Annotated in this window: 57 protein-coding genes, 6 tRNA genes and 1 pseudogene (2 of these 64 running past the window's edge); 19 read left to right on the top strand and 45 right to left on the bottom strand. The window is 69.4% G+C overall.

What is annotated here, in order from left to right; genetic code table 11:
* The 11 genes from HHL11_RS13750 to HHL11_RS13700 all read right to left on the bottom strand — a co-directional run.
* On the bottom strand, positions 1 to 877 hold the 5' portion of the coding sequence (locus HHL11_RS13750; protein ID WP_169418918.1) for a TauD/TfdA dioxygenase family protein. Its footprint begins 17 nt before the window's first position; 877 of the gene's 894 nt are visible here — the first part of the coding sequence; its start codon is at positions 875 to 877; its stop codon lies beyond the left edge, outside the window.
* Positions 874 to 1,389: a MarR family winged helix-turn-helix transcriptional regulator gene (locus HHL11_RS13745; protein WP_169418917.1), complete on the bottom strand. Its 516-nt coding sequence runs from the start codon at positions 1,387 to 1,389 to the stop codon at positions 874 to 876. Before HHL11_RS13745 ends, HHL11_RS13750 begins: the two co-directional genes overlap by 4 nt.
* Complete coding sequence (locus HHL11_RS13740) at positions 1,386 to 2,480, bottom strand: TauD/TfdA family dioxygenase (protein WP_169418916.1); 1,095 nt, start codon at positions 2,478 to 2,480, stop codon at positions 1,386 to 1,388. Before HHL11_RS13740 ends, HHL11_RS13745 begins: the two co-directional genes overlap by 4 nt.
* Before the next feature lie 116 nt (positions 2,481 to 2,596).
* Positions 2,597 to 3,454 (bottom strand): NAD(P)-dependent oxidoreductase, encoded by an 858-nt coding sequence (locus HHL11_RS13735; RefSeq protein ID WP_169418915.1) that lies wholly within the window; start codon positions 3,452 to 3,454, stop codon positions 2,597 to 2,599.
* A gap of 37 nt (positions 3,455 to 3,491) precedes the next feature.
* The gene (locus HHL11_RS13730; protein ID WP_169418914.1) at positions 3,492 to 4,358 is read right to left on the bottom strand and encodes an HTD2 family dehydratase; all 867 of its coding nucleotides are present in this window, start codon (positions 4,356 to 4,358) and stop codon (positions 3,492 to 3,494) included.
* 59 nt (positions 4,359 to 4,417) lie between these two features.
* Positions 4,418 to 5,950, bottom strand: coding sequence for an alkaline phosphatase D family protein (locus HHL11_RS13725; RefSeq protein WP_169418913.1), 1,533 nt, complete (start codon positions 5,948 to 5,950; stop codon positions 4,418 to 4,420).
* A 4-nt stretch (positions 5,951 to 5,954) separates the two neighbouring features.
* Positions 5,955 to 6,707, bottom strand: a complete 753-nt coding sequence (locus HHL11_RS13720; RefSeq protein WP_169418912.1) for a glycerophosphodiester phosphodiesterase family protein — start codon at positions 6,705 to 6,707, stop codon at positions 5,955 to 5,957.
* An 18-nt stretch (positions 6,708 to 6,725) separates the two neighbouring features.
* The gene (locus HHL11_RS13715) at positions 6,726 to 7,646 is read right to left on the bottom strand and encodes an ABC transporter permease subunit (protein WP_169418911.1); all 921 of its coding nucleotides are present in this window, start codon (positions 7,644 to 7,646) and stop codon (positions 6,726 to 6,728) included.
* A gap of 6 nt (positions 7,647 to 7,652) precedes the next feature.
* A complete protein-coding gene (locus tag HHL11_RS13710) occupies positions 7,653 to 8,561 on the bottom strand; it encodes an ABC transporter permease subunit (protein ID WP_169418910.1) in 909 nt (302 codons plus the stop codon).
* Between the two features lie 11 nt (positions 8,562 to 8,572).
* Positions 8,573 to 9,916 carry an extracellular solute-binding protein gene (locus HHL11_RS13705; RefSeq protein ID WP_240980072.1) on the bottom strand — a complete coding sequence of 448 codons (1,344 nt, stop codon included), beginning with the start codon at positions 9,914 to 9,916 and terminating at the stop codon, positions 8,573 to 8,575.
* On the bottom strand, positions 9,913 to 11,298 hold the full coding sequence (locus HHL11_RS13700) for a sn-glycerol-1-phosphate dehydrogenase (protein ID WP_169418909.1): 1,386 nt from the start codon (positions 11,296 to 11,298) through the stop codon (positions 9,913 to 9,915). The genes HHL11_RS13705 and HHL11_RS13700 overlap by 4 nt, the downstream gene beginning before the upstream one ends.
* A 105-nt stretch (positions 11,299 to 11,403) precedes the next feature.
* On the opposite strand from HHL11_RS13700, the gene HHL11_RS13695 reads away from it, so the two are divergent.
* Positions 11,404 to 12,381 (top strand): sugar-binding transcriptional regulator, encoded by a 978-nt coding sequence (locus HHL11_RS13695; RefSeq protein WP_169418908.1) that lies wholly within the window; start codon positions 11,404 to 11,406, stop codon positions 12,379 to 12,381.
* A 128-nt stretch (positions 12,382 to 12,509) separates the two neighbouring features.
* Positions 12,510 to 13,715, top strand: a complete 1,206-nt coding sequence (locus tag HHL11_RS13690; protein WP_169418907.1) for an alpha-hydroxy acid oxidase — start codon at positions 12,510 to 12,512, stop codon at positions 13,713 to 13,715.
* Here the strand turns inward: HHL11_RS13690 and HHL11_RS13685 are convergent.
* From HHL11_RS13685 to HHL11_RS13655, 7 genes are read right to left on the bottom strand one after another with little or no spacing between them, the layout of a single operon-like run.
* Positions 13,662 to 14,759: a CaiB/BaiF CoA transferase family protein gene (locus HHL11_RS13685; protein ID WP_169418906.1), complete on the bottom strand. Its 1,098-nt coding sequence runs from the start codon at positions 14,757 to 14,759 to the stop codon at positions 13,662 to 13,664. The genes HHL11_RS13690 and HHL11_RS13685 overlap by 54 nt on opposite strands.
* Before the next feature lie 22 nt (positions 14,760 to 14,781).
* A complete protein-coding gene (locus HHL11_RS13680; protein ID WP_205964419.1) occupies positions 14,782 to 16,080 on the bottom strand; it encodes a DUF445 domain-containing protein in 1,299 nt (432 codons plus the stop codon).
* A 43-nt stretch (positions 16,081 to 16,123) separates the two neighbouring features.
* Positions 16,124 to 16,861 carry an amino acid ABC transporter ATP-binding protein gene (locus tag HHL11_RS13675; protein ID WP_169418904.1) on the bottom strand — a complete coding sequence of 246 codons (738 nt, stop codon included), beginning with the start codon at positions 16,859 to 16,861 and terminating at the stop codon, positions 16,124 to 16,126.
* Positions 16,858 to 17,982 (bottom strand): ABC transporter permease subunit, encoded by a 1,125-nt coding sequence (locus tag HHL11_RS34835; RefSeq protein WP_169418903.1) that lies wholly within the window; start codon positions 17,980 to 17,982, stop codon positions 16,858 to 16,860. Before HHL11_RS34835 ends, HHL11_RS13675 begins: the two co-directional genes overlap by 4 nt.
* The gene (locus tag HHL11_RS13665; RefSeq protein ID WP_169418902.1) at positions 17,979 to 18,914 is read right to left on the bottom strand and encodes an ABC transporter permease subunit; all 936 of its coding nucleotides are present in this window, start codon (positions 18,912 to 18,914) and stop codon (positions 17,979 to 17,981) included. The genes HHL11_RS34835 and HHL11_RS13665 overlap by 4 nt, the downstream gene beginning before the upstream one ends.
* Position 18,915: 1 nt before the next feature.
* The gene (locus HHL11_RS13660; RefSeq protein WP_169418901.1) at positions 18,916 to 19,935 is read right to left on the bottom strand and encodes an amino acid ABC transporter substrate-binding protein; all 1,020 of its coding nucleotides are present in this window, start codon (positions 19,933 to 19,935) and stop codon (positions 18,916 to 18,918) included.
* A 14-nt stretch (positions 19,936 to 19,949) separates the two neighbouring features.
* On the bottom strand, positions 19,950 to 21,023 hold the full coding sequence (locus HHL11_RS13655; RefSeq protein WP_169418900.1) for an aminotransferase class V-fold PLP-dependent enzyme: 1,074 nt from the start codon (positions 21,021 to 21,023) through the stop codon (positions 19,950 to 19,952).
* A gap of 81 nt (positions 21,024 to 21,104) precedes the next feature.
* Between HHL11_RS13655 and HHL11_RS13650 the strand changes: the two genes are divergently transcribed.
* Together HHL11_RS13650 and HHL11_RS13645 are read left to right on the top strand one after the other, a co-directional pair.
* Positions 21,105 to 21,575, top strand: a complete 471-nt coding sequence (locus tag HHL11_RS13650) for a RidA family protein (protein ID WP_169418899.1) — start codon at positions 21,105 to 21,107, stop codon at positions 21,573 to 21,575.
* Complete coding sequence (locus HHL11_RS13645; RefSeq protein ID WP_169418898.1) at positions 21,572 to 22,312, top strand: helix-turn-helix transcriptional regulator; 741 nt, start codon at positions 21,572 to 21,574, stop codon at positions 22,310 to 22,312. The genes HHL11_RS13650 and HHL11_RS13645 overlap by 4 nt, the downstream gene beginning before the upstream one ends.
* A gap of 2 nt (positions 22,313 to 22,314) precedes the next feature.
* On the opposite strand, the gene HHL11_RS13640 is transcribed toward HHL11_RS13645, so the two are convergent.
* On the bottom strand, positions 22,315 to 22,629 hold the full coding sequence (locus HHL11_RS13640; protein ID WP_169418897.1) for a putative antibiotic biosynthesis monooxygenase: 315 nt from the start codon (positions 22,627 to 22,629) through the stop codon (positions 22,315 to 22,317).
* A 117-nt stretch (positions 22,630 to 22,746) separates the two neighbouring features.
* Here HHL11_RS13640 and HHL11_RS13635 point away from each other — a divergent pair, with 117 nt between their 5' ends.
* Positions 22,747 to 23,610: an RNA polymerase sigma factor gene (locus HHL11_RS13635; protein ID WP_169418896.1), complete on the top strand. Its 864-nt coding sequence runs from the start codon at positions 22,747 to 22,749 to the stop codon at positions 23,608 to 23,610.
* A 90-nt stretch (positions 23,611 to 23,700) separates the two neighbouring features.
* Positions 23,701 to 27,207 carry a DUF748 domain-containing protein gene (locus HHL11_RS13630; protein ID WP_169418895.1) on the top strand — a complete coding sequence of 1,169 codons (3,507 nt, stop codon included), beginning with the start codon at positions 23,701 to 23,703 and terminating at the stop codon, positions 27,205 to 27,207.
* Here the strand turns inward: HHL11_RS13630 and HHL11_RS13625 are convergent.
* The 7 genes and pseudogenes from HHL11_RS13625 to HHL11_RS13595 all read right to left on the bottom strand — a co-directional run bounded on the left by HHL11_RS13625 (position 27,164) and on the right by HHL11_RS13595 (position 30,857).
* The gene (locus tag HHL11_RS13625; protein ID WP_169418894.1) at positions 27,164 to 27,358 is read right to left on the bottom strand and encodes a hypothetical protein; all 195 of its coding nucleotides are present in this window, start codon (positions 27,356 to 27,358) and stop codon (positions 27,164 to 27,166) included. The genes HHL11_RS13630 and HHL11_RS13625 overlap by 44 nt on opposite strands.
* A gap of 190 nt (positions 27,359 to 27,548) precedes the next feature.
* On the bottom strand, positions 27,549 to 28,202 hold the full coding sequence (locus tag HHL11_RS13620; RefSeq protein WP_169418893.1) for a GntR family transcriptional regulator: 654 nt from the start codon (positions 28,200 to 28,202) through the stop codon (positions 27,549 to 27,551).
* Positions 28,203 to 28,214: 12 nt separating this feature from the next.
* The gene (locus tag HHL11_RS13615) at positions 28,215 to 29,150 is read right to left on the bottom strand and encodes an ornithine cyclodeaminase family protein (protein ID WP_169418892.1); all 936 of its coding nucleotides are present in this window, start codon (positions 29,148 to 29,150) and stop codon (positions 28,215 to 28,217) included.
* Positions 29,151 to 29,156: 6 nt separating this feature from the next.
* Positions 29,157 to 29,927, bottom strand: a complete 771-nt coding sequence (locus tag HHL11_RS13610) for a sulfite exporter TauE/SafE family protein (protein ID WP_342593215.1) — start codon at positions 29,925 to 29,927, stop codon at positions 29,157 to 29,159.
* The gene (locus HHL11_RS13605; protein ID WP_169420042.1) at positions 29,924 to 30,199 is read right to left on the bottom strand and encodes a 2Fe-2S iron-sulfur cluster-binding protein; all 276 of its coding nucleotides are present in this window, start codon (positions 30,197 to 30,199) and stop codon (positions 29,924 to 29,926) included. Before HHL11_RS13605 ends, HHL11_RS13610 begins: the two co-directional genes overlap by 4 nt.
* Before the next feature lie 45 nt (positions 30,200 to 30,244).
* A pseudogene (locus HHL11_RS13600) lies at positions 30,245 to 30,535 on the bottom strand (ferredoxin); the annotation flags it as partial.
* A 13-nt stretch (positions 30,536 to 30,548) separates the two neighbouring features.
* Complete coding sequence (locus HHL11_RS13595; RefSeq protein WP_169418891.1) at positions 30,549 to 30,857, bottom strand: 2Fe-2S iron-sulfur cluster-binding protein; 309 nt, start codon at positions 30,855 to 30,857, stop codon at positions 30,549 to 30,551.
* A 169-nt stretch (positions 30,858 to 31,026) separates the two neighbouring features.
* On the opposite strand from HHL11_RS13595, the gene HHL11_RS13590 reads away from it, so the two are divergent.
* Genes HHL11_RS13590 through HHL11_RS13570 form a run of 5 tightly spaced genes read left to right on the top strand, consistent with a single transcriptional unit; the run spans position 31,027 to position 35,749 of the window.
* Positions 31,027 to 31,788, top strand: coding sequence for an iron-containing redox enzyme family protein (locus tag HHL11_RS13590; protein WP_169418890.1), 762 nt, complete (start codon positions 31,027 to 31,029; stop codon positions 31,786 to 31,788).
* Between the two features lie 13 nt (positions 31,789 to 31,801).
* Complete coding sequence (locus HHL11_RS13585; protein ID WP_169418889.1) at positions 31,802 to 33,247, top strand: aldehyde dehydrogenase family protein; 1,446 nt, start codon at positions 31,802 to 31,804, stop codon at positions 33,245 to 33,247.
* Positions 33,248 to 33,257: 10 nt separating this feature from the next.
* A complete protein-coding gene (locus HHL11_RS13580; RefSeq protein WP_169418888.1) occupies positions 33,258 to 33,737 on the top strand; it encodes a GlcG/HbpS family heme-binding protein in 480 nt (159 codons plus the stop codon).
* Positions 33,734 to 34,732 carry a 2Fe-2S iron-sulfur cluster-binding protein gene (locus tag HHL11_RS13575; protein WP_169418887.1) on the top strand — a complete coding sequence of 333 codons (999 nt, stop codon included), beginning with the start codon at positions 33,734 to 33,736 and terminating at the stop codon, positions 34,730 to 34,732. The genes HHL11_RS13580 and HHL11_RS13575 overlap by 4 nt, the downstream gene beginning before the upstream one ends.
* A 51-nt stretch (positions 34,733 to 34,783) precedes the next feature.
* Positions 34,784 to 35,749, top strand: a complete 966-nt coding sequence (locus HHL11_RS13570) for a tripartite tricarboxylate transporter substrate-binding protein (RefSeq protein WP_169418886.1) — start codon at positions 34,784 to 34,786, stop codon at positions 35,747 to 35,749.
* Here the strand turns inward: HHL11_RS13570 and HHL11_RS13565 are convergent.
* Both HHL11_RS13565 and HHL11_RS13560 read right to left on the bottom strand, forming a co-directional pair.
* Positions 35,746 to 36,480 (bottom strand): methyltransferase domain-containing protein, encoded by a 735-nt coding sequence (locus HHL11_RS13565; protein ID WP_169418885.1) that lies wholly within the window; start codon positions 36,478 to 36,480, stop codon positions 35,746 to 35,748. The two genes, HHL11_RS13570 and HHL11_RS13565, sit on opposite strands and share 4 nt — an antisense overlap.
* A gap of 6 nt (positions 36,481 to 36,486) precedes the next feature.
* Positions 36,487 to 37,098, bottom strand: coding sequence for a LysE family translocator (locus HHL11_RS13560; protein ID WP_169418884.1), 612 nt, complete (start codon positions 37,096 to 37,098; stop codon positions 36,487 to 36,489).
* A 73-nt stretch (positions 37,099 to 37,171) separates the two neighbouring features.
* Here HHL11_RS13560 and HHL11_RS13555 point away from each other — a divergent pair, with 73 nt between their 5' ends.
* The 5 genes from HHL11_RS13555 (at position 37,172) to HHL11_RS13535 (ending at position 40,889) form a co-directional block, all read left to right on the top strand.
* A complete protein-coding gene (locus HHL11_RS13555) occupies positions 37,172 to 37,789 on the top strand; it encodes an HAD-IA family hydrolase (RefSeq protein WP_169418883.1) in 618 nt (205 codons plus the stop codon).
* Positions 37,786 to 38,715, top strand: a complete 930-nt coding sequence (locus HHL11_RS13550) for an EamA family transporter (protein WP_169418882.1) — start codon at positions 37,786 to 37,788, stop codon at positions 38,713 to 38,715. Before HHL11_RS13555 ends, HHL11_RS13550 begins: the two co-directional genes overlap by 4 nt.
* The gene (locus tag HHL11_RS13545) at positions 38,712 to 39,341 is read left to right on the top strand and encodes a 3'-5' exonuclease (protein ID WP_169418881.1); all 630 of its coding nucleotides are present in this window, start codon (positions 38,712 to 38,714) and stop codon (positions 39,339 to 39,341) included. Before HHL11_RS13550 ends, HHL11_RS13545 begins: the two co-directional genes overlap by 4 nt.
* 37 nt (positions 39,342 to 39,378) lie before the next feature.
* Positions 39,379 to 39,522: a hypothetical protein gene (locus tag HHL11_RS13540; RefSeq protein WP_169418880.1), complete on the top strand. Its 144-nt coding sequence runs from the start codon at positions 39,379 to 39,381 to the stop codon at positions 39,520 to 39,522.
* Positions 39,523 to 39,818: 296 nt separating this feature from the next.
* Positions 39,819 to 40,889 (top strand): hypothetical protein, encoded by a 1,071-nt coding sequence (locus HHL11_RS13535; protein ID WP_169418879.1) that lies wholly within the window; start codon positions 39,819 to 39,821, stop codon positions 40,887 to 40,889.
* A 60-nt stretch (positions 40,890 to 40,949) separates the two neighbouring features.
* Here HHL11_RS13535 and HHL11_RS13530 read toward each other — a convergent pair whose 3' ends face one another.
* The 7 genes from HHL11_RS13530 to HHL11_RS13500 form a co-directional block, all read right to left on the bottom strand.
* Complete coding sequence (locus HHL11_RS13530; RefSeq protein ID WP_169418878.1) at positions 40,950 to 41,573, bottom strand: TIGR02466 family protein; 624 nt, start codon at positions 41,571 to 41,573, stop codon at positions 40,950 to 40,952.
* A gap of 7 nt (positions 41,574 to 41,580) precedes the next feature.
* The gene (locus HHL11_RS13525) at positions 41,581 to 42,675 is read right to left on the bottom strand and encodes a hypothetical protein (protein WP_169418877.1); all 1,095 of its coding nucleotides are present in this window, start codon (positions 42,673 to 42,675) and stop codon (positions 41,581 to 41,583) included.
* Positions 42,676 to 42,799: 124 nt separating this feature from the next.
* Positions 42,800 to 43,249 carry a hypothetical protein gene (locus HHL11_RS13520; RefSeq protein ID WP_169418876.1) on the bottom strand — a complete coding sequence of 150 codons (450 nt, stop codon included), beginning with the start codon at positions 43,247 to 43,249 and terminating at the stop codon, positions 42,800 to 42,802.
* Positions 43,221 to 43,937, bottom strand: coding sequence for a DUF4286 family protein (locus HHL11_RS13515; protein WP_205964274.1), 717 nt, complete (start codon positions 43,935 to 43,937; stop codon positions 43,221 to 43,223). The genes HHL11_RS13520 and HHL11_RS13515 overlap by 29 nt, the downstream gene beginning before the upstream one ends.
* Positions 43,938 to 43,970: 33 nt before the next feature.
* Positions 43,971 to 45,842, bottom strand: coding sequence for a TRAP transporter large permease (locus HHL11_RS13510; RefSeq protein WP_169418875.1), 1,872 nt, complete (start codon positions 45,840 to 45,842; stop codon positions 43,971 to 43,973).
* On the bottom strand, positions 45,839 to 46,864 hold the full coding sequence (locus HHL11_RS13505; RefSeq protein WP_169418874.1) for a TRAP transporter substrate-binding protein: 1,026 nt from the start codon (positions 46,862 to 46,864) through the stop codon (positions 45,839 to 45,841). The genes HHL11_RS13510 and HHL11_RS13505 overlap by 4 nt, the downstream gene beginning before the upstream one ends.
* 17 nt (positions 46,865 to 46,881) lie before the next feature.
* On the bottom strand, positions 46,882 to 47,691 hold the full coding sequence (locus HHL11_RS13500; RefSeq protein WP_169418873.1) for an IclR family transcriptional regulator: 810 nt from the start codon (positions 47,689 to 47,691) through the stop codon (positions 46,882 to 46,884).
* A 99-nt stretch (positions 47,692 to 47,790) separates the two neighbouring features.
* Here HHL11_RS13500 and HHL11_RS13495 point away from each other — a divergent pair, with 99 nt between their 5' ends.
* The gene (locus HHL11_RS13495) at positions 47,791 to 48,036 is read left to right on the top strand and encodes a helix-turn-helix domain-containing protein (RefSeq protein ID WP_169418872.1); all 246 of its coding nucleotides are present in this window, start codon (positions 47,791 to 47,793) and stop codon (positions 48,034 to 48,036) included.
* The gene (locus tag HHL11_RS13490) at positions 48,033 to 48,671 is read left to right on the top strand and encodes a hypothetical protein (RefSeq protein ID WP_169418871.1); all 639 of its coding nucleotides are present in this window, start codon (positions 48,033 to 48,035) and stop codon (positions 48,669 to 48,671) included. Before HHL11_RS13495 ends, HHL11_RS13490 begins: the two co-directional genes overlap by 4 nt.
* Before the next feature lie 6 nt (positions 48,672 to 48,677).
* Here HHL11_RS13490 and HHL11_RS13485 read toward each other — a convergent pair whose 3' ends face one another.
* From HHL11_RS13485 to HHL11_RS13475, 3 genes are all read right to left on the bottom strand, one after another.
* Positions 48,678 to 49,148, bottom strand: coding sequence for a bacteriohemerythrin (locus tag HHL11_RS13485; protein WP_342593214.1), 471 nt, complete (start codon positions 49,146 to 49,148; stop codon positions 48,678 to 48,680).
* 46 nt (positions 49,149 to 49,194) lie between these two features.
* Positions 49,195 to 50,160, bottom strand: a complete 966-nt coding sequence (locus HHL11_RS13480; protein ID WP_169418870.1) for a cation diffusion facilitator family transporter — start codon at positions 50,158 to 50,160, stop codon at positions 49,195 to 49,197.
* Positions 50,161 to 50,224: 64 nt separating this feature from the next.
* Positions 50,225 to 50,959 carry a carbonic anhydrase gene (locus HHL11_RS13475; protein WP_342593213.1) on the bottom strand — a complete coding sequence of 245 codons (735 nt, stop codon included), beginning with the start codon at positions 50,957 to 50,959 and terminating at the stop codon, positions 50,225 to 50,227.
* A 121-nt stretch (positions 50,960 to 51,080) separates the two neighbouring features.
* Here HHL11_RS13475 and HHL11_RS13470 point away from each other — a divergent pair, with 121 nt between their 5' ends.
* A complete protein-coding gene (locus HHL11_RS13470; RefSeq protein WP_205964273.1) occupies positions 51,081 to 52,229 on the top strand; it encodes a serine hydrolase domain-containing protein in 1,149 nt (382 codons plus the stop codon).
* A 42-nt stretch (positions 52,230 to 52,271) separates the two neighbouring features.
* Here the strand turns inward: HHL11_RS13470 and HHL11_RS13465 are convergent.
* From HHL11_RS13465 to gltX, 7 genes are all read right to left on the bottom strand, one after another.
* Positions 52,272 to 52,348, bottom strand: a tRNA-Asp gene (locus tag HHL11_RS13465).
* 16 nt (positions 52,349 to 52,364) lie between these two features.
* A tRNA-Glu gene (locus tag HHL11_RS13460) sits at positions 52,365 to 52,440 on the bottom strand.
* A 41-nt stretch (positions 52,441 to 52,481) separates the two neighbouring features.
* A tRNA-Ala gene (locus tag HHL11_RS13455) sits at positions 52,482 to 52,557 on the bottom strand.
* 60 nt (positions 52,558 to 52,617) lie between these two features.
* Positions 52,618 to 52,694, bottom strand: a tRNA-Asp gene (locus HHL11_RS13450).
* A 46-nt stretch (positions 52,695 to 52,740) separates the two neighbouring features.
* Positions 52,741 to 52,816, bottom strand: a tRNA-Glu gene (locus tag HHL11_RS13445).
* Between the two features lie 48 nt (positions 52,817 to 52,864).
* Positions 52,865 to 52,940: transfer RNA gene (locus HHL11_RS13440), tRNA-Ala, on the bottom strand.
* Positions 52,941 to 52,975: 35 nt separating this feature from the next.
* Positions 52,976 to 53,087 carry the 3' portion of a glutamate--tRNA ligase gene (gltX, locus tag HHL11_RS13435; RefSeq protein ID WP_169418867.1) on the bottom strand. It continues 1,271 nt past the right edge of the window, so 112 of the gene's 1,383 nt are visible here — the last part of the coding sequence; the start codon falls outside the window, past its right edge; the stop codon is at positions 52,976 to 52,978.

Here is a 53,087-nt window from a genome sequence, read left to right as displayed (position 1 = left end):
CCTGGATCGTGGTGCGAACGAGGTAGCGGCGCTTGCCCTGGTAGTCGAAGATGGCGCGGTGCTGCGTGAAGCGGTTGTCCCACAGCAGCATCATGTTGGGATGCCACTCGACGCGGCAGCCGAACTCCGGCTTGTCGTACAGCGAATACAGGTACTGGAGCAGCGGCGCGCTCTCCTCCGCCGTCCAGCCTTCGAAGCGCTGGGTGTACACGCGGTTCACGAACAAGCCCTTGCGGCCGGTGCGCGGGTGCGTGCGCACCACCGGGTGCACCGACTCGCGCTCGCCCTCGTCCACGCTGGTGTTCGCGCGCATGGTCAGCTGCACCTCGCGCTCCTGCGCCGCCTTGCCGAACACGCGGGTGGCGCTGTGCACGGCGCGCATGCCGGCCAGCTGCTGCTGCAGCGCCGGCGACAGCGACTCGTAGGCCACGCACACGTTGACGAAGGACGTGTCGCCGCCGTAGTCCGGCAGTTCCACCGCGCGCATCGCCACGCCCAGCGGCGGGGCCGCCAGGAAGGTGCTGTCCGAATGCCAGTTCTGGCCGACGATCTGGCCCTTCACGTGCGTGGTCTCAGCCAGCACCTTCTGCAGCTTCGGGTAGCCCTCTACCAGCGGGATGTGTGGCAGGTCCTGGTGCGCACCGAATATCTCGCTGAAGGCCATGTGTTCCTGGGGCGACAGCGCCTCCTGCCTCGGGAAGGTGAGCAGCAGGTACTCGTCGAAGGCGGCCTGCACCACCTCGCGCCGTTCGGGCGACAGCGGCTGGCGCAGGTCGACGCCTTCCACGCGCGCGCCGAGCGCGCCGGTCATGGGGCGGATGCGGATGCCGGTGCGCGCCTGCGCGTCGGCGATGGAAAGCGGTTGGCGGGCGGTCATTCCTGGTGGCTCCGGGAGGGTTTGGATTCGTGGTCGCGGACCTGCGCCTGCAGCTGGTGCACGCAGCGCCACAGCGCTTCGCGGTCGGCCGGCGCCAGCGTGCGCAGCAGCTGCGCCTGCGCCTTGGCCGCGCGGGGCAGCACCTGGGCGTGGGCGCGCTTGCCCGCGGGCGTCACCGACAGCACGATGCGCTGCGCATGTTCCGCATCGCCTTCGGCCTGCAGCAGGCCGCGCTCGCGCAGGTTCTTGACGGTGCGGCTCACCTGCGCCTTGTCCAGCGACGAGCGCTGCGCCACCTCGGCGAACTGCACCGGGCCGCAGCTGCGCACCAGCGCCAGCACACGCCAGTCCGACACAGTCAGGCCTTGCGCGTCCAGGTACTCGCGGGCGGACACGCGCTGCAAGGCATGCGCGAGCCGCACCACCTGGAAGCTGAGGAACTGCTCCAGGTGCAGCTCTTCGTCCTGCTGCTCCAGCCGGCTCCAGGGACAGGGCGGGATTTCCGCCTTCATTGACGCAGGCCCAGGTTGGCCACGCCGCCGCTGGCGCGGTCGGCGTAGAGCGACTTGACGTCGTAGGCGGCCTGGCTGCCGGTCACGGGGATGCCGCACTCGCCGCCGTTGAAGTAGTTCAGCACGGGCGGCACGTCGCGGAAACCGGGGTGCCCCTGCAACCACAGCCGGAAGATGCGGCGTGGCGCCTGGCCCTCCGGATGGTCGGTGAACTGGGTGCGCGCGTGCATCACCGTCATGTTGTTCACCAGCACGATGTCGCCGGGGCCCATGCGGAAATGGATGCGCAGCTCGGGCGAGGAAGCCAGGCGGTCGAACAGGTCCAGCGCCTCGACCTGGGCGTCGGTCAGCGGCTGGCCGATTTCCTTGTGGCCGGCAGCGATGGGGCTGCGGACGTAGCGGCAGGAGATGCCTCCGCTTTCGTTGCGCGCGAAGACCGGCACCCGTTGCTCGCACACCGCCGCGTCGCCCTTGCGGCCTTCGTTGAAGCGATGCCAGTGGAAGCCTTCGTACAGCAGCGCCAGCAGGTCCGGGCGCTGCTTCGCCAGCGCGTCATGCACCGACACCGAACTGGCCAGCACCGAATCGCCGCCTTCGGCCGCGGGGTTGACGCAGGCGAGGCCGATCAGGTCCGAGGCCGGGTCGGTGTGCAGCCGCAGTTCCTGGCTGGTGCTGAACTGGCGCGGGCTCGCCTGCTGGCGCGAAGTGTCCATCACGTCGACGAGGCGCGCGCCCTGCGCGGTCTGCGTCACCGGGACGCCGGTGGCGTGCGCGATGGCCCAGGTGGCCATGCGCGCCTGGTCGACGCTCCAGCGCTCGAAAGGCAGGCCGCGCAGCAGCACGAAGCCCAATCCCGATTGCAGCTCGCGGCGGATCGCGTCGAGCGCGCGTTGCAGCACGGGAGCAAGTACGGGCGCCGGGCCCGGGTCGGCAGCCTGGTGCGCCGACGCGGCTGGCGAGTTGGCGATGGCTTCGAAAGCGGCCAGTTCCTCGTCGGACCACCAGCGGGTGTAGCGGGCCGGGTCCTGCAGGTCGGCGGCCCGCCAGCGGAAGGAAGCATCGGCCGCACTGCTGGCCTGCACGTTCGTCATGGTCTTTGTCTTCGTACCGTTGATCGATCAATGGTCAGTGTACGAAGCGCCGGCCGCGGCCCGCATCAGGGAAACACCTCAGGCGCGGCAACAGCGGCCAGGATGGCCAGGAACCCTCAGCGCCCCAGCAGCGACGCCAGCTCCGGCACCAGCGCCTCCGGCGCCTGCTCCAGCGCGCCGGCCAGGGTAGACAGCACGGCCGCCGCCACGTCCTTCGCCGCCCCCGCATCCGCGGCCATCGCGTTGTAGTAGTCCATGTCCTTGCGCGCATTGGCCAGCGAGAAGCGCAGCCCCGACGTGTCGCCCGCCAGCAGGTAAGGCTTGATGCGCTCCAGCGCGATGCCGCCGCCGCCGCCCTTGGCCAGCACTTCGACGAAGGCCGGCGGCGTGACGCCGTTGCGGCCGGCGCAGGCAGCCGCTTCGGCCAGCAAGGTCACCATGCCCAGGGACACGTAGTTGTGCAGCAGCTTCATGCTGTGGCCGGCGCCCACCGGGCCCACGTGCGTGATGTTCTCGGCGAAGCATTGCAGCAGCGGCCGGCACTCCTCCAGCAAAGCCGCGTCGCCGCCTACCAGCAGGTTCAGTCGCCCTTCGGCGGCTTCCTTGGGCGTGCGCGTCATCGGGCTGTCCAGGAAGCGGCCGCCGGCCGCCTGCACCAACTGCGCCACTTTCTGCGTCGACGAGGGAATGGCGGTGGAGCAGTCGATCACCACCGTGCCGGGCTTCATGCCCTCGACCAGGCCGGCCACCACGGCCTCGACCTGCGGCGAACCGGTCAGCACCGTGATGATCGCGTCGGACGCCGCGGCCAGCTCCTTCAGGCTGGAGTACGTCTTCGCGCCCGCGGCCTTCAGGTCTGCAATGGGCTGGTTGCCCGGATGCTCGAACACGCCCAGTTCGTAGTCGCGCTTGACGACGTTGCTGGCGATGCCGTGGCCCATCATGCCGATGCCGACCATGCCGATCTTCTTCATCACTCGTCTCCGTTCGATTGCGTATGGACTGATTGTGTCAGGCGAATTCGGCCTCGGCCTGCATCGCCAGCCAGCCTTCGTGATCCTGCGCCCACAGGCGCACGCTGCGGTCGTCCGCCGACGGTTCGCCGCAGACGTGGAACGCATGCAGGTCGAAGATCGGCCGCACGGCCTTGAAGCTGAACTTGCGCAGCGCCGCGCCAGGCCGCTCGCGCCGCACCAGGTCCACCAGCAAGGTAGCGATCAGCGGGCCGTGCACGATGAGGCCCGGGTAGCCTTCCACCTCGGTCACGTAGCTGCGGTCGTAGTGGATGCGGTGGCCGTTGAAGGTGAGCGCCGAATAGCGGAACAGCAGCACCGGGTCCGGCGCGATCTCGCGCGACCACGGCGCATCGCGCGGCGCGGCTTGCGGCGGCGGCACCGGGTCGCCGGGCTGCGGCGGCGCGCGGTAGACGATGTCGTGCTCCTCGCTCAGCGCGAGGCCGTTGGCGTTGTGCACTTCGTGCTGCACCAGTACAAAGACAAGGTCGCCGCTGCGGCCAGCCTTGTGGCTCACGGACGCGATGCGCGAGATGCGCTCCACGCGCTCGCCCACGCGCAACGGCGCGTGCCACTGCAGGCGGCCGCCCGCCCACATGCGGCGCGGCAGCGGCACCGGCGGCAGGAAGCCGCCCAGGCGCGCGTGGCCGTCAGGGCCCAACTCACTCTGTCCATGCCGCGGCAGGAAGTACAGCCAGTGCCACAGCGGCGGCAGCTCCGTGCCGGGCAGCGGCTCCGGGTCGGGCCGGTCCAGCGTGGCGGAGAGCAGGCGGACGGGAGTCGGCGTGATGTCGTCGGCCACCGTCTCGCTGCGGCCTTCCCAGCCGCGCAGCTGGGTCATGCGTTCGGAGACAAGGGAGCTCATGCCGCGATTATCTTGCCGGCCATGCGCGCCGGAAGCCGATCCAATCCGGAAAAAGGCGCTCAGCCGCCTGCCAGCTGGACGCCGGCCGCACCGTCGGCCACCACGAAGCGCTTCAAGGTGCGCACCGCCGACGCTGCTTCCTTCTCGTCATCGGCTGCGCGGAACTCCACGGCGCAGCGCTTGCCGTCCACGTCGGCGATGGCGTAGCCGCGCCGGTCGCCCCGCCCGTACTTCAGGTGCGGGTTGCGCGCCAGCATGTTGGCCACGCTGGCCGCACTGGGCCCTTCCGAGGTGATGGCGCCGCCGACGAACTCCGCGGCCAGCACCGGCGCATCGGGCTGGCGCCGCAGGTCGGCCGCCCAGAATGCATGGACGTCGCCGCTGGCGACGATGGCGTTGCGCGGGCGGCGCGTGGCCAGCGTCTCGAGCAGGCGGTCGCGCGCGGCGGCGTAGCCGTCCCAGCCGTCCATCCAGTAGCCGTGCCCGGGCGGCCTGGCGCGCTCCGCGCTCGCCAGCAGGGTGGGCTGGGCGATCACCGTCCACTGCGTGGCGGGCAACGCCAGCTCGCTCGCCAGCCAGGCCTCCTGCTGCGCGCCCAGGAAGGTGCGGCTCGGGTCCAGCCGATCGGGGCAATCCACCAGTGGCGCGGCCGTGGTCGCCGGCACGCAGGCGTGGTGCGACCGGTATTGGCGGCCATCGAGCATGACCAGGTCCACCATCCGGCCGAAGCGGTAGCGCGCGTAGATGCGCGCGTCAGGCCCTTGCGGGCGCGCGCTGGCCGGCACCGGCATGTGCTCGTACCAGGCCTGGTAGGCGGCGGCGCGCACCGCCAGGAAGCGGGCCGGGTCCGCCATGCGCGGCGACACGTCGCCGGTGTAGTCGTTGGCGACCTCGTGGTCGTCCCAGCTCACCAGCCACGGGCAGGCGGCGTGCGCGGCCTGCAGGTCGCGATCGGACTTGTACAGCGCATAGCGGTCGCGAAACTCCGCCAGCTCGGTGGGGATGCCGGCTTCGTGGTGGCGCACGAGGCGCGAGCCCCACGAGTTCTCGTAGATGTAGTCGCCCAGGTGCACCACCAGGTCCAGCGGCTGGGCCGCCATGTCGCGGTAAGCGGAGAAGTAGCCCTGCTCGTACTGCTGGCACGAGGCGAATGCAAAGCGGACCGGCGCGTCGCTGTCCAAGGCCGGCGCGGTGCGGGTGCGGCCCGTGGCGCTGCGCGCGCCGCCGGCGGTGAAGCGGTACCAGTAGTGGCGCCCGGGCTCCAGGCCGCGGAGTTCCACGCGCACCGAGTGCGCATCGGCCGCCGTGGCCTGCACCTTGCCGCGCGCGGCGATGCGCGTGAAGGCTTCGTCGCGCGCCAGTTCCCAGTGCACGTCCACCGCGGTTTCGCCCATGCCGCCGCCCTGCAGCGGCTCGGGCGCCAGCCGCGTCCACAGCACCACGCCCTCGGGGGTCGGGCAACCCGAAGCCACGCCCAGCGTGAACGGGTAGGGGCCGCGCCAGGCCTGGGCGCGCAGGCTCAGCGACGGACAGGCCAGCGACGCGGCCGCGACCGCGCCCCCCAGCAGGCGGCGGCGTCTCAGCGACGGCATGCTCTCAGCCACGCGCCGCCATGGCGAGATCCGGCCGGTCGGTGGTGATCTGCCGGATCGGCATCTGCATCCAGTGGCGGATCTCGTCGGGCTCGTTGATCACCCACACGCCCAGCCGCTGCCCGCCCAGCACCGCCATGCACTGGTTCCAGGTCGCCTCCAGCAAGGCCTTCTGCACGGCGACCAGGCAGTTCGGGATGGCGGCATAGCGCGCCAGCGCGGCCCCGATGCCGCCCAGCATCTCGGCCGAGCGGTGGTCCAGCGAGGCCAGCACGCGGCCCTGCGGCCACGCTTGCGTCACCTGCTCCAGCACCTGCGGCACGAAGCAGGTGAGGATGCTCCGGTCAGCCACGCCCGCGTCGTGCAGCTTCTTCACCAGCCGCTGGATCGCCGCCGGCGCCACCTCGCCCGCCGCATTGGTCTTGATCTCGACGTGCAGTTCCATCTGCGTGGGCTTGAACAGGGCCAGCACCTCGTCCAGCGAGGGCACGCATTCGCCCGCCGGTCCGCCCTGCTCGCCCTGCCCGGGCCGCAGCGGCGTGGCCAGCACCAGGCTTGCGTCGAGATCGCGGATGGCGCCGGTGGACTGCGTCGTGCGATCGAGCGTGGGGTCGTGGATCACGACCGGCACCTGGTCCTTCGTCTCGTGGACGTCGAACTCCACGGCGTCGGCCCCCGTGGCCAGGAGGCGCCGGAAGCCCGACAGGCTGTTCTCGGGCCAGAGGTTACGGGCGCCGCGATGGCCGACGATGATCATCGGTGAAATCTCCTTCCTTCATTTGCTGCTGTCCACCAGGCCCTTCACGAAGGACCGCTGCAGGACGGCGACCACCACCACCGGCGGCAGCATCGTCAGCAAGGCGGCCGCCATGGCCACGTTCCACGCCGGCTGCGAGTCCGCCCGCGGGATCAGCTGCTTCAGGCCCACCACCGCGGTCGCCATGTCCTTGTCGGTGGTGAAGAGCAGCGGCCACAGGTACTGGTTCCAGCCGTAGAGGAACAGGATGATGGCCAGCGCCACCATGTTGGACCGCGACAGCGGCAGCAGCACGGTCCAGAAGAAGTGCATGGGCGAAGCGCCATCCAGGCGCGCGGCTTCGCAAAGCTCCTCGGGCACCGTCAGGAAGAACTGGCGGAACAGGAAGGTCGCCGAGGCCGAAGCCATCAGCGGCAGGATCAAGCCCTGGTAGGTGTTGACCATGTTCCATTCGAGCTGGATCTCGACCTCGTGGCCCGTGAGCCATTGCCAGGCGCCCGCCAGGTGCAGGGCATCGGCCAACCACTGCAGCGGCAGCGCCGCGTTGGCCACGGCCTCGTAGGTCGGCGAGATGCGCACTTCGATCGGCAGCATCAGCGACACGAAGATCAGCCAGAACGCCGTCATCCGGAACGGGAAGCGGAAATAGGTGATGGCAAACGCGGACAGCAGCGACACGGCGATCTTGCCGGCAGTGATGCCGCAGGACACCACGAAGGAGTTGACGAACAGCTGCCGGAAATGGCCCTTGGTCCAGGCCGTGTCCAGGTTGGCCAGGAACTCGCCGCCCGGCGTCCACGGCAGCGGCACCTGCTGCACCTGCTCGATGGTCAGCGAGCCGGCGACGAAGGCCAGGTACAGCGGCACGCAGACCATGGCCACGCCGGCCAGCAGGATGGCGTGGCAGATGCCGTCGAGGATGGGCGTGCGTTCGACCATGCGGGTTCAGACGTCGTAGTTGACGTTGCGCTCGACGTAGCGGAACTGCAGCAGCGTCATGAGCAGCGCGAACGCCATCAGGATCACCGACTGCGCGGCCGACGAGCCCAGGTCGAGGTTGACGAAGCCGTCGGTGAACACCTTGTAGACCAGCACGTTGGTCGCGCCGGCCGGGCCGCCTTTGGTGACGGCGTCGATGATGGCGAACACCTCGAAGAAGCCGTAGACGAAATTCATCACGGCCAGGAAGAACAGCGTGGGCCCCAGCAGCGGCAGCCCGATGGTGAAGAAGCGCCGCAAGGGCTTGGCGCCATCGACGGCCGCGGCCTCCAGCAGCGACGACGGAATCGCCAGCAGCCCCGCGAGCAGGAAGATGTAGTTGTAGCAGATGTGCTTCCACGAGGCGGCCAGCACCACCAGCACCATCGCGTCGGTGCCGCTGCGGTTCGGGTCCCACGCGATGCCTGCGCGATGGAGCAACTGGGCCAGCGGCCCCACGGCCGGATTGAACAGGAAGGCCCACAGGATGCCGGCGATCACCGGCGCGATGGCATAGGGCAGCAGGATGATGGCCTTGTACAGCCCCTTGCCGCGGATGATGCGGTCCGACGCGAAGGCCAGCACCAGCGCCGACGCCAGGGTCAGCGCGTTCTGCGCCAGCGTGAAGACCACCGTGACCTGGATCGAGTTGCGATAGCTCTCGCTGGCCAGCAGCTCGGTGAAGTTCTGCAGGCCGGCGAACTGCACTGTGTTCCCGAAGGGGTCGGACAGCAGGAAGGCCTGCGTCAGCGCCCGCAGCGAGGGGATGAAGAAGAACAGCAGCAGGATGCCCAGCTGCGGCACCAGCAGCAGTACCGGCAGGCGCACCTCCTTGAAGTGCGCCCGCTTCAGGCCCTCGTCGCTTGCTCTCCCCATCGCCAGCCGTCCTAGTACTTGCCCTTGTTCAACTTCTCGTACTGCCGCAGGACGTCGTTGCCGCGCGCGACCGCGGCGTCCATGGCGGCCTGCGGCGTCTTCTTGCCCGCCACCATGGCGTCGAACTCCTCGCGCTGCGCGAACATGGTCTGCGTGAAGTTGCCGAAGTGGAAGCCCAGCGAATTGTCGGTGGGCGTGCCGCGGCCCAGCTGCAAGATGGCGATCTCGCGCGTCGGGTGGTCCTTGTAGTAGCCCTCGATCTTGGCCATCTGGTAGGCCTTGTCGGTCAGCGGCACGTAGCCGGTCACCTTGTGCCACCACACCTGCGTCTCCGGCTTGGCCAAGTAGGCCAGGAAGGCGGCTGCGCCGTCGTATTCGGCCGGCTTGCCGCCCTTCAGCACCCACAGCGCCGCGCCGCCGATGGTGCTGTTCTTCGGCGTCTTGCCCTGCTCCCAGGGCAGGTAGGTGGCGCTCCAGTCGATCCTGGCGTTGCGCTCGATGCCGCTGTGGGCGGCGGTGGAGGCGAAGTAGGTGGAGCACTTGCCGGAAGTAAACAGCTGCTCGGGGCTCAAGCCCTGGCCGGCGATCTCCATCACGCCGTCGTCGATCCACTTCTTGACGCGCGCCACCTGCTGCACCACCAGCGTCTTGTTGTAGACGAACTCGGTGTCCAGCCCCTTGTAGCCGTTGGCCTTGGTGGCGTAAGGCAGGTCGTTGATGGCGCTGTAGTTCTCGATCAGGCTCCAGTGGTAGTCACCGGCCAGCACCGAGCCGCAGGCGGAGATGCCCTTCTGCTTGATGGTGTACAGCTGCTTTTCCAGCTCCTGCCAGGTCTCGCCGGGCTTGGCGAAGCCCGCCTTCTCGAAGTGCGTCTTGTTGTACCAGAGGATGGGCGACGACGAGTTGAAGGGCATCGCCATCAGCTTGCCCTTGTAGCTGTAGAAGCCGGCCACTGGCCGCACGAAGTCGTTCCAGTCGACCTGGTAGTTGCGCTGCGTCAGCAGGTCCTGCACCGGCAGCGTGGCGTCCGACAGCAGCATCGTCATGAAGCCGCGCTCGTAGATCTGCACCAGCTGCGGCGCGCGCTTGGCGCGGTAGGCCGCGATGGTGCCGTTGATCAACTCGTCGTAGTTGCCCTTGTAGGTGGCGACCACCACGTACTTCTGCTGCGAGGCGTTGAACTTCTTCGTCAGTTCGTCCACCCGCTCGCCGAGCACGCCGCTCATGGCATGCCACCACTGCACCTGCACCGGTTCGGCCGCGGCGGCGGGCAGCGCGTTCAGGGCCAACAGGGCGGCGGCGCCCAGCGCCAAAGTACGTCTGGCCAGCTTCATGACGATGTCTCCTTGGTTCATGGATGCGCCTCGAGCGCGGTGTGCGGCAGCGTGTCGGCCTGCCGGCCCCAGAAGCCCCGGGGCGCAAAGAGGTCGGCCACGGCGTCGTCCAGCCAGCCGAGGTCTTCCAGCAGATCCAGCAGCGTGTAGCGGCGGCGGATCAGGCGCGCGCGGCGGTAGTCGGCCGCCAGCGTGGAATGCGAAATGCCCAGGTCGGCGGGGTGCGCCGGGGCGCCGGCGGCGCGCAGCCGCTGCTGCATCGCCACAGCGTCCACCAGCCGCGCGGCCAGCGTGGCGCGCAGTTGCGGCCACACGCGCACGAAGCGCTGCACGCGCTCGCGGCGGCTGCCGATGGCGCGCTTGGCCTTCATTTCCTGCAGCGCCGCGGCGGCGACTTCGCCGCTGCCCAGCGTGGCCTCGACTTCGCGCGCGATCGCGTCGCCGTCCTGGGCATCGCGGGCGCTGGCTTGCGCGATGACGGCGGCGGGCTGCGCCAGCAGCCATTCGTACAAGGCGAGCATGGCCACGCAGCCCACGCCGACGCAGGCGCCGTGCGCCGCCGGCTGGCCGCCTACCTGCAGGCTCTCCATCTCCCACAAATGGGAGAACTGGTGGTCGCTGCCGCTGGCCGGGCGCGAGTTGCCGTGGGCCTGCATCGCGAAGCCGCTCACCAGCAGGCCCGAGAGCAATGCGCCCAGGGCTTGCGGCTCGCGCGCGGCCAGGCGCCCGGGTTGCGCCAGCCATTCGCCCAGGTGGTCCTGCACCAGGCCGAAGGGCGCCGGGTTGATCGCTTCCACCTCCAGCGCGTCGGCCAGCAGCCAGTCGGCGCCGGCCACGGCCTTGCCGGCCAGGTCGCCATAGCCCCAGCCCGCCATGGCGGGCGGCGCGGCGGCCAGCACGTCCGGGTCCGCCAGCACGGCCACCGGCGGCGGGCAGGCCAAGGTGCGCTTGAAGCCGTCCTGCAGCAGCGCCGCGCCCGATGCCGCATAGCCGTCCATGGAGGCCGCGGTGGCGACGCAGATGTAAGGCTTGCCGGCCAGGGCCGCGGCGTGCTTGGCCAGGTCGTTGACGACGCCGGAACCCACGGCAATGGGTAGCGCGTCGCTCTCCTGCAGCCGCTGCGCGATGCCTTGCGCCGTGGCCAGGTCTGGCTTGGCGCGCGGCCGGACGGGCAGCACGAGCGGTTCGGCGGTGAGCACCCCCTGCGCGCGCAGTTGTTCGTGGGCGGCTGCGCCGGCCGCGCCCCAGGTGTTGTCGTCGGCCACCACCAGCCAGCGTGCCCCCGCAACCCGGCGCATGGCCACGAGCGGCAATGCGGCCGCGGCCCCGCGGTCGACGAGCACTTCGCGCGTGACCGCCGCATCGCGCACCGCCGCCTGCAAGATGGAATCGGAACCTGCCATGTCTTGTTGCTTGCCCGCCCGCTTGCCGGGCCTCGTTTGAACAACTGTATCATGGTAAAAACTTTTGCATCGTGCAGTAGCATCAGGGCATTCACGGAGGCGCGGATGGACGAAGAGCAGGTGCTGGTGCGCGCGGCCTGGCTTTACTACATGGAAGGCCTGACGCAGGACCGCATCGCGGAGCAGCTGGGCCTGACCCGCCTGAAGGTGAACCGCCTGCTGGGCGAGGCCCGCTCCAGCGGCCTGGTGGGCATCACCATCAATTCGCGCCTGGCCAGTTGCGTGGAGCTGGAAGCCGAGCTCAAACGCGTGTGCGGCCTGCAGCACGCCGCCATCGTGCCGACGCCCGAGGACCCGGCGCAGATCCCGGTGCTGCTGGGGCGCGCCGCCGGAGAGTTCCTCTCGAGACACCTCGCGACGCAGCGCGTGCGCGGCATCGGCGTGGGCTGGGGCGCGACGCTGCGCGAGACCATCCGCTTCGTCAAGCCGGGCCACTGGCCCGACGTCCACGTCAACTCGATGATGGGCGGGCTCACGCGCGGGCTGGAGATCAACACCTTCGAGACGGCCAGCGCGCTGGCGACGCGCCTGGGCGCGCGCTGCAGCTACCTGGCGGCGCCACTGTATGCGGGCAGCCAGAAGTCACGCGACACGCTGGTGGCGCAGGACGTGTTCCAGGAGTCGTTTGCCGAAATGGCCAGCAACGACGTCGCGCTCCTGAGCGTGGGCGACATCAGCGAGCAGTCCCTGCTGGTGCGCTACGGCCTGCCCAGGGACGTGACGATCGCCAGCCTGAAGCGCGCGCGCGCCGTGGGCGACATCGTCGGCCGCTTCCTCGATGCTGCGGGCGGCCCGGTCGACCACCCGGTCAACCAGCGCGCCATCACGGCGTCGCTGGAAGCGCTGGCCAGGATCCCCACCGTCATCGTCGCTTCCGGCGGCCAGCACAAGGCGGCGATCATCGCGGCGGTGCTGCATGCCCGCCTGCCCAAGGTGCTGGTGTGCGACGAGAAGACGGCGGCGCAGGCACTGCGCCTCTACCAGGGCCTGGGGCCAGCGGGGAAAACCGCACCAGCGCGCTAGCGACAGCGTCGCCGCAGGCGTGCACTCAGGCGACGCATCGGCCGGTTGCCCTGGGAAAGGGCGCAGTTTTCTGACGCTATTGCGCGCTTCCGGGCTCGATTGCGGCTCGCCGATGTCATCATGCGCAGATGAGCCTGGATGAGCGATACCTGAGCCTTCACGATTTCGAGGACGCGGCGCGCAGCCGCCTGCCGCGCGGCCTGTACGGCTTCGTGCGTGGCGGTTCGGCCGACGGCTGGTCGGCCGACAACAACCGCGCGGCCTACGACCGTTGGGCCTTCTTGCCGCGCACGCTGAACGCCGGCCCGCAGCGGCGGCAGAACATCACCTTGTTCGGGCAGGCCTTCGCCTCGCCCTTCGGCATCGCGCCGCTGGGCGTGAGCGCCCTCTTCCGCTTCGATGCCGACGTGGCGATGGCCAGCGCAGCTGCCGCGGCCCGCGTGCCGTATGTCCTGAGCGGCGCTTCGCTGACGCCGGTGGAACGCGTGCTGGAAGCCTATCCGCAAGCCTGGTTCCAGGCCTATGTGGATGGCGATCGCGCCCGCACTGGCCGCCTGCTGGCGCGCCTGCGCGCCGCCAAGTGCCCGGTGCTGGTGCTGTGCGTGGACACCCCGGTGCCGCCCAGCCGCGAGCTGAGCCTGCGCCACGGCTTCTCGATTCCGGTGCGCCCCAGCGCGCGCCTGGTGGCGGACACCTTGCTGCATCCGGGCTGGTTGCTGGGCACGGCGGCGCGCCAGTTCTTCGCGCGCGGCATCCCGTGGATGGAGAACCTGGACGCGCAGCGCTCGCATCGCGTCACCTCCGCGCCGACGGCGCCGCCCGGCGCGCCGCTGTCCTGGGACGACTTCCGCTGGATCCGGCGCGAGTGGCAGGGGCCGCTGGTGGTCAAGGGCGTGGTGAATGCGGAAGACGCCAAGCGCTATCGCACGCTGGGCGCCGACGGGCTGGTGGTGTCCAACCATGGCGGGCGGCAACTGGATGGAACGGTTGCCACGCTGGATGCGTTGCCCGCCATTGCCGATGCGGTCCGCGGGCTGCCCCTGATGATGGATGGCGGCATCCGGCGCGGCACCGACGTGATGAAGGCGCTGGCGCTGGGCGCGCAATCCACCTTCGTGGGGCGGCCGATGCTGTTCGCAGCCGCGGCAGCGGGTCAGGCCGGCGTGGCCAAGGCCATTGCGCTGTTGCAGGCGGAGGTGGACCGGAGCCAGGCCTTGCTCGGTGTGCCGGTCGTCACGGACATGGGGCCGGAGTTGCTGGTGGACGCTTCGTCCGCGCGCTCACTCCGGCCTGCTAGGGCCCTCGAACCAGCGACCGAGGATGTCGTCGGCTGATGCCGTCACGCGCCCGCGCGCCTCACCTGGCGTGCGGCTGAAGCGCGGCGCCGCGGCCGGCTGCAACACGCCATCGAGCTGCACGAAAGTGTCGCGCGCCACGTTGTGCGGATGGCGCGGCGCCTCGTCCCAGTCCAGCACCGGGGCGAAGCAGGCGTCGGTGCCTTCCAGCAGCGCGCACCACTCGTCGCGCGTCTTCGTCCGGAACAGCGCGGCGAGCTTCTCGCGGAATTCGGGCCAGCGCTTCGCGTCGTTCTGCAGCTGCGCCAGCTCGGGATCGGCGATGCCGCACTTTTCCAGCAGCAGCGCATAAAACTGCGGCTCGATCGCGCCGATGGCGACGCTCTTGCCGTCCGCGCATTCGTAGCAGCGGTAGAAGTGCGCGCCGCCATCCAGCATGTTCTGCTCGCGGCCCAGGCCCCAGCGGCCGTTGCCACGAAAGCCGTACAGCATGGCCGACAGCAGCGCGGCGCCATCGGTCATGGCGGCGTCCACCACCTGGCCCTTGCCGGAGCCGCGCGCTTCGATCACCGCGGCCAGCACGCCGAAGGCGAGCATCATGGCGCCGCCGCCGAAGTCGCCCACCAGGTTCAGCGGCGGCACCGGCGGCTCGCCGGCCCGGCCGATGGCATGCAGCGCGCCGGTGAGCGCGATGTAGTTGATGTCGTGGCCGGCGGCCTGGGCCAGCGGCCCGTGCTGGCCCCAGCCGGTCATGCGGCCGTAGACCAGTTGCGGACGGCGCGCGAGGCACACATCTGGACCGAGGCCCAGGCGTTCCATCACGCCGGGGCGGAAGCCTTCGATCAGCGCGTCGGCGCTTTCGATCATGCGCAAGACCGTGCCCACCGCCTCGGGCTGGCGCAGGTCCAGGGCCAGCGTCGGCCGGCCGCGTGCGGTCACGCCCTCGGGGGCGACCGACGCGTCGTTGGGCCGGGCGATGCGCACCACCTGCGCGCCCATGTCGGCAAGCAGCATGGCGCAGAACGGAGCCGGCCCCAGGCCGGCCATCTCGATCACCTTCAGTCCTTGCAGCGGTCCGGGCATGGCTTGTCCTCCTCGCTCGATCTTAGTGCCCGACCCGCAGCCAGGGCACCAGGCCCGGCAGGTACGTGAGCAGGTGCAGCCCCAGTCCGATCGAGCCGCCCACCAGCGTGCCGTTGATGCGGATCGCTTGCAGGTCCTTGCCGATGTTCAGTTCGATCTGCTGCGCCATGTCGCGCGCGTCCCAGTTGCGGATGGTGTCGCGGATGTGCACGGTCAGGAACTCGGCGAAGTCCGGCGCCATGCCGCGCGCCGCCTGTTCCATGTGCCCGGTCAGCGCTTCGCGCAGCCCCGAGTCTTCCACCAGCTGCCGTCCCAGCCACGCGCCGGAGGCCGCCACGCTGCGCTGGAAGGCGGAGTCCTCGTGCTGCAGGTCCTCCGTCAGCCAGCGGCGGAAAGCGCCCCACAGGCCGGCGATGTACTTGCCGAAAGCGGCATCGTCCAGGATGAAGTGCTTCACCTGCTCCGCCCGCGCCTTCAGCACCGGGTCCGACTTCAGGCGCTCGACGTACTCGCGCACCATCTGGTCGAACAGCAAGCGGTACTTGTGGATCGGGTCCTGCCGGATCGCATCGAGCCATTTGTTGACCGCGCCGGTGACGATGTCCGCCGCATTGCGGCCGATCCATTCGGTGGGCAAGGCCTTGCCCGTGCGCGGGTACTCCTCCTTCAGCCACTGCGCGATGTGCCGGGCGATCCACTGGCGCGACTCCGGCTTGTCCAGCAGCCGGGTCGCCCGCATGATCGCCTGCTCCAGCAACTCCTCGTGGCGGTTGTCGGATGTCAGCGTGTCCAGCACGCCGGCCAGCGCCTGCGACAGATCGACGTCGCGCAGCATCTCGCGCGCCGCGTCGCGCAGCAGCTGTTCGATGCGGGTGTCCTCCACCATGTGCAGCGCGCCGCCCGCCGCCCGTGCCAGGGTCCCGCCCAGCTTGCGCGTGTTCGCCTCGTCGCTGAGCCACGTGGCCAGGAAACCCGCCGGATCGTTCTTGCGGATCAGCTTGACCAGCGACTCCGGGTCCAGGAACTTCTCCTTGACGAAGACCGCCAGGTTGTCGGCGATGCGGTCCTTGCTGTTGGAGATGACGTTGGTGTGCGCCGTGATGTACGGGATGCCGGTCGGGATGCGGCGGAACAGCGCCGTCACCGCGAACCAGTCGGCCAGGCCGCCCACCATGGCCGCCTCGGTGATGGCGCGCAGGGCCAGCACCCAGGCGCGGGGCGGCAGGGCGAGCGTCACCAGGAACAATCCGGCCGCGGCCGCCAGCAACAGGAAGGCGCGCAGCTTGGCGCGCTTCAGTTCCTGGACCTTGTCTTCACGCAGATTCATGCGGGGCTCCTGACCGCGCATTTTGACTGCGCCGGGCTCACGCGTGGAGCAAGTCTCCGAGAAACGCCTGCGCCCGCGGGTGCCGCGGCGTGCCGAAGAACTCCGCCGGCGGCGCCACCTCCAGCACCTGGCCTTCGTCCATGAACACCACCCGGTCGGCGACCTGGCGGGCGAAACCCATCTCGTGGGTCACGCAGACCATGGCCATGCCCTCGTGCGCCAGCGCGACCATGGTGTCCAGCACCTCCTTGACCATCTCCGGGTCGAGCGCGGAGGTCGGCTCGTCGAACAGCATCAGCCGCGGCTTCATGCACAGCGCCCGGGCGATGGCCACGCGCTGCTGCTGCCCGCCGGAAAGCTGCGCCGGGTACTTGTGGGCGTGCTCGGCCACGCGCACCCGCGCCAGCAATTCCATGGCCACCGCCTGCGCTTCCTTCAAGGACATGCCGCGCGCGGTGGTGGGCGCCAGCGTGCAGTTCTCCAGCACCGTCATGTGCGGGAACAGGTTGAACTGCTGGAACACCATGCCGACGTTGCGCCGTACCGTCGTCAGATCACCGCCCTCGGGTTTCAAGGCGATGCCGCAGACTTCCAGCGCGCCGGACTGGAAGCTTTCGATGCCGTTGATGCAGCGGATCAGCGAGGACTTGCCGGAGCCGGACGGCCCGCAGACGACGATGCGCTCCTGGTCGGCCACGGCCAGCTCGATGGAACGCAGCGCGTGGTAGCTGCCGTACCACTTGTCCAGGTTGCGGATGCGGAGGATGTCGCTCATGGTGGCGGGGTTCCGGGGCGGCTCGCGTCCAGCCGGCGCTGCAGGTGGGCGCTGTAGGCCGACATGGCGTAGCAGAAGGCGAAGTAGATGAGGGCCACGAACAGGTAGACCTCGGTGCTGAAGCCCTCCACCTGCGGGTCGGCGGTGGCGCGCTTGGCGGCGGTCATCAGGTCGAACAGGCCGATCACCACCACGATGGAGGTGGCCTTGAAGAAGCCGATGAAGACGTTGACGATCGCCGGCAGCACGGTGGCCAGCGCCTGCGGCAGGATGACGCGCGTCGTCGTCACCCAGCGCGACAGGCCCAGGGCCGCCGCGGCCTCGTACTGCCCGAGCGGCAGCGCCTGCAGGCCGCCACGGATCACTTCGGCGAGATACGCCGCGGTGAACAGCGCGAAGGCGACGAACACGCGGAACAGCTTGGACAGGTTCCACTCCGGCGGCAGGAACAGCGGGAACATCACGCTGGCGAGGAACAGCACCGCCAGCAGCGGCACGCTGCGCGCCAGCTCGATGTAGGCCACGGCCAGCGCCTTGCCCACGCCGCCCTTCGCCTGGTGCCGCACCAGCGCCAGCACGATGGCCAGGGGGAAGCCGGCGCTGATGCCCAAGGTGGCCAGGATCAAGGTCACCGGCAGTCCGCCCCACTGGTCGTCGGGCACCCAGGGCAGGCCGAACACGCCGCCCCACATCAGCACGCCGAAGGCCGCGAGCGCCACCGTCCAGGCCGCGGACAGCCGCCAGCCCCAGAAGCGCGGCATGGCCGACACGGCATACATGACGACCAGGATCGCCATCGCGATGCCGGCCCGCCACTGCTGCTCGTAGGGATAGATGCCGAACAGGATCAGCCGCAACTTGTCGCCCACGACCGCCCAGCACGCGCCGACGCCCGGCGCCAGGCAGGCTTGCGAGCCCTGACCGCCGGTGCTGAACATCGCGTGCCTCACGCCCCAAAGCCACAGGTGCCACGCGAGCCACACCGTCGCCGCACCGAGCAGCACGGTGACCACCGCTGAAGCCTTGGTGGCGAAGAACAGCGCCCGGGCCCGCGCCAGCCAGCCCGATGCCGCAGCGGGCGGCGGCCGCGGCGGAATGCGCTCGCCGGCGAGGTAGTTCACCGCAACCCCCAGCGCGCATTGCGGTGCTCGTAGCCATGCATCGCTGCGCTCACCAGCAGGCTCACGACCGCGTAGAAGGCCATCACCACCGCCATCACTTCCACTGCCTGCCCGGTCTCGGTGAGCATGGTGTTGCTGATGGCCATGAAGTCCTGGTAGCCCACGGCCACCGCCAGGGTGCTGTTCTTGAAGATGCCCAGGTATTCGCTGGTCAGCGGCGGCAGCGCCACCCGCAAGGCCTGGGGCAGCACCACGCGGCGCAAGGTCGTGGCGCGCGAGAGGCCCAGCGCCGTCGAGGCCTCCCACTGCCCGCGCTGCAGCGAGCCGACCGCGGCCCGCACGATCTCCGCGATGAAGGCCGCGGTGTACAGCGTGATGCCGATGAACAGCGCCAGGAATTCCGGCGTGACGAACAGGCCCGCATGCACCTCGAAGCCGTCGACCACGGGGTTGAACAGGTAGATGCCGCGATTGGTGGCCAGCACCTGGCCGCCCCAGGCATGCGCGTCCGCCGCTGCCGGCAGCTGCAGGAGGATCCCGTACCAGAGGAAGATGTGCAGCAGCAGCGGCACGTTGCGCATCGCCTCGACGTAGCCGCGGCACAGCAGCCGCGCCAGCGCGTTGGTGGACAGCCGCCCCAGGCCGACGACCACGCCGACGATCGTCGCCGAGAAAATGCCCGCGAAGGTGATCTTCAGGCTGTTCAACGCGCCGGCGACGAAGGCCTTGGCATAGCTGTCCACGCCGGCTTCCACCTTCAGCGGCGAATCGGCCACCGGTGTGCGGGCCGGCTCCCAGAGGAAGCCGAAGCCGGAATGGATGCCGCGCGAGCGCAGGTTCTCGCTCGTCAAGTGGAACATCAGGAACAGCAGGCCGCCGAGGATGGCGAAGGCCATCGCCTGGCGGCCGGCGTCGCGCCAGCGCAGGCTCACTTCACTGCATCGGGAAGGCGTACATCAGGCCGCCGTTCGCAGCCAGCTTGTTGGGGCCGCGCGGCATGCCGCTCTTGCCGAAGGCGCGCTCCCACATCTCGCCATAGTTGCCCACTTGCGAGATCACGTTGACGGCCCAGTCCTTCTCCAGACCCATCGAGGCGCCCAGGTCGCCTTCGACGCCCAGCAGGCGCTTGACGGCGGGGTCGGTGGTCGGGAAGGTCTTGACGTTCGCCTGCGTGATGCCCAGCTCCTCGGCCAGCACCTGCGCGTTCCAGGTGTAGCGCACGATGTCGAACCAGCGGTCGTCGCCCTTGCGCACGGCGCCGGCCAGCGGCTCGCGGCCGTAGGTCTCGGCCAGCAGCACGTGCTCGTCGCCCTGAGCGCCCAGGGTCTGCTTGAAGCTGGCGATGGCGGAGATGTCGTGGAACATCACGTCGCAGCGCTTGGCCAGGTAGGCCTTGCGCATCTGCTCGCCCTCGGCGAAGGTGACGGGCTTGTAGCGGATCTTGATCTTGTCGAAGTATTCGGCGGCCCGCGGCTCGGCGGCGCCGGCCAGCATGCAGACCGTGGCGCCGTTCAACTTGTTCGTGGCCGTCACCTTGGATGCCTTGGGCACCAGGAAGCCCCAGGCATCGTAGAAGTTGACGGCGGCGAACTGCGCACCCGACTTCGTCTCGCGCGTCATCGTCCACGTGAGGTTGGCGTAGGCCACGTCCACCTCGCCCGACTGCAGCGCCACCAGGCGCTGCGCCGGCGTCAGGCTGACGTACTTCACCTTGCTGCCGTCGCCGAAGATGGCGGCGGCGATGGAGCGGCACGAGTCGGCGTCGATGCCGCGCATCACGCCCTGGCTGTCCGGCAGCGAGAAGTTGGCGGAGCTGCCGATGACGCCGCAGGTGAGCACGCCGCGCTGCTTCACCTGCGCCAGCGTCGGCGAGCTCGCGGCGGCGGGCTGCTGCGCGAAGGCACTGCCGGCGAGCAGGGCGATGGCGGCGGCAAGCAGGGGTTTGCGGGGCATGGTGTTCTCCTCGTTCAAGCGTGAATGGCTTCCGCCAGGGCGTCCAGGCACTGGTCGACCTCGGCTTCGGTGTTGTAGAAGTGGGGCGAGAGGCGCACGCCGGCGCCGCGCGCCGAGATGCTGATGCCGCGCTGGGCCAGGCGCGTGCGCGTGGCCTCGCCGTCGGCACAGCGGATCACGTGGATGCCGGCGCATTGCTGCGGCGGCGTCACCAGGTCGAGGCCGCGGCTCCCGGCGCCTTGGCAAAGCTGCGCCGACAGCGCGCGCACGCGCGCGAACACCGTCGGCCAGCCGATGCGCTCGAAGAAGTCCAGGGTCGCGTCCAGCCCGAACAGCCCCGGGTAGTTCATGTGCGCGTACTGCAGCTGGTGCGCGTCGTCGATGTTGGCGTAGCCGCGATACACGCCTTGCATCGCCTCGCGCGCCCGCGGCGAGGTGGCGAGCACGCCGAGGCCGAAGCCGCACAACATCCACTTGAAGAAGGACGACGCATAGATGTCGACGTGCGCGAGGTCCGTGGGCACGGCGCCCAGGGCCTGGATGCCGTCGACCATCAGCAAGGCGCCGCGCGCGTGGCAGGCCTTGCCCATGGCGGCAAGGTCCACCGTGGTGCCGGTGCCGGAATGCGTTTGCGACACCACCAGCAGGCGCGTGCGTTGGTCCAGCGCACCCAACAGCGCCGCCTGCCGGTCTTCCTCGTCTTCGATGCGCACCGTGACGAGTTCAGCGCCCGCACGCCGCGCCTGCTCCCAGATGCGGATGACCGAGGGGAATTCGTCGGCCGCCAGCACGATGCGGTCGCCCGGGCGGAACTGCAGGCTCAGCGCCGCGAGGTTGAGGCCTTCGGTGGTGTTGGAGACGAACGTGAGGTCGCCCGGCTGCACGCCCAGCCAGGCCGCGAGCCGGCCGCGCACCTTCTGGCCCAGCGCCAGCCATTCGGGCCGCGCGTCGATGCCGCGGTTCTTGGCCTGGTCGAAGAAGCGGGCGACGGCCTCGCCCTGCCCGCGCCAGCTGAGGCCGGCGGCGGCCGTGTCCAGGTACACGCGCTCGCGCAGGTACGGGAAGGGTTCGCGCAGATCGGGGACCATGCTCTCTTCGGGTTAAACGCAGTGTTGAAGGATTCAACAAGCCGTTTAAACTGTCAAGACGCGGAAACGAGGGGAGCCCCCATGACAACTCCGGAACAGCGCCTGCAGGCGCTGGGCATCGAACTGCCGGCGCCGCCCAGGCCGGCGGCCAACTACGTGACGGCGGCGCGCAGCGGCCGCATCGTCTTCCTTTCCGGGCAGGGCCCCATGCGCGACGGCGAGGTCGTGTGGCGCGGCAAGGTCGGCGCGGAGCTCACCGAGGAACAGGGTTACCAGGCCGCGCGCCTGACCATCCTGAACTCGCTGGCCATCCTGCGGCAGGAAGCAGGCTCGCTGGACCAGGTGTCGCGCATCCTCAAGCTGCTGGCCTGGGTGCGCTGCGCCGACGGCTTCCAGCGCCAGCACATGGTCGTCAACGGCGCCTCCGACCTGCTGGTGGAGATCTTCGGCGAGCGCGGCCGGCATGCGCGCAGCGCGGTGTCGGCGCACGAACTGCCCTTCGGCATCGCGGTGGAAATCGAGCTGGTCGCGGAGCTCGCCAGCGCCGCATGACGGCGCGCGCGGCGAAGCTGCCGCCCGCCATCGCCGCCGAACGCCGCCAGCTGATGCAGGCGCTCCATCCGGTGGTGCAGATGCTGGGCGGCATCGTCGGCCACCACATCGAGGTGGTGCTGCACGACCTGACCAAGCCCGAAAGTTCCGTCGTTGCCATCGCCAACGGCCACGTGTCGAACCGGCGCCTGGGCAGCTCGATCCTGAGCGGGCCCAAGGAGGACCTCGGCTTCGCGGCCGCGCTGCAGGCGCTCTCGGCGGGCGGCGAGGCGGTGCACTCGGTGATCGAGAGCTATCCCACGCTCACGCGCGCGGGCCAGCGCCTGAAATCATCGACGGTGGTGTTCCGCGACGCCCAGGGCCAGCCCTTCGCGGCCTTGTGCCTCAATGCGGACCTCACGATCATCGAGGCGGCGCACACCTGGCTCGGCCTGCTGCTGAAGCCCAATGGCATCGCGCCCGCGCCGGCCAGCGAAGGCGCGCCCGAGCTCGACCAGTTGATGCAGGAGATCATCGCCGACGCCGTGCGCCGCCTCGGCAAGCCGGTGACCTTGATGAACAAGGAAGAGAAGATCCAGGCCGTCGCCGCGATGATGCAGCGGGGCCTGTTCATCGTGAAAGGCGGCGTGGAGCGCGCGGCCAAGGCGCTGGGCGTGACGCGCTACACGGTCTACAACTACCTGGAAGCGCTGCGCTCGCGCGCCGCCGAACCCAAGCCGCGGGCCCGGCGCCGCTGAACTCAGCTCGCGTAGCAGCCGATTTCCCGCACTTCCTCGGTCGCCGGCTGGATCTCGCAACGCTGCGCGATGCCCTCCTGGAAGGCCCGGAACGCCGGCAGCTCGCGCAACGGGTGCGGCACGCCTGCGGCGATCGCCGCGACGTGCTGGAAGCTCAAGCCGTCGCCGAGCTTCACCACCTGGTAGTGGAAGCCGGGCGGGCGCGCGCTGGCCAGCGCCTGGAACACGCCGCGGACCAGCGCTTCGTGGGCTTCCAGGTGTTCGGGACGCACCTTGTAGCGGACGACGACCGTCCGGGCGGGGTTGGGTGTGGGCATGGCGCTCTCCGTTGGAATCCCCCGGTAGACGTTGCAGCCGTGGCGAAAGGTGCGCGACAGCAAAATAAAACCCTGGCCACCTTGCGCGATCCCGCACCCGGCCAGAATCCGCAGGCCATGGACAGCCCTCCCGTTGAACACGATCTACCCGCCCTGCTGGCCCGGCTGCGCCCGCGCCTGCACCGCTACCTGGCCCGCATGGCCGGTTCGGTGTTCGACGGAGAGGACCTGGTGCAGGAAGTGTGCGTGAAGGTGCTGGCTGCCGGCAGCACACCCGTGCGGAACGGCGAAGGCTGGATCTTCTCGATCGCTCACAACGCCGCCATGGATTTGCTGCGCGGCCGCGCGCGCGAGCGGGAACTGTTCGCGGTCCAGCCCGAGGAGCTTGCCGAAACGACGGAGATCGAGCGCAGGGAAGTCGCTTCGCTGGCCTTGCGCGTGTTCATGCTGCTGCCGGCCTCGCAGCGCAGCGCGGTGCTGCTGGCCGACGTGCTGGAGCATCCGCTGGCGGAAGCGGCCACCGTGGCCGGAGCGACGCTCCCCGCCTTCAAGGCCAGCCTGCACCGCGGCCGCGTGGCCCTGCAAAAGCACCGCGAACTGCCGCCGGAGCCGGACGCGCCGCTCTCGCCCGCGCAACAGCAACTGCTGGAGCTGTATGCCGCGCGCTTCAACGCACGCGACTTCGACGGGCTGCTCGCGCTGATGGCCGCCGACGTGCGCCTCGACCTGGTCGGCCGCCCCGCCCTCCTGGGCCGCGACGCCTTGTCCGTCTACTTCGGCAACTACAGGCGCCTGCAGGGCGCGCGGGCGGCGCCGTGCCTGCTCGAAGGCCGGCCCGCGATCCGGGTCGAACACCTCGATGCGGCCGGCCAGCCGCAGCCTGCATATGCCGTGGCTTTCGAGATCGTGGACGGCAGCATCCGCGCCATGTGCGACTTCCACCATGCCCGCTATGCGATGGAAGGCGTCCGCTGGAGCTAAGTGCCATGGCCCAAGGTCCCATGGCGCCACCTGCCACGCTGCTTAAAGTGCCCATCCACGGTCGGCGCCTGTCGACCTGTAAGCGACCGTATGTGGCGACGCATCCTGAAACACGCGCTCAGCTGGCCCGTGCTGTTGCTGGCCGGGCTGTATGCCGCGTGGCTGCTCTTCGGGTTCTTCGCGGTCGATCCGCTGGCGCGCAGGCTGCTGCCCTGGGCCGGTGACCGCTTCCTGGCCAGCCGCCTCAGCGTGGAGAGGGTGGACTTCAACCCGTTCACGCTGGAACTGCGCGCGCGCGGCCTGGCCCTGGCCGACCCGCAAGGTGCGCCGCTGGCCGGCTTCGACCAGCTGCATGCCAACCTGCAGGTCGACGGCCTGCGCCGCTGGGCCTGGCACCTGCAGGACGTGGAACTGCAGCATCCGCGGCTGAACCTGGAACTGCGGCAAGGCGGCGCGACCAACTGGGACGCGCTGCTGCACCGCCTGCAGGAAAACGCCGGTGCACCTTCGGACTCGATGGTGCGCCTGCTGATCGACCGGATCAAGCTGGCCGACGGCGACATCCTCGTCGTCGATGCCAGCCGACCCGGCACGCCGGTGCGGGCCGCGCTGCAGCCGCTGAACATCGACCTCGATGCGCTGTCCACCTTGCCCAAGGACCGCGGCGCCTACCTGCTCGCGGCACGGCTGCCCGAGCAGGGCGCGACCTTGCGCTGGAAGGGCGAGATCGCGCTGAACCCCTTGAACTCGCGCGGCGAGATTGCGCTGGACGGCGCAAGGGTCGCGAAGCTGATGCAGGCCCTGGGCAGCGTCCGCGCCGAGTCCGCCGGCACGCTCGCCGCCACCGTGCCCTATCGCTTCGAGATGGTGCGCACGGGTCAGCACACGCAGGCAGCGAGCTTCGCCGTCTCCAACGCGCAAATCCTGGTGCGTGACTTCACACTGGCAGCGGCCGGCGGCGGCGAACCGCTGCTGGCCGTGCCCGAAGCGCGCGTCTCGGACCTGTCGCTCGACTCCACGAGCCGGCAACTGCGGATCGGCGCGGTGAACCTCAAGGGCGGCAAGCTGGCCGCCGCGCGCGATGCGCAAGGCGTCATCGACTGGCAGAAGCTGCTGCCCGCCGAGGCCACGGGCGCGGACCAGGACGGCGGCCGGCCGCCCTGGCGCATCGCCGTGCAGGACGTGCACTTCGCGGGCTGGTCGGCGCGCTGGAAGGACGAAGCGTATGTGCGACCCATCGGTGTCGCCGCGGAAGCCATGGACCTGCACGCCACGCTGTCCGGCGACGTCGGCACGACGCTCTCGCTGGCCCTGGGTCCGGTGAACGCCACGGTGGGCCCGGTGCAACTGTCGTCGGCGGGCGAGCCGGTCGCGCAATTGCAGCGCGTGGAACTGAAAGACCTGCGTGTGCAATTGCCCGAGCAGAAGATCAGGGCGGAGTCGCTGGCGCTGGCCGGTGCACGCGCGACGATCAAGCTGGACGCGAAGCAGCGCATCAACTGGGCGGACATCCTGGAACTGCGACCCGGCGAATCGCGCGCCGTGCAGATCCAGGCCTCGGCGCCGCCCGACCTCGAGGTCGCCCGCGTCAGCGCGCAGGACGTGGAGCTGCGCATCGAGGATGCGTCCACCGCCCAGCCCGTCGTGCTCGAACTCGCCGAAGGCCGGCTGGCGACGCAGAACGTCCGCCTCGACCCGAGCCGCGCGTTCCCGCTCGAAGCCGCCTTCGCCGTCCGGCCCGGCGGCCGCATCGACGTGCGCGGCAGCGTGGTGCCGGGCCAGCCCTCGGGCAAGCTGGAACTGCGGCTGGCCGGCCTGCCGCTGAAACCCTTCGCGCCCTACGTCAACCGCTTCGCGCGGCTGAAGCTGGAGTCCGGCAGCGCCAACCTGGACGGCAAGCTGGCCTTCGGTCCTGGCAAGGCCGGACTCGCGGTGACCGGCAACGGCGCCTTCGCCGTCGACGAGCTCGCGATCCGCGAAGAGGACACGGGCGATCCCTTCCTCGGCTGGAAGCAGCTGGCCTCCCAGCACGTGGCTTTCACGACGGCGCCCATGCGGCTGCAGGTGGGCGAGATCGTTGCACGTTCGCCATTCGCCAAGGTGATCATCTTCCCGGACCGCAGCCTCAACCTGCAGCACATCCGGCGCGACGACGGCGCCGCGCCGGCGGCTGCGGCCGCGGCCGCGGCCAGCGATGCCAGTGGCCCCGGCTTCCCGGTGACGGTCGACCGCCTGCGCATCATCGACGGCAGCGGCGAATTCGCGGACCTGTCGCTCACGCCGCAGTTCGGCACCAAGATGCACGAACTCGATGGCGTGGTCGCCGGGTTGACCACGGACCCGTCCGCCACCGCGCAGGTCGAACTCGATGGCAAGGTGGACGACTACGGCTCCGTGCGCGTGCGCGGCTCGGTCCAGCCCTTCCACGCGACCGACGCCACCGACATCGCACTCGCCTTCCGCAACCTGGAGATGGCACGCCTCACGCCCTACTCCGGCAAGTTCGCCGGGCGCCGCATCGAATCCGGCAAGCTGTCGGTGGACCTGGAATACAAGATCCAGCACCGGCAGCTGGCGGGCGCCAACAAGTTCGTGGTGAACCGCCTGAAGCTGGGCGAGCGGGTGGACAGCCCCGATGCGATGAAGCTGCCGCTGGACCTGGCCATCGCGCTGCTGCAGGACAGCGACGGCGTGATCGACGTCGACCTGCCCGTGCGCGGCAGCCTGGACGATCCGCAATTCAGCTACGGCGCCGTCGTCTGGAAGGCCATTGTCAACGTGCTGACCAAGATCGTCACGGCGCCGTTCCGCGCGCTGGGCTCCCTGCTCGGCGCGGATTCGGAAAAGTTCGAAAAGGTGGGCTTCGACCCGGGCAGCAGCGCGCTGGCGCCGCCCGAGCAGGAGAAGCTGAAGCTGCTGGCCCAGGCGCTGCAGAAGCGCCCGGCGCTGACGGTCAGCATCCAGCCTGGCTACGACCCCGCGGCCGACCGCCGCGCCTTGCAGGAGGACGCGATGCGGCGCGCGGCGGCCGAAGCTTCCGGCCTGCGCGTCGAAGCCGGGCAGGACCCGGGGCCCGTGGACGTGAACCTGTACAAGGTGCAGACGTGGCTGGAAGACCGCTATGCGGCGCAGGCCGGCAAGGACGACTACGAGAAGCTGCGCGCCGGCTACAAGGATGCCGAAGGCAAGAAGGGCGTCATGGACACGCAGGTCGTCGAGCGCCTGGGGCGCCACTTCGGCAACCGCGACAGCGGGCCGCCTTCCGCCTTCCACGCCGAACTGTTGGAGCGCCTGACGAAGCAGGTGCCGGTGGCAGACAGCGCGCTGGTAGCGCTGGCCAACGCACGCGCCGCGACGCTGCGCGAAGCCGTCGTCCAGCAGGGGCTGGATGCGCAGCGCGTGACGGTGGGCGAACCGGCGCAGCAGGCCATGCAGGACAAGCAGGTCGCCACCGTCCTGGCGCTGGGCGCGGGTGCAGCCGCGCCCGCGCAGCAGCCGGTGGCCTGGCAGCGCGCCAGCGCCGACCAGGCTCGCCCGCGCCGGCGGCGACCGCCTACTTCGAGCCCGAACCCGAACCGGTTCCGCCGCCGGGGCTGACTGCGGCCGGGTTGCCCGACTTGTTCGCGTCGGTGCTGTTCTTCGTTTCGCTCATGTTGCCGGACGAGGCGCCCATGGCGCGATTGCCGTACATGTTGGAGCACGCGGACAGCGCGATCGCGGCGAAGGCAATGGCAAGAAGCTTGGTCATGTTGGGTTGAAGCTGGATCGGCCGCCTCGGCTCCGGCGGTGTGAAGGCGGCCTCAGGCCACCAACGCATTACGCGCAAGCCGCACGGCTCGCCCTGTCGGCCGGCACAGGACGTGGAAGCAGGTCCGCGTCCGTCGTGCGGGTGCTGCCCGTCCTACCTCGAGCGCGGCCGGCAGCGGCCGCTTGCGGCTTCAGGGCTGCATCTGCGCCGCGTTGTACACGTGGCGGGTGGCCAGCAGCGAAGCGAGTTCCGCATCGCCGTCGATCACGGCGCGCAGGATCGCCGCGTGCTCTTCCCAGTTCTGCTTGCCGCGGCCGCTGTTCAGCGGCGAGAACAGCAAGGCCGTGCGGTCCCGCAGCGAACGCATGATGTCGCGCAGCACCGAGTTGGCGGCGATGTTGGCCAGCGCGTCGTGGAAGCGCTGGTTCAGCCGCATCAAGGTCAGCGTGTCGCCGGTCTCGGCCAGCCGCACGCCTTCGGACAGGATGCTCTGGAGCTCCTCGATCTTGGCAGCGTCGTGGCGCTTGGCGGCCAGCTTGGCGTTGAGGCCTTCCAGCGTGGCGCGCACTTCGACCAGCTCGCGGACCTGCTCCTCGCTGAACTGGGTGACGGCGGCGCCGCGGCGCGGCTCGATGGTCACCAGGCCTTCGGACGCGAGCTGGCGCAAGGCCTCGCGCACCGGCATGCGCGACACGCCGAGTTCCTCGGACAGCTTGCCTTCGACCAGGCGGTCGCCACCGGCGGCCGCGCCGCTGAGGATGCGGTCGCGCAACGTGTCCACCACCATGCGGGTCAGCGGCGAGTGGCTTTCGCCCAGCGTGCGTTCGGGAATCGGCAGGTCCATGCTGGGGGGATTTTATGCGGCGACGGCTTCCTGGCCGTTCGCGGTGATGCGCTGCCAGGCCAGGCCGGCGAGCGCCACGTCCTGCAGGCCGACACCGACGGCCTTGTAGATCGTGATTTCTTCCGCGCCGGCCCGGCCGGGCTTCAAGCCGCTCACCACCTCGGCGAGGTCCGCCATCTTGTCCGGCGCCAGGCAGCCGGGGCCGGCCTGGGCCAGGTCGCCTGCTTCGCGCAAGGTCTGCGGCGACCAGTCCATCACGATACGCGAGGCGCGGCGCAAGGCCGTGTCATCGAGCTCGCGCGTGCCGGGCAGGCTGGAGCCGATCGCCGCGACGAAGGTACCGGGCGCCAGCGCCGCGCCGTCGAAGAGGGGCTGCGTGGAGCGCGAAGCGGTCACCACGATGTCGGCGTTGTCGACGGCGGCCGCTGCATCGGTCATGCGCACGCGCACGCCGCAGTCGGCCTCCAGGCGCGCGGCGACGTCGGCCGGCGCATAGGGATCGACCACGCGGATCTCCTCCAGCGGGAAAGCGCGGGAAAACTGCATGGCGTGGGCCTGCCCCTGCACGCCGGCGCCGAACAAGGCGAGCCGGCGCGAATCGGGCCGCGCCAATCGGCGCGCCGCGATCACCGAGCAGGCGGCGGTGCGCAGCCGGGTGATGGCGTTCGCTTCGAGCGAGGCGAGCGGCCGACCGCTTTCGGCGGAGAACAGCAGGATGACGAAATCGAACTGGCCCTTGATCGTCGTGTAGACCTTGGCGCCGGCGAAGCCCTGGTCCGGCAACACCGCACCCATGGTGGACACCTTGACGCCGCCGGCCTCGGTGCGGATGCGTTCCTGCATCGCGCCGCGGCCGGCGCCGAAGCTGCGCAAGGCTTCCAGCAGGGCCTGCTGGGCGTCCGCCGGGGCGACGGCGGCGTCGATCATCGAATCCGTGATGTGCAGCATGGAGGTTCAGGCTTGGGAATGCAGAAGGCCTTGCGCCAGCACGGCCAGGGCACTGAAGGTGGCCAGCGTCAGCAGCACGCGCCGCACGCCGGTGCGCGACATGCGCCGCGCCAGCGGCCCCGAGGCGAAGAAGCCGGCCGCCATCCAGGGCAGCAGCAGCACGCCGATGAGGAGATTGTGCGCGTCGGTCTTGCCGGCCGCGGCCAGCGCCAGCAGTGACATCACCGAGCCGATGAAGAACACGCAACCCAGCGTCGCGCGCAGCGGCGCCGGCTGCAGGTCCTGCAGCGCGATGGCGAGCGGCGGAGCGCCCGCGGAAGTGATCGTGCCCATGAGCCCGGAGGCGACGCCGGCGGCGGAACTGGCGGCAGGCGTCACGCGCACCACCCAGCCCTGCACGCTCAAGGCCACGCCACCGAGGATCAGCAGTGCGAACACCACCGACAGCGTCGGCCCCGAAAGCACCTGCAAGACCGCGGTGGCAAGCGCCGCGCCGAGCGCGCGGCCCACCAGCGTATAGCCGGCCGTGCCCCACTCGATCGCCTTGAATTCGCGCAGGCCCGCCAGCAGCGCCAGCGGGCAGCCCAGCGCCAGCAGCGGGCCGGGAACGAGTTCGGGAAACAGCAGCAGCGCGATCGGCGCGCAGAACATCGAGAAGCCCAGCCCGCCCACGCCCTGCAGGCAGGCGCCGCCGAAGACCAGGAGGCCCATGGCTGCATAGCGGCCGGCGTCCAGGGCCGGCGGCCACAGCGCGGAGAACAGGGATGCGTCGGTCACCAGGTCACCGCGACGTCGCCGAGCACGAAGGTCTGGCAGGCCATGCGGTAGCCTTCCGCCAGCTGCTCTTCGCTCAGGTGCTTGCGCTCCTTCGCCTTGACGGTGTCGGTGTTCTCCCGGCCCAGCACGATGCGGCACTTGCAGGTGCCGCACACGCCGCCGCCGCACTTGAAGGGAATGCCGCCCTGCTCGCGCAGCGACACCCGCAACAGGTTGCTGTTGTAGGGCGCGGTCACCTGGCGCTCGCCCTTGGGAACGAAGGTGACGTGCACGTGCGTGGGCGGCGCCGCCGGTTCGGGCGGGGCTTCGACGAGGGGCTGGCGCAGCAGGCGCGCATCGAGGTCGCCGAAGTGCGTGAGTTCCTCGAGTTCGGCGCGCGCGGCCTCCAGCGTGTCGAAGCGAGGCAGGAACTTGGACGGCACGCTGTTCACGGTGCCGCCCTCGCCCTCCTCCACGATGCGCACGCGGCCCGGCGCCTGCAGTTCGGCGATCACGAAGCGCGAGAGCAACCGGCCGCTGAAGACGTAGTCGTACTGCTCGCGCGGCGCGAAGCCCGCGCCGGGTTCGCTGCGGTATTGGCCCGGCTTGCTGGTCAGGATCACGTACATCGGTTTCCCCTCGTCAGGCGGCGGCGGCTTGCGGTTCCTGCACGAGCTCGATGTCGTGCTCCAGCCAGAGTTGGCACACCAGGCGGAAGCCCTGCTCCAGGCGCTCGCCCAGCTGCTTCTTCTCCTTCCAGTTCGGCGGCGGCAGGTGCTCGCCGCCGGCGAGCACGCGGCAGGCGCAGGTCGCGCACTTGCCCATGCCGCACTGGAAGCTGAGGTTCGGATAGGGGAACTGCTTGATGCCGGCCCGCACCACGAGGTTGGTGTTGGGCTTGACCTCCTCGCGGAAGACCTGGCCGTGCTTGTGGAAGGTGACGAAGGGCATGGGGTTTGCCTTTTGAGATCTTGGGCTATAGTATACCGTTATGTCCTCGAACAGAGTTCGCACCCCTACTCTGAGGCCATAGTGATTACCCGGAATTGAACTTCTCCCATTTTGGGATACCGTATACCGCAATTACAGATCAAACCTTGATCCACCTCAGGAGAACCGCATGCCCGAACTCATGAACCGCGACCAGTTCCGCGCCGCCCTGGAGCGCGCCATCCAGGGAAAGAGCGCCAACAAGTCGCCCTTCAGCATCGCCTGGGCCACCGGCCGCCTCAGCCGGGCCCACCTGGCGCGCTGGGCCGAGAACCACTACCACTACGTCGGCCCCTTCGCCGACTACCTGGCCTACATCTACGCCCGCACGCCGGACACGCTGACCGAAGCCAAGGACTTCCTGCTGTCCAACATGTACGAAGAAGAGATCGGCGGCGACCGCCACACCGACCTGCTGATCCGCTTCGCCGAAGCCTGCGGCACCACGCGCGAGCGCGTCGTCGACCCGGACAACATGTCGCCCACCACGCGCGGCCTGCAAAGCTGGTGCTACGCGGTCGCGATGCGCGAAGACCCGGTCGTGGCCGTCGCCGGCCTGGTGGTCGGCCTGGAATCGCAGGTGCCTTCGATCTACCGCAAGCAGACGCCGACGCTGCGCGACAAGTACCGGTTCAGCGACGAGGAAGTCGAGTTCTTCGACCTGCACATCGTGTCCGACGAGATCCACGGTGAGCGCGGCTACCAGATCGTGCTGCAGCATGCGACCACGGTGGAACTGCAGCAGCGCTGCCTGAAGATCTGCGAAGTGGGCGCCCAGATGCGCCTGCTGTACACGACGGCGCTGTACAACGACTACGTCGCCAGCGAGATCCCGCTCGCCGAGTTGCTGGCCGCCGACAGCAAGCCCGCCCCTGCCCTGGCCACGGCCTGAGGAACGCGCCCTCGTGACCGAGTACCGCAACTTCATCGCCGGGGAGTGGTGCGCCGCCGCCTCCGGCCAGTCCTTCGAGCGCCGCAACCCGGCCGACGAGCGCGAGCTGGTGGGCCGCTTCGCAGCCTCCGATGCGCGGGATGTGCAGGCCGCGATCAGCTCCGCGTCCGCCGCCTTTCCCGCCTGGCGTGCACTCGCGCCTGCCAAGCGCGCGCAGGTGCTGACCCGCGCCGCGGCCTGGCTCGATGCACACGCCGCCGACCTCGCCCGCGACCTGACGCGCGAGATGGGCAAGCCGCTGGCGCTGGCGCAGGACGAAATCGCCCGCACCGCGCAGACCTTCCGCTTCTACGCGGTGGAAGGCCAGACCCACACCGGCGAGACCTTTCCCTCGGACGATCCCGACATGGTGGTCTACAGCCAGCGCGAACCGCTGGGCGTGGTGGCCGTCATTTCGCCGTGGAACTTTCCGGCCTCGATCCCGGCGCGCAAGATCGCGCCGGCCCTGATCACCGGCAACACCGTAGTGTTCAAGCCCTCGTCCGATGCGCCGCTGACCGGCGTGCATCTGGCCGAGGCCCTGGCCGCGGGCGGTGCACCGGCGGGCGTGCTGAACCTGGTGACCGGCCGCGCGGGCGACGTCGGCTCCGCGTTGACCGCCGCACCTGAAGTGCGCGCCGTCACCTTCACCGGCTCCACCGCCGCGGGCGAGCAGATCCACCGCAGCGTCGCCTTCACCACCCGCACGCAGATGGAGCTGGGTGGCAAAAACCCGCTGATCGTGATGGAAGACGCCGACCTGGACCAGGCCGTCGACCTGGCCGTCAAGGGCGGCTTCTCGCTGACCGGCCAGGCCTGCACCGGCACCAGCCGCATCCTCGTCGTGAAGCAGGTGCGCGCTGCGTTCGTCGAGAAACTGCTTGCCCGCATGGCGAAGCTGAAGATCGCCAACGGCTTGCAAGCCGGCGTCGACCTCGGCCCGCTCGCTACCCGCAAGCAGTACGAAACGGTGCTGCGCTACCTGGAAATCGGCAAGCAGGAAGCGAAGCTGGCCGCCGGCGGCCGCGCCCTCACCGGCCCGGACCACGAGCATGGCTTCTTCGTCGAGCCGGCGGTATTCACCGACGTCTCGCCGCACGCGCGGATCGCGCAGGAGGAGATCTTCGGTCCCGTCCTGGCAGTGATCGACGTCGACGGCTACCAGGACGCGATCGCGAAAGCCAACGACACGCCTTACGGCCTGTCGGCCGCCATCGCCACGCGCAACCCGCGCTACGTGCATGACTTCTGCCGCGACATCCAGTCCGGCACGGTGAAGGTGAACCGCACGACCACCGGCAACCTCACCAACGCGCCCTTCGGCGGCTACAAGGCCAGCAGCAGCTCGGGCTTCCGCGAGTCGGGCCGCGTCGGCCTCGACTTCTTCACCCAGACCAAGACGGTCTACCGCGCCTTCTGAGGACAGCGACATGAAGAAAGCCATCAAGCTCGAACTGGCCGAAGCCCTGCACATGGCGCAGGCGGCCGTGCGCAAGGCGGAGGAAATCGGCGTGCGCGAATCGGTGTGCATCGTCGACGAGGGCGGCCACCCGCTGGCGCTGCAACGCATGGACGGCGGGCGCATCACCGGCCCGCAGATCGCCTGGAACAAGGCCTTCACCGCCAGCGGCCACAAGCGCTCGACCCATTTGTTCACCCGCGCGCCGGATGGCCCGGCGCTGCCTGGCAACGAAGCCTTCGGCATCCAGCTCAGTTTCGAGGGGCGCTTCGCCGCTTTCGTCGGCGGCTACCCGATCGTCGTCAACGGCGAGGTGATCGGCGGCATCGGCCTCAGCGGCGGCAACGGCGAGCAGGACACGCAGTGCGGCGTGGCCGGCCTGCAGGCGCTACGCGAGCTGCTGGAGCCGCAGGGTTACGACGTCCTGGTGCAGGCGGACATCAAGAAATGAGCCACCGCATCAGCGTGCAGGAAACCGGCGCTGCCTTCAGGGCGCTGCCGGGCGAGCCGCTGCTGGAGGCCGCGACCCGCCAGGGCGTAGGCCTGCCCCACGAGTGCACCTTCGGCGGCTGCGGCACCTGCCGCATCAAGCTGCTCCAGGGCCGCGTGGACTACGAGGAAATGCCCCTGGCGCTGGCGCCCGAGGAAGCCGAGGCCGGCTACGCGCTGGCCTGCCAGGCGCGGGCCTGCAGCGACCTCGTGATCAGCGTGGAGCGCGACGATGCGCCGCCGGCCGAACGCCGGCAGGCCGTCGTGCGCAGCGTGCGGCCGTGGTCGCCCGACGTCGCCAGCCTGCAGCTGGAGATCGAGGGCGGCGCGCTGCAGTACCGCCCGGGGCAGTACATGAACGTGCTGCTGGAGTCCGGCGTGCACCGCAGCTTCTCGATGGCTTCGGCCCCCGCGGGCAACCGCGTCGACTTCCACGTGCGGCGCATTCCCGGCGGCCGCTTCACCGACGCCGCCTTGCAGCAGCTGGCCGCGGGCGAGCGCCTGGACGTGGAGATCCCGCTGGGCCGCTTCCGCTACCACGAGGAGGACTACCGTCCGCTGGTGATGGCGGCCACCGGCACCGGCCTGGCGCCCCTCAAGAGCATGCTGGAAGCGCTGATGGACGACGCGGACTGTCCGCCCGTGTCGCTGTACTGGGGTGGCCGCACCGAGGCCGACCTCTACCTCGCACACGAGATCCGCGCCTGGGGCGAACGCCTGTACGAATTCGATTTCGTGCCGGTCCTGTCGCGTCCGCACGCAGGCTGGACCGGCCGGCGCGGCTACGTGCAGGACGCCGTGGCCGCGGACTTCCCGGACCTGTCCGAGCACGCGATCTACCTGTGCGGCTCGCCGACGATGATCGGCGCGGCCAAGCACCGCTTCCTGGAGCTCGGCGCCAGCGCCGGGCATGTGTATGTCGACGGCTTCACCTTCCAGCCCGAAGCCGTCGCGTGAATCCTGTGCAACCATGGGCCTGAGAGAGCCCGGCAATCGAAGGAGACAAAGGTGAAAGCGATCAACAAGATCATGGGCGCCGTGCTGGCCCTGGGTGCGCTGGCCGCGGCGACGCCGGCCCTGGCGGAGTATCCCGAGCGGCCGGTGCGCGTGGTGGTGACCACCGTGCCCGGGCCGCTGGACGCGTTCGCGCGGGTGGTGGTGAAGCAGGTTTCGGAAAAGCTGAAGCAGCCCTTCATCGTCGACAACCGCGCGGGAGCGGGCGGCAACGTCGGCGCCGACATCGTGGCCAAGGCGCCGGCGGACGGCTACACCATCCTGTTCGCGCTGGACACGACGCTGACGGTGAACCCGTCGCTGTACGACAAGATGCCGTTCGACGTGAACAAGGACCTCGCCATCATCAGCGTGCCGGTCACCTACAGCCAGATGCTGGCCGTGGGCCCGAACGTGAAGGCGAACTCGCTGGCCGACCTGGTGCAGCTGGCGAAGACGCAGAAGATGTCCTATGCCTCCGGCGGCAACGGCTCGCCCAGCCACCTGACGATGGCGGCCTTCCTGGCCACGGCAGGCCTGGACATGACGCACGTTCCCTACAAGGGCACGGGCGCCTCGGTGGTCGACGTGATGGGCGGCCAGGTGGACAGCGTCTTCGCAGTGGTCAGCGGCATCTGGCCGCAGGCCAAGGCGGGCAAGCTGAAGCCGCTGGCCGTCTCGGGCAACGTCCGCTCGCCTTCCGCGCCGGACGTTCCCACCGTCGCCGAACTGGGCTACCCGGGCTTCAACGCCAGCTTCGCCTACGTGATCGCGGCTCCGGCGAACACGCCGAAGGAAATCCTGCAGTTGCTGACCCGCGAAGTGCAGGCCGCGATGGCCAGCAAGGAAGTGCAGGACCTGGACCACCAGGCCGACTACTCGCCCACCGGCCTGTCCCCCGAAGCCTCGGCCACCTGGATCCGCGACATGCGCAAGCGCTGGAGCGAGGTGATCACCAAGGCGAAGATCTCCGCCAACTAGGCGGAAGGCGGTGGCCCGGCGGAGCGCCGGGCCATGGCCAGCCAGCTGCCCGCCGGCAGGTCCCAGCGCTGCTCGATTTCGACGGCCCGCGCCGCCAGCACTTCTTCTGGCGGCATTTCGCCGCAATGCGCGATGACCACCACGTTGCCGGCTTCGGTCGGCGGGAACTGCCAGACCGCACGCGGTTGGAGTCCCTGGCGGATGCGGGCGACGCTGGCCCGCACGTCGAGGCCCCGGCCGACCAGGTTCACGGCGACGGTCCCGCCATCCCGCAGCGCGCCGCGGCAATCGGCGTAGAAGGCCTCGGAGTCCAGCGCGGGTTTATCCACGGACGCGTCATAGGCGTCGACCTGCACCACGTCGAAGCCGCGCTCTTTCGCGATGAAGTCGGCGGCATCGGCATGCACCACGCGCAGGCCGGCGCCGTCCGGCGGCAGCATGAAATGTTCGCGGCAGGCCGCGATCACTTCCGCTTCGATCTCCACGGCGGTCGCCTCCACGCCCAGCACGCGGTAGGCGAACTTGGTCAGCGAGCCGGCGCCCAGCCCCAGAGTCACCAGGTGCTGCTCGCGCAGCGACGCCAGATCGTGGAACAGCAGCCACGCCGACATGCGCAGCGCGTACTCCATTTCCAGCCGGTCCGGCGCGTCCAGGCGCATCGCGCCCTGGCACCAGTGCGTGCCGAAGCGCATGACGCGCAGGCCTTCCGCCTCGGAGATCTCCAGGTCCACGCCGCTTCAGTCGCGCAGCACCAGCCCGATGCCCAGCAGCGCGAACACGCCGCCGCAAGCCTGGTTGAAGCGCCGGCCGGCGCGGGCCAGCCAGCGCTTGATGCGGTGCGCCGCGAACGCGACGATGAACTCGTAGGTGATCTCGGTCACCGCGAAGGTCCCGGCCATGATGGCGAACTGCAGCCACAGGTCGCGCTTCGGGTCGATGAAGTGCGGCAGGAAGGCCGCGAAGAACAGGATGCCCTTGGGGTTGGTCGCCGCCGACAGGAAGCCCTGGCGGAACAACCTGGCCCGCGACGCGCCGCCCACCAGCGCCGCCATCGACATGGCCATCGGCGGCGAGCGCCACAGCTGGACACCCAGCCACACCAGGTAGACGCCGCCCACGAGCTTCAGCACCGTCAGCCACATCAGCGAGGCCTGCAGCAGCGCGCCGATCCCGAACATCGACAGGGCGATCAGCACCATGAAGCCCAGAGCGCCGCCCAGGATCGTGTACGCCGTCATGCGATGGCCGTACATGGCCCCGTGCGTCAGCGCCAGCAGCCCGTTGGGGCCGGGCGAAAGCGACAGCGCCAGTGCGGCCGCCAGGTACACCAGCCAGGTGTGGAGGTCCATGTCGGGTCCTTGGGGAAGAACCTGCATGATACGAAGGTTCGCCCGCCGGCAGCGTGCAGTAAGCTCGGCGGCGATGATCCGGTTCGTCTTCTTCGACTACGACGGCGTGCTCACCACCGACCGCACCGGGTCGCTGACCACCTGCCGCCACCTTGCGGCGGCGGCCGGCCTGCCGCTGGAGCGCGTGCGGGCGGCCTTCGCGCCCCACAACCACGCGCTGACGTTGGGCCGGATGACGCACGAAGAAGCCTGGCCGCGGATCTGCGCGGAGCTGGGCGCCGCCCTGCCCTTGCAGCTGCTGCAGGACGCCTTCGACAGCACGCCGGCCAACGCGCCCATGTTCGCGCTGGCACGCCGCCTGCGCGCGGCCGGCTGCGGCGCCGGAATCATCACCGACAACAAGTCCGATCGCATCCGGCGGCTGCGCGCCGTGCAGGACCTGGACGCGCTGTTCGACCCGATCGTGGTGTCCGCCGACCTGGGCTGCTCGAAGGAGTCCGAAGCCATCTTCCGCCACGCGCTGGAGAACGCGGGCGCGGATGCCGGAGAATGCGTCTTCATCGACAACGATGCCGGCAATGCGGCCCGCGCCACGGCCCTGGGCCTGCATGGCATCCATTTCGATGACGCGCTGAACGACGTGCCTGCACTGGCGGCCGCGCTCGCCCGCGACTTCGGCCTGCCTGCATGACGACTCCAACGAACGCACAGACACCCTTCAAGCCCTCGGACCTGGCCTCGGTCCTGGCCGTCATCGTCATCTGGGGCCTGAATTTCGTGGTGATGAAGGTGGGCCTCGCCTCCTTCACGCCCTTCCAGCTGGGCGCCGCCCGCTTCGGGCTGGCCTTCCTGCCGCTGGCGTTCTGGGTCGGGCTGCCGCAGGTCCGGCCGCGCTGGATCCTCGCCTTCGGGCTGACGCAGGGCGTCGGCCAGTTCGGGCTGCTGTTCGTCGCGCTGCGCGTGGGCATGACGGCGGCGGTGGCTTCGGTCGTGATGCAGACGCAGGTCTTCTTCACCGCGATCCTCGGCGCCATGCTGCTGCGCGAGCGCATCGGCGGCCCGCTGCGCGTGGGCTTCGCTTTTGCGGCGGCGGGCCTGGCCTGCTTCGCCGCCAACGTCTGGACGGCGCACGGGACGGCCGTCACCGGCTGGGGCCTGGCGCTGAACCTGGGCTCCGCCTTCATGTGGGCCTGCTCCAACATCGTCGTGCGCAAGGCGCAGCAGGACAGCGGCGCCTTCCAGCCGCTGCCCTTCGTCGTCTGGGCCAGCGCGGTGGCCATCGTTCCCTTCCTGCTGTTGTCCTGGTGCTTCGACCCGCCCGGGTCCCAGGGCAACTGGAGGCACGCACCCTGGCAGGCCTGGGCCGCGGTCGCCGCGCTGGGCTGGCTGGCGACCAGCCTCGCCTACGGCCTGTGGACCGGGCTGCTGAAGCGCTTCGCCGCCAGCCGCGTCGCCCCCTTCAGCCTGGGCGTGCCCGTCATCGGCATGCTGGCCGGCATCGCCTTCCTCGGCGAAACGATCGCGCCCCTGCAATGGGCCGGCGTCTTCCTCGTCTTCTGTGCCCTGTGCTGCGTGCTGCTCGCGCAGCGGCTTCCCCCTGCTTCCTCCCGCCCATGAAACCCGTCGCCGTCATCGACTTCGAAACCACCGGCCTGTCGCCCGCCCTGGGTGACCGGGCGACCGAGGTCGCCATCGTGATCCTGGAGGGCGACCAGGTGGTCGGCCGCTTCCAGTCGCTGATGAACGCCGGCGTGCGCATCTCGCCCTTCATCGAGGCCTACACCGGCATCAGCAACGAGATGGTGCAGGCGGCGCCGCCGGCCGAGGAAGTGATGGCGGAAGCCGCCCGCTTCGTCGGCGCCACGCCCATGGTGGCGCACAACGCGTCCTTCGACCAGCGCTTCTGGGAGGCCGAGCTCGAGCGCCTGGGCAGCGACACCCCGGCCCAGCCGCCTTTCGCCTGCACCCTGCTGCTGTCGCGAAGGCTCTATCCGGAAGCCGGGAGCTACAAGCTCGGCTCGCTGGCCGCCTTCCATGCGCTGCCTTCGTCGGGGCGCGCGCACCGGGCGCTGGCGGACGCCGAAGTGGCCGCGGCGCTGCTGGCGCGCATCCAGGGCGACCTGCAGCGCGATTACGAGCTGGAGCACGTGCCGCACGAGCTGTTGCTGAAGGTGCAAAAAGCGCAACGCAAGGCCGTCCCCAAGGCGATCCGCAGCTACTTCCAGGCGGGCAGCAAGCCCTGACTGGGCTACAGTTACAGCACACTCACAGGAGACCTTCATGCCCAAAGGCGAACAACGCAGCAACAAGATGGCGAAGAAGCCGAAGAAGGACACTTCGCCGCCCAAGGAAGGCAGCGGCTCGGACCGGCCGATGCCGCCCGTCACCTCCGTCATGCCGAAGGGGAAGCTGAAGAACAAGTAAGCGGAGCATCGCGGGGGTCGCCCCGCGGCTCCACAAAATTTGTTGCGGGCCCAATTTTGTGGCCCTCTCCCTAGACTCGTTCGTTCGATTGCATCAAACAATGGAGACGAACGATGGAGAGACGCCATTTTCTTTCGGGAGCCGCCGCCATGGTGGCTGGAGTCGGATTGTCAGCCTGCGGCGGCGGTTCGGACTCCCCGCCGGTGACGCCAGGGCCGTCGGGCACTGACACTCCCGTCGACACCGGGTCGACCACCCCTCCCGTCGACACGACGCCCGCGCAGCCCCAGCAACTGGTGACGCAGCTTTGGTCGCGCCACCTGCAATGGGTCAGCACCCAGGCCGAGGCCCAGGCCGGAAGCGACCCCTACGGCATCGGCGTCAAGATCGGCGAGGCCCTGCTGGCGTGCGGCTATGCCGCCGTCGACCTGACGGTGCGCGCCGACGGCCATGTGCTGCCGCAGAACGTCAAGACGCACCTGCCGGACATGCTGAAAGGCATCCGCAGCACGGGCGCCATCTGCGACCACATCGGCGTCAACTTCACGCCGCTGACCGACCCGCTCAACACCAGCTGGCTCGTGGCCGAGAACGTGGAAGAAGTGCTCGCGGTGGCCGGCGCCAACGGCATCAAGAGGTACCGCTTCAACAATGCCGGCGGCACGGCGGTCCCCGGCACCACGGGCACCCTGACGCTCGCATCCTTCGCGAACAACACCTTCGGCGACACGATGTCGGCGCTGCTCGATGGCGTCCGCGTGAACCACGAGCGCCTGGCGGCGCTGAACGCGAAGTACGGCAACCTGTGCGGCGTGGCCCACACGCACGGCAGCAACATCGGCACCAGCGTGTACGACTACGACTATGCGATGCGCGACATCGACCCCAGCCTGATCGCCATCAACCTCGCCATCAGCCACACGGCCGGCGCGGCGCTGGGCGGAGCCAGCAATCCGGCGTGGGAACTGCAGATGCGCCGCCACATGCCGCGCATCAAGTGCACGGCCGTCGAGGACATGAAGGCGACGGTCAACGCCAGCACCGGCGCCTTGAGCGGCACCACGATCGAACCGCTGCCGGGCACCAAGGGCGGCGGCGTGATCAACTGGGACAACTTCTACGGGCACCTGCTGCGCGGCGGCTTCAGCGGCGCGGCCGAGTCGCAGATCGAGTACAGCATCCCCGACGCCCTCGGCGGGACGATCAGCCTGAACACCGCCTTCTTCTCGGACAACGCCGCGTTCACCTCGGGCCGGCTGACGCCCGCCATGATGACCCGGACCATGAAGAACGCCTCCACCTTCATCCGGGAGCGGGCGGCGTCTGCGGGTTGGGGCAAGGACGGCAGCAACAGCTCCATCCTCTGAATTGGACCGGGCAGGAAAAAGGGCGCGCCAGGCGGCGCGCCCTTTTTCATGAGCGGAGATTCAGCCGAATTGGACCTGGTAACCCCAGGAGTCCAGGCCGTGCGGGATGGCGTTGAACGACATCGTCATGCGGCGTTCACCCTGGTTGGGGGGGACGGCGTGCAGCAGGTAGCTGGGGAACAGCAGCAGGTCGCCCGGCGCCGGCGCGGGGCTGACCCAGCGCTCGGCGTTGAACGGCGTGGACGCCACCTGCGGGCCCGCGCTCCTGAAGACGAAGTCGGTGCCGGTGGACGACTTCATGAACACGGTCTGCGAACCCGGGTGCGTCGGCGTCAGGTAGACGATGCCCGACACGAAGCTGTTGGCGTGGACGTGCTGTGCCTGCATGCCGCCAGGCTCCAGCACATTGACCCACATCGCCTTGATCGCCCACTCGAGCCGCTGGCCGAACAGGAGCGCGCCCATGTCGACGATCTTCGGCGTGATCGCCAGCGCCGCCTCCACCAGCAGCGGGCTGTCCTGGGCGCCGAGCATCGCGGTGTGCGACAGCTGGCCGGACTCCTGGTTGTCCTGCGTGGCCCGCGCGCTGAAGTGCTGCACCAGGCCGTCGACCAGGCGCTTGCCGAGCACGCCCGGCGCACGCAGGACGGGCGTGGGGAACAGGCCGAACACTTCGTCCTTCATGGCGCGCTCAGACGATCAGCGTCCCGTTCTGGCCCCAGCCGGCAGCCGTCGCCCGCGCCCGGATGAAGTCGGACGCGTTCTTCATGGTCGCGAGCATCATGGCGCGCGTCAGCCGGCCCGAAGTGAACGCGGCGTTGTCCGCGAAGAAGGCGCTGTTCAGGCTGATCGTCCCGCCGAGGGCGTCAGGGATGCTGTACTCGATCTGCGACTCGGCCGCGCCGCTGTAGCCGCCGTTCAGCAGCAGCTGGTAGAACGAGGTCCAGTTGATCAGGCCGCCGCCGGTGGTGGCCGGCAGCGGCTCGATCGTGCTGGTGCTTACAGCGCCGGTCGTCGCGTCGACCGCGGCCTTCATGTCCTCGACGGCCGTGCATTTGATGCGCGGCATGTGGCGGCGCAGTTCCAGCTGCCACAGCGCGGTGCCCGACGACGGCGGCGGCGCGGCCCCCGCCGTGTGGCTGATCGCGAAGTTGATGGCAACCAGGTTGGGATCGATGTCGCGCATCGAGTACTCGTAGTCGTACACCGTGGTGCCGATGTTGCTGCCGTGCGTGTGGGCCACGCCGCACAGGCCGCCGTACTGGCTGTTGATCGCTGCCAGGCGCTGGTGGTTCGCCCGGACGCCATCGAGCACCGCCGTCATGGCGGCGCCGTAGGTGTTCGGCGCGAAGCTGGCGGCGCCGGCATTGTTGAAGCGGTACTTCTTGATGCCGTTGGCGGCGGCCACCGACAGGATCTCGTGCACGTACTGGTCCGCGATCCACTGCGTGTTGTTCGCATCGGCCGGCGGCGCGAAATTGACGCCGATGTGGTCGCAGATCGCGCCCGTGCTGCGGATGCCCTTGAGCATCAGCGGCAGCACCGTGGCCACGTTCTGGGGCAGCACATGGCCGTCGGCACGCACCGTGAGGTCGACGGCGGCATAGCCGCACTGCCGGAGCGCATCGCCGATCATGATGCCGGCGCTTTCGGGGTTGGCTTGCGCATAGGCCTGGGTGCTGACCCATTGCAGGTGGCGCGACCAGAGCTGCGTGACCAGCTTCTGCGGCGTCGCCGTGACCGCTTGCGCAGTGGCCTCCTTGACCAAGGCCATCCCGGCTGCCATGACGGCCGCTCCCGAAAGGAAATTGCGTCTCTCCATCGTTCGTCTCCAGTGTTTGGTGCAATCAGGCGGACGAGTCTAGGGAGAGGGTCACAAAATTGGACCGACAACAAATTTTGTGGCCGCTTCATTCGCCGCGGCATGGCGCCGCGATGTTGTGCAGTTGCATGGCGGTTCCGGGGATGCGCTCGTGGGAGCGGAACGCTTCGAAGAGCGCCCGTTCGATGGCGCTGGCGCCATCGGGAGCCGCGCCTAGCGTCGACCAGCGCGGCCACTTGCGCGCGCCGAAGCGCCGCACCTCCGCGGCCAGGGCTTCGGAGCGTTGCCACGCGGACAGCGCGGGGTCGGTCTCGAGCCAGGCCGCGCACAGCAGGTCATCGCGCCGTGCGCGGCTCAGCGCGCGTTCGTTGGCCGGCAGGCGCAGGCAGCGTTCCAGCGGAACGCGGCCGGCGCTGGCCAGGAAGGCCGCGAACCCGTTGCACAGCCAGTCGATGTCTTCACGCTCGAGGGTCTTGCTGGCGACCCGATGCGCGCGCATCAGCTGGTTGTCAGGAGCGGTCTCCAGGGTGACCTTCATCTCGTCCGCCAAGACCCGTCCCCTCCTGTTTCGTGCACGGGACGTCGTCGGGCGTCGCGGAACACGCTAGTTCGTAAATGGCCTGGACCGAGCCCGTGGTGGCGCCCAGCGCCTCGAGCGCGCTTGCCGACAGCTCGTTCGCAGCGAACGCTTCCAGGGCCTGTGTGTCATAGGCACACACAACCAGGACCCAGTCCGCGACCTGGTCGGCAGCGCCGCGAATCCTCTGCTCGGTCGTCTGCGGAATCCGCGGGGTCTCGTGCTGCAACAGGTGCGCTCCGGCGAAGCCGGGCGTGGCCGCGATGCCGGCCATCAGCGATTGAAGCGCAGCCTGCAGCGCCTGCGCCTTCCCTGGTGCCGGCGACAGCCGGAGGGTCAGCGCCCGGCGAGCGATCACGGCACCCAGCGATTGCAGCACCCGCGTCTGCCCGCGCACCATGTTGCGATGGTGCGGCATCAGCCGCGTCGACCAGGGCGTCGGCGCGTTGAGCCGCGCCAGGTAGGCCGGCGAAGACAGCGTCGCATGGCTTTCCAGTTCGTACAGCACGAACACGCCCTCGCCGCCGTCCGCGCGGGTCCAGCGCGAGGCGCGCCGGAAGCCCGGCACCCCCAGCCGCTCGGGGAAGTGCTCGTGCGTGTGCCAGTCCTCGAAATCCGCCCTGTGCTCCGGCGCCATGTTCCACCACATGGCGAGGGCTCCTTGTCCAAGCATGGCCATGGTCTAGTGGATGAAGGCGGTGGAGAACCAGGGCACCGCGGCAACGGCGATCAGGCCCACGATCAAGGCGCCGAGGTAGCGCCACATGTGGCCTATCACCTCGTCCGGCGCGACCTTGCCGATCGCGCAGGCGGCGTAGAAGCCGATGCCGAAGGGCGGCGCGAACAGGCCGATGCTCATGGCGATGACCACCACCATCGCGTAGTGCAGGTCGTTGATGCCGAAGGCGTGCGACACCGGCAGCAGCAGCGGCGCGAACAACAGGATGGCCGGAATGCCTTCCAGGATGTTCCCGAGCAGCACGAACACGATGATCGTGATCGCCAGGAAGCCGGCGGCATTGCCCGAAAGCGCCGTCATGGCCTTGGCCAGCTGCGAGGAGAAGCCGGACTGCGTCAGCGACCAGGCCATGCCGGTGGCCGTGCCGATCACGAAGAGGATCGCGCCGGACAGCACCGCGGTTTCCACCAGCGCCGGATAGAAGCGCTTCCACTGCACCGGCCGGTACAGCAGGATGCCGACCACCAGCGCGTAGACGATGCCGATGGTCGACACCTCGGTCGCCGTCGCCACGCCCTCGACCACCGCCCAGCGGATCACGAAAGGCAGCGCGATCGCCGGCAGCGCCGGCAGCAGCGCCTTGCGGATCTTCGACCAGTCGGGGCGCGCGTCCTCGGGCGGCGTGTCGTCGCGGGTGCGCACGAAGGTGACCACACCCAGCGCCACGGTCAGCACCAGCGCGGGCAGGATGCCGGCCGAGAACAGGCTGGCGATCGACATGCCGGTGACGGAGCCCAGCGTGATCAGCACGATGCTCGGGGGAATCGTGTCGGCCATCGCCGCTGAACTGGCCAGCAGCGCGGTGAGGTCGCCGTCCTTGGCGCCGCGCCGGCGCATCTCCGGGAACAGGCCCGGCGCCACGGCCGCCATGTCGGCGACCTTGGAACCGGAGATGCCGGAGACCAGCAGCATGGCGACGAGCAGCACGTAGTAGAGGCCGCCACGCACGAACCCCATCAGCGACGCGAGCAGCGCGATGATGGTCCGCGCGAAGCCGGTCACTTCGATCAGCAGCCCCAGGAAGATGAACATGGGGATCGCCAGCAGCAGCGGCTGCGACATGCCCTGGTCCAGGCGGTTCACCACCACGCTGAGCGGCGTGGACGTGGTGCAGGCCAGGTAGGTCAATGTCGCCAGGCCGAAGGCAAAGCCGATGGGCACGCCGATGACGATGGCCGCACCGACGATCAGCACGAAGAACACGAACAGGTTCAGGTTGCCGATGCGCGCCAGCGGGCCGGCCAGCTGCCACAGCACCAGGCCCAGCACCAGCACGATGGCCGCGCCGCTGGCGGTGGCGCGGAAGTTGCCGCGGCTCACCGCCTGCAGCAGCACCGTCGCCAGCATCAGCACCACGCCGACCGCGATGCCCAGCACGCGCCAGCTCGATGGCACGCCCAGGTTGGGCAGCACGGCGAAGGTCTCGTCCTCGACGTAGTCGTAGGCCGGCTTCAGCAGCAGGCACAGCGTGGCGAAGACCACGGCCAGCACGACGGCCTGGAACAGCACCTGCGCGCGCGGCGACACGCGCTGCGACAAGGCGTTGAAGGCCAGGTGCTCGCCGCGCCGCAGCGCGATCACCGCGCCCAGCATGCCGAGCCACAGGAAGACGCTGCCCGCCAGTTCGTCGGACCACACGATCGGGTGGTGCAGCGCGTAGCGCGCCACGACGCCCGAGAACAGCAGTGCGACCTCGAAGACGATCAGCACCGCCGCCACGAATTCGATGCAGCGTCCGAGCCAGGCGTCGATGACGCCGGCCACGGAAGCCGCAGGCGCCCCGGCCCCGGGGCGCACTGCCTGGCTCAGGCTCATGCCAGCGAACCGCCGGCGGCGTTCTCGAGCACCTTCCAGGCGGCGTCGCCGAACTTCTTGCGCGCCTCGGTGTAGTAGCCCGAGGCGGTGAGCTTCTTGCGGAAGGAGTCGGCGTCCACCGCGTTGAAGGCCATGCCGGCCTTGGCCATGGTGTCGCGGTAGCCCGCTTCCTGGCTGGCCAGGTCCTGGCGCTGCAGCAAGCCGGCTTCGTTCAGCCGCTTCTCCAGCACTTCCTGCAGCTTGGGCGGCAGGCCGCGCCACACGCGGCCGTTGATCAGGACCCAGTTGCCCTGCCAGATGTGGTTGCTCATCGCGCAGAACTTCTGCACCTCGTAGAACTTGGAGGTGAGGATGGTGCCCAGCGGATTCTCCTGGCCGTCGACGATCTTCGTCTGCAGCGCGGGGTACACCTCATTGAACTGGATGCTGGTGGGCGCGGCGCCCAGCGCCTTGAAGAGGTCCACGTAGGCGGCGGCGCCCGGCACGCGAATCTTCATGCCGGCCAGGTCGCTGACCGCCTTGACGGGATGCGCGGACGACGTGATCTGGCGGAAGCCGTAGTCCCAGATGGTGGAGGTCGCGTACAGGTTGGCCTGCATCAGCGCGGCGCGGATGTGCGCGCCGAGCGCGCCGTCCATGCCCTTCAGCACGGAGGGCGTGTCCTTGAAGGCGAAGCCCACGCCGTCCAGCGCCGCCATCGGCACCACGCTGGAAGCGATCAGGCCGCCGACCACGAACATTTCCACCGCGCCGGAGCGCACCTGGTTCAGCAGGTCCACTTCGCCACCGAGCTGGTTGTTCGGGAACAGGCGCAGCTCGATGCGGCCTTCGGTGTCCTTGGCAATGTTGTCGGCGGCCTGCTGCAGGCGCAGGTGCGTCGGGTGGGTGGCCGCCAGGGGGTGGGCGACCTTGAAGGTGAATTCGGCGGCGCGGGCACGCGTGATGAAGGGGCCGCTCACGAAGGGCGCGGCGGCGATGGCGCCGAGCACGGTACGGCGTTGGATGGAAGCGCTGATGATCATCTCCTCTGTTGGTGGATTCACTTCGACAGTTGCGGCGCCGGCTGGTCGGGCCGGCGCTGGAACACGGGGGACACGTTGCTGTTGCGGCCCAGTTCGTCGGCCGCGGCCAGCAGCGCGTCGCCGAGCGAGTCCATGCGGCCCTGCGTCAGGCGCGTCATGGGGCCGGCGACGATGAGGGCGGCGATGACGTCGCCGCGCGGGTCGCGGACCAGCGTCGCCATGGAGCTCATGGCCGGCAGGAAGACGTTGACCGTGGTGGCGAACTTGCGCTTGCGCGCGGCCTGCACCTGCGCCATCAGTTCCATGATCGAGGTCGGGGCCGCGGGGCCGAAATCGGCGGGGTTGCCCATGCCCTGTTTGGTGACGAGGCGGATCGCCTCGTCGTCGCTCTTGGTCGCGAGCCACACCAGGCCGGCGGCGCTGCAGGAAAGGCGCACCGGGCGGCCCATCTCGGGGTCGTAGCGCAGGCCTTGCGTCGCGCCCTGGGCCTTGGCGACGTAGACCAGCTGGTCCTGGTCGACCACGGCCAGGCGCACCAGTTCGCCGCTCTTGGCGGCCAGGCGTTCCAGCGTGGGCTGCGCCACGTCGACGACGCCACTGGCGCTGAGGAAACGCAAGCCCAGCGACACGACCTGCATCGTCAGCAGAAAGTCGTCGTGGCGGTCGTCCTTGCGCACGTAGCCGGCCTGCATCAGGTCGGCCAGCAGGCGGTGGGTGGCGCTCAGCGGAATGTCGACGGCCGCCGCCAGTTCGGACAGCGTGCGGCCCTTGGGATAGTTGGACAGCTCCTCGAGGATGCGGAAGCTGCGCAGGATGATGGCGCTCATGGTCGGGGTCCGGTGGTCGGCACGGCGGCGGAGTATACGGAAGTCTTTTCCATTTTGGAAGCGACTTCCAGAATCTGCGAAAAGCGACAATGCTGCCCCATGGCTCAAGGCAAGCGCATTTCGGCGGACATCCACGAGGGGGCCCTCCAGTCCATCAAGGACATGGGAGCGGCGGCGAAACAGGCCCGCACGGCGGCGGGCGAAGGCCAGGCGGCCGCGGCCGCCCGGCTAGGCGTGCACGTCCAGACCATCGGCCGCATCGAAGCTGGGGAACCCGGGGTGGCGATCGACCACGTGCTGGGCCTGCTGGCCCTTTACGGCGTCACGGTGAAGGTGCAGGCATGAAGGCCGTTGCCGCCATCGCCCTGGCGCTGCTGTCGGCCGTCGCGGCCGCGCAGACGCAGGAAGGCAAGCTGGACAGGCGCCACCTCGCCGTCGAGGTCGTGCCCTCGCCCGAACCCGGTGCAAGCCGGCTGGTCATCCGGGAGAAGACGCTGGAGCTGGCCAACCTCCCGATCGCGAATGCGCAGGCCTACCAGCCCAGCTTCAGCGGCGGGGCGCTCCTCCTGAATGCCGCCCCCACGGCGCACCACGGCGTCTATTGGCATGCGTACCGCGTGCACTTCCACAAGGGCGCGCTCAGCATCGTTGGCATCGAATGGCAGGACATGGTGCCCGCCACCGACGGCGCCCGCGACCAGCTCTGGACCGGCGGCAGCATCGATCTCGTGAAGGGACGGGCCACGCTGTGGGGGCGCATCGTGGACCCGGAAGATCTGCCCGCGTTCCAGCGCGCCGTGGAGCACTTCCGCGCCCACCACGTGCCCGAGGGCCGCACCAGCTACCCGCTGCGCCTGCACAAGGCCCCGCCCCTGCGGCTGGCGGACTTCGACCTGACGGGGCCGCGGCCCTTTCCTTGCGCCTATGTCGACGAGCGCCTGCACCTGCAATGGACGCAGGCCGAAGGCTGCCTCGAATAGGTCAGTTCAGGCGGCGCTGGCGCCGTCGCCTTTCTTCCGGTGCAGCACCACCGGCTTGCCGCCGAAGGTGCGCTTGCACATCCAGGCGGCCAGCGCCGAATCGAGGTAGTCGGCATGGCCCGGGAACCAGCGCGCCAGTTCGGCGACGAAGGACGGCGCCGGGTTGACATTGCCCTGTTCGGCCAGCGCCAGCACTTCGCCGGAGGACTTCAGCACCGCGGCGTGTTCGTCGATGTGGCAATCGCGCGGCGGGAAATCGGTCTCGCGCATCCAGCGGTCTTCGGCCTCGAAGTGCTGGTGCAGGTGGGCGTCGATCTCGCGCAGCAGCGGCGGCCATTCTGCCGCCGCCTGCACCGTGGCGGCGCGCTGCAGCAGTTCGTCGAATTCCGCATGCACCTTGTCCATGGGCGCGTAGCCGAGGTCATTGGCGCGGTCGGCGCCGGCGGGGGCCTGCGGGTCGTGTTTGAGCTCGTTCACGCTGTCGAGGGTATCACTGCGGCAAAGCCGGAGTTGCCGGCCCGGCCTACGGGGAATCCGTGCCTGGCGGGCCGGCAGCGCGCTTTGCGTTCTCCTCGCGCCAGCCGGCCTCGGTCTGCGGCTTGACCAGCAGCGAGACGACCTCCGGATGCGCCTCGCGCACCCGCTTCTCCAGCCCGCGCACGGCCGCTTCGATCTGCGGCGCGGTCAGCTCGTCGCGGAACTCCAGGCTCAGCGCCACCACCACCTGGTCCGGCGCCAGGTGCACCGAGAACAAGCCGTGCGCGCGGTGCACGCCTTCCTGCCCGTTGGCCTGCGCCAGGATCGCCTCCGACAGGCCGTGCTCGATGCGCTCGCCGATCAGCAGGCTCTTGCTTTCGCGCCCCAGCAACAAGGCCACCCCGGCCAGCACCACGCCGATGAGGATGGACGCGACGCCGTCCACCCACAGCAGGCCGAAGCTGTCCGAGCCCCAGGTGCCCAGCGCCGCCAGCGCGATGCCCAGCAGCGCCGCCGAGTCCTCGAACAGCACCATGAAGGACGGCGGGTCCTTGCTCGCGCGGAAGGCGGCGAACCAGCCGCGCGTGCCCTGCGCCGCGCGGAACTGGCGCAGCGAGACGATGAAAGAACCGCCTTCGAACAGGAAGGACAGCCCCAGCACGACGTAGTTGACGTGCGCGTTCTCGATCTCCTGCGGCGCGCGCAGGTGCATGACGCCCTGCACCAGCGAGACGCCCGCGCCGGCGGCGAAAACCAGCAGCGCCACCACGAAGCTCCAGAAGTACAGCTCGCGCCCGTAGCCGATCGGGTGCACGCGGTCCGGCGGCTTGCGCGAGCGCCGCATGCCGTACAGCAGCAGCAGTTCGTTGCCGGTGTCGACGAAGGAGTGCACCGACTCACTGGCCATGGAGGAGCTTCCGCTCCACACGGCCGCGGCCGTCTTGGTGAGCGCCACCAGCAGGTTGCCGGCCAGCGCGGCGAAGACGACGAAGCGGGTGGAAGGTGTGGACATGCGGCGCCCGGCGCAGCGGCGCCGAACGTCGAATGTAGTGCGGCTGCGCCCGGCGCGGGGGTCGCTACTCGCTGGCGCGCACCGCGCGGCCGTGCAGCGGCTGCACCGGGCGCGCGTTCATCGGGTAGGAGACGCTGAACTGCCCGATCTGCAGCGAGGACACCTGGCTGGGCGCCTTCAGCACGTACCAGGTGACCCCTTCGCTGCAGGGCGGCGTGGTCAGCGAGCCGGCGAAGGTGTAGTAGCCCTTGGTGGCAGGCAACAGGTCGGCGGCATCGACCCGCACGGCCTCGTCGTGGATCTCCTTGCCCTGGGCCGGCCGGTGGTCCCACAGGGTCTGCACCAGCGGATTGGCAGCGCCGGAAGACAGCAGCACCGCCACGACGGCTGCGCGACCCTGGTCATCCTTGTGCACCAGGTGCGCGACCATGTCGTAGTGGCGGCCGTCCACGCGCTCCTCGCTGGGCTTGTGGAAGTGGAACTGCTGCAGTTCGTAGCGGTGGCCGTCCACGGTGATGAAGCTGCCGGGCGCGTAGTTGACCTGGATGCTGTGGCCGTTGTCGACGATGTCCAGCGGCACGGGCTGGTAGTCGAACTGGATCGCGGGCAGCGCGCCGCGGTGCACCGCGTGCGTGCGGACGTCGATGGGCGACTGGGACTTGCCCTTGCCGCAGGTGGCGAAATCCTCCTCCAGCTTCGCCCAGTGGGCGGGCCCGGTTTCGCCGGAATAGCTCCAGTGGTGGGCAGGCTCCTGCGCACGGGCGGCCGTCGTGCCGGCCGCCAGCAGGACGCCAGCCACCACCGCGCATCTCGGTGTTATCGGGGACATGGTGCCTCCTTGCGCGTGGGTTCGGCGATGGTAGGCACGCCTGTCGCGCTGGCGCAAGGGACCTTGGTCCCATGGGGGCAGAATGGCCCGCATGGACCGCCGCACCCTCTCCGCCGCCTTGCAGGCCCGCGTCGACCGCGAGGACCTGCCCGGGGTCTCGTACACCGTGCTGCACCGGGGCGAAGTGGTCGCGCAGGACTGCCTGGGCTGGGCCGACCGCGAAGCCCGCGTGCCGCTGCGCGAGGACCACCTGTGCCGCATCTACTCCAACACCAAGCTGGCGACCAGCTGCGCGGTTTTGCAGCTGGTGGAGCGCGGGCTGCTCGGGCTCGACGACCCGGTGGGCGACTCCATCCCTGCCTTGCGCACGTTGCGGGTGCTTCGCCCCGGTGCGTCTTCGCTCGCGGACACGGAGCCGGCGCGAGAACCGGTTCGGATCAAGCACCTGCTGACGCACACCGCCGGCTTCACCTACGGCTTTCTCGATCCCTCGCTGCCCATCGCCAAGGCCTATGCAGCCGCCGGCATCGGCGAGGCGCAACGCACGCTGGCCCAGATGTGCGAAGCGCTGGCCTCGTTGCCGCTGCTGTTCCAGCCGGGGAGCGCCTGGAGCTATTCGGTGTCGACGGACGTCGTCGGCCACGTGGTCGAAGTGGTGAGTGGCTTGCCGCTGGACGCGTACTTCCGCCGCCACCTGTTCGATCCGCTGGGCCTGCAGGACACTTTCTTCTTCGTGCCGGAAGACAAGGCGGCGCGGCTGGTGCCCATGTACATCGGCGACCTCAAGAATCCTTCGCAGCCCGGTTTGCGCCGGGGCGACGCGAAGACCTGGGACCAGGACTTCCTGCATCCGGTGCCGCGGCTGATGGCGGGCGGCGGCCTCGTCTCTTCGCTGGCGGACTGGACGAAGTTCGTGCGCGCGCTGCTGGAAGGCGGCGGCCCCGTGCTGCAAGCGGAGTCGATGCGCCATGTCACGCAGAACCAGTTGCCTGCGGGCATGTGGATCGGTTTCCCGAACCTGCCGCTGCAGACCGGCCGCGGCCACAGCCTGGCCGCGTCGGTGTGCGTCGAGCCCGGCGACCCGGCCAGCGTGGCCGGCGAAGTGCAGTGGGGCGGGCTGGCCGGCACCAAGTGGATGTTCTCGCCGAGTGAACAGCTCGCCGTGGTGCTGATGACGCAGCGTTACATGAGCAGCGAACTGCCGTTCTGGCCGGAGTTCAAGGAACTGCTGCGCGCATGAAAAAAGGGCCAGTCCTTGCGAACTGGCCCTCTTCAAAAACGTTGGCGGAGTGGACGGGACTCGAACCCGCGACCCCCGGCGTGACAGGCCGGTATTCTAACCAACTGAACTACCACTCCACTGCCAAGAAACTCTTGGCGACCCTACGGGGATTCGAACCCCGGTACTCACCGTGAAAGGGTGATGTCCTAGGCCTCTAGACGATAGGGTCGTAACCTGGACGCAAACACGAACCAAAACTCTCGGGACACTTGGTGGAGGTAAGCGGGATCGAACCGCTGACCTCTTGCATGCCATGCAAGCGCTCTCCCAGCTGAGCTATACCCCCTCTGGTGTCCCTACACTAAAAGAAACACGGGCCTTGCGGGCCCGTGTTTCAGGAAACCTCTGGCGGAGTGGACGGGACTCGAACCCGCGACCCCCGGCGTGACAGGCCGGTATTCTAACCAACTGAACTACCACTCCGCGTGGTGCCGCGTCCTGCTCTTTCGAGCACAAGTGCGGCAAAACTTGGCGACCCTACGGGGATTCGAACCCCGGTACTTACCGTGAAAGGGTAATGTCCTAGGCCTCTAGACGATAGGGTCAAAACCTGGACGCAAGCCCGAAGGCTCACTACTTCCGTCGACATCTGGTGGTGGAGGTAAGCGGGATCGAACCGCTGACCTCTTGCATGCCATGCAAGCGCTCTCCCAGCTGAGCTATACCCCCTTGCAGGTGTCGAGCCTTGAATTATATGCTGAAAATCAGGCCTTCTTCAAACGCTCGAGAACAACTTCGCGTTTGCTCGCCGCGAGCACCGCATCGAGCGACGGCGTCTGCGCGGTGCCGAGCACCAGCACGCGCACCGGCATCGCC

Source organism: Ramlibacter agri (genome assembly GCF_012927085.1).
Classification (GTDB): Bacteria; Pseudomonadota; Gammaproteobacteria; order Burkholderiales; family Burkholderiaceae_C; genus Ramlibacter; species Ramlibacter agri.
Note: the sequence above shows the minus strand (reverse complement) of the source record. Positions and strands in the feature narration are given on the sequence as shown.

What these genes read in the sequence shown, in the direction of transcription:
- HHL11_RS13745 (WP_169418917.1), bottom strand. Translation starts at nt 1,389, where the DNA reads ATGAAGGCGGAAATCCCGCCCTGTCCCTGGAGCCGGCTGGAGCAGCAG.
- HHL11_RS13740 (WP_169418916.1), bottom strand. Translation starts at nt 2,480, where the DNA reads ATGACGAACGTGCAGGCCAGCAGTGCGGCCGATGCTTCCTTCCGCTGG.
- HHL11_RS13735 (WP_169418915.1), bottom strand. Translation starts at nt 3,454, where the DNA reads ATGAAGAAGATCGGCATGGTCGGCATCGGCATGATGGGCCACGGCATC.
- HHL11_RS13730 (WP_169418914.1), bottom strand. Translation starts at nt 4,358, where the DNA reads ATGAGCTCCCTTGTCTCCGAACGCATGACCCAGCTGCGCGGCTGGGAA.
- HHL11_RS13725 (WP_169418913.1), bottom strand. Translation starts at nt 5,950, where the DNA reads ATGCCGTCGCTGAGACGCCGCCGCCTGCTGGGGGGCGCGGTCGCGGCC.
- HHL11_RS13720 (WP_169418912.1), bottom strand. Translation starts at nt 6,707, where the DNA reads ATGATCATCGTCGGCCATCGCGGCGCCCGTAACCTCTGGCCCGAGAAC.
- HHL11_RS13715 (WP_169418911.1), bottom strand. Translation starts at nt 7,646, where the DNA reads ATGGTCGAACGCACGCCCATCCTCGACGGCATCTGCCACGCCATCCTG.
- HHL11_RS13710 (WP_169418910.1), bottom strand. Translation starts at nt 8,561, where the DNA reads ATGGGGAGAGCAAGCGACGAGGGCCTGAAGCGGGCGCACTTCAAGGAG.
- HHL11_RS13705 (WP_240980072.1), bottom strand. Translation starts at nt 9,916, where the DNA reads ATGAACCAAGGAGACATCGTCATGAAGCTGGCCAGACGTACTTTGGCG.
- HHL11_RS13700 (WP_169418909.1), bottom strand. Translation starts at nt 11,298, where the DNA reads ATGGCAGGTTCCGATTCCATCTTGCAGGCGGCGGTGCGCGATGCGGCG.
- HHL11_RS13695 (WP_169418908.1), top strand. Translation starts at nt 11,404, where the DNA reads ATGGACGAAGAGCAGGTGCTGGTGCGCGCGGCCTGGCTTTACTACATG.
- HHL11_RS13690 (WP_169418907.1), top strand. Translation starts at nt 12,510, where the DNA reads ATGAGCCTGGATGAGCGATACCTGAGCCTTCACGATTTCGAGGACGCG.
- HHL11_RS13685 (WP_169418906.1), bottom strand. Translation starts at nt 14,759, where the DNA reads ATGCCCGGACCGCTGCAAGGACTGAAGGTGATCGAGATGGCCGGCCTG.
- HHL11_RS13675 (WP_169418904.1), bottom strand. Translation starts at nt 16,861, where the DNA reads ATGAGCGACATCCTCCGCATCCGCAACCTGGACAAGTGGTACGGCAGC.
- HHL11_RS13660 (WP_169418901.1), bottom strand. Translation starts at nt 19,935, where the DNA reads ATGCCCCGCAAACCCCTGCTTGCCGCCGCCATCGCCCTGCTCGCCGGC.
- HHL11_RS13655 (WP_169418900.1), bottom strand. Translation starts at nt 21,023, where the DNA reads ATGGTCCCCGATCTGCGCGAACCCTTCCCGTACCTGCGCGAGCGCGTG.
- HHL11_RS13650 (WP_169418899.1), top strand. Translation starts at nt 21,105, where the DNA reads ATGACAACTCCGGAACAGCGCCTGCAGGCGCTGGGCATCGAACTGCCG.
- HHL11_RS13645 (WP_169418898.1), top strand. Translation starts at nt 21,572, where the DNA reads ATGACGGCGCGCGCGGCGAAGCTGCCGCCCGCCATCGCCGCCGAACGC.
- HHL11_RS13640 (WP_169418897.1), bottom strand. Translation starts at nt 22,629, where the DNA reads ATGCCCACACCCAACCCCGCCCGGACGGTCGTCGTCCGCTACAAGGTG.
- HHL11_RS13635 (WP_169418896.1), top strand. Translation starts at nt 22,747, where the DNA reads ATGGACAGCCCTCCCGTTGAACACGATCTACCCGCCCTGCTGGCCCGG.
- HHL11_RS13630 (WP_169418895.1), top strand. Translation starts at nt 23,701, where the DNA reads ATGTGGCGACGCATCCTGAAACACGCGCTCAGCTGGCCCGTGCTGTTG.
- HHL11_RS13625 (WP_169418894.1), bottom strand. Translation starts at nt 27,358, where the DNA reads ATGACCAAGCTTCTTGCCATTGCCTTCGCCGCGATCGCGCTGTCCGCG.
- HHL11_RS13620 (WP_169418893.1), bottom strand. Translation starts at nt 28,202, where the DNA reads ATGGACCTGCCGATTCCCGAACGCACGCTGGGCGAAAGCCACTCGCCG.
- HHL11_RS13615 (WP_169418892.1), bottom strand. Translation starts at nt 29,150, where the DNA reads ATGCTGCACATCACGGATTCGATGATCGACGCCGCCGTCGCCCCGGCG.
- HHL11_RS13595 (WP_169418891.1), bottom strand. Translation starts at nt 30,857, where the DNA reads ATGCCCTTCGTCACCTTCCACAAGCACGGCCAGGTCTTCCGCGAGGAG.
- HHL11_RS13590 (WP_169418890.1), top strand. Translation starts at nt 31,027, where the DNA reads ATGCCCGAACTCATGAACCGCGACCAGTTCCGCGCCGCCCTGGAGCGC.
- HHL11_RS13580 (WP_169418888.1), top strand. Translation starts at nt 33,258, where the DNA reads ATGAAGAAAGCCATCAAGCTCGAACTGGCCGAAGCCCTGCACATGGCG.
- HHL11_RS13575 (WP_169418887.1), top strand. Translation starts at nt 33,734, where the DNA reads ATGAGCCACCGCATCAGCGTGCAGGAAACCGGCGCTGCCTTCAGGGCG.
- HHL11_RS13560 (WP_169418884.1), bottom strand. Translation starts at nt 37,098, where the DNA reads ATGGACCTCCACACCTGGCTGGTGTACCTGGCGGCCGCACTGGCGCTG.
- HHL11_RS13555 (WP_169418883.1), top strand. Translation starts at nt 37,172, where the DNA reads ATGATCCGGTTCGTCTTCTTCGACTACGACGGCGTGCTCACCACCGAC.
- HHL11_RS13550 (WP_169418882.1), top strand. Translation starts at nt 37,786, where the DNA reads ATGACGACTCCAACGAACGCACAGACACCCTTCAAGCCCTCGGACCTG.
- HHL11_RS13545 (WP_169418881.1), top strand. Translation starts at nt 38,712, where the DNA reads ATGAAACCCGTCGCCGTCATCGACTTCGAAACCACCGGCCTGTCGCCC.
- HHL11_RS13540 (WP_169418880.1), top strand. Translation starts at nt 39,379, where the DNA reads ATGCCCAAAGGCGAACAACGCAGCAACAAGATGGCGAAGAAGCCGAAG.
- HHL11_RS13530 (WP_169418878.1), bottom strand. Translation starts at nt 41,573, where the DNA reads ATGAAGGACGAAGTGTTCGGCCTGTTCCCCACGCCCGTCCTGCGTGCG.
- HHL11_RS13525 (WP_169418877.1), bottom strand. Translation starts at nt 42,675, where the DNA reads ATGGCAGCCGGGATGGCCTTGGTCAAGGAGGCCACTGCGCAAGCGGTC.
- HHL11_RS13520 (WP_169418876.1), bottom strand. Translation starts at nt 43,249, where the DNA reads ATGAAGGTCACCCTGGAGACCGCTCCTGACAACCAGCTGATGCGCGCG.
- HHL11_RS13515 (WP_205964274.1), bottom strand. Translation starts at nt 43,937, where the DNA reads ATGTGGTGGAACATGGCGCCGGAGCACAGGGCGGATTTCGAGGACTGG.
- HHL11_RS13510 (WP_169418875.1), bottom strand. Translation starts at nt 45,842, where the DNA reads ATGAGCCTGAGCCAGGCAGTGCGCCCCGGGGCCGGGGCGCCTGCGGCT.
- HHL11_RS13505 (WP_169418874.1), bottom strand. Translation starts at nt 46,864, where the DNA reads ATGATCATCAGCGCTTCCATCCAACGCCGTACCGTGCTCGGCGCCATC.
- HHL11_RS13500 (WP_169418873.1), bottom strand. Translation starts at nt 47,691, where the DNA reads ATGAGCGCCATCATCCTGCGCAGCTTCCGCATCCTCGAGGAGCTGTCC.
- HHL11_RS13495 (WP_169418872.1), top strand. Translation starts at nt 47,791, where the DNA reads ATGGCTCAAGGCAAGCGCATTTCGGCGGACATCCACGAGGGGGCCCTC.
- HHL11_RS13490 (WP_169418871.1), top strand. Translation starts at nt 48,033, where the DNA reads ATGAAGGCCGTTGCCGCCATCGCCCTGGCGCTGCTGTCGGCCGTCGCG.
- HHL11_RS13480 (WP_169418870.1), bottom strand. Translation starts at nt 50,160, where the DNA reads ATGTCCACACCTTCCACCCGCTTCGTCGTCTTCGCCGCGCTGGCCGGC.
- HHL11_RS13470 (WP_205964273.1), top strand. Translation starts at nt 51,081, where the DNA reads ATGGACCGCCGCACCCTCTCCGCCGCCTTGCAGGCCCGCGTCGACCGC.